The organism is Pseudomonas agarici (genome assembly GCF_900109755.1).
Classification (GTDB): Bacteria; Pseudomonadota; Gammaproteobacteria; order Pseudomonadales; family Pseudomonadaceae; genus Aquipseudomonas; species Aquipseudomonas agarici.
In genome coordinates, this window is the sequence record NZ_FOAR01000003.1 from 152029 (window position 1) to 208342 (window position 56314).

A 56314-nucleotide genomic window follows, 5' to 3' on the forward strand; every position below is an offset into this window, starting at 1 on the left:
TGGGAAGTCGATCCAGCCACCCGCAGCCACCGGATCTTTGCCTCCGGCCTGCGCAACCCCAACGGCCTGGCCTGGGAGCCGCAGAGCGGCAAACTGTGGACCGCGGTGAACGAGCGGGACGAGATCGGCAGCGACCTGGTGCCGGACTACATTACCTCGGTGAAGGAGGGCGGGTTCTATGGATGGCCCTACAGCTATTACGGCCAACACGTGGATGCGCGGGTATCGCCTTCGGACCCGGCCATGGTCGCCAAGGCCATCGCTCCGGACTACGCCGTCGGGCCGCATACGGCATCGCTTGGACTGACCTTTGCCCAGGGCAGCAAGCTGCCTGAGCCGTTCACCCAAGGGGCCTTTATCGGCCAGCACGGTTCCTGGAATCGCAAACCACACAGCGGCTACAAGGTGATTTTCGTGCCCTTCGCCGCAGGCAAGCCGAATGGGCAGCCACTGGATGTGCTGACGGGTTTTCTCGACGAGGATGAAAATGCCAGGGGCCGCCCGGTCGGGGTAGTCATCGACCAACAGGGCGGCCTGCTGGTGGCGGACGATGTGGGTAACAAAATCTGGCGCGTGTCCGCCAGTCGTTAGTCCGAGGATGAGGAGTTGCCCTTGCGCCGCCCGCTAGCGTTTACGACACAAGGTCAACCCATCCCCCACCGGCAACAATGACAGGTCTACCCGCGAGTCATCCTTCAAGGCCAGGTTCAGTGCCTGGATGGCTCGTGTATCCTCGCTCTGCGCGCCCTCCTCCAGTACCCGGCCGCTCCACAGGGTGTTGTCAAACATCGCCAGACCACCCCTTCGCAACAGATGCAAGGCGATCTCCAGATAGCGTGGATAGTTCGCCTTGTCGGCATCGATGAACACCAGGTCGAAGGACCCGCCCTGCCCCTGGCGCTCCAGCTCGGCCAGCGTGTCGAGTGCCGGCGCCAGGCGCAGTTCGATCCGCCCGGACAAGCCAGCCTCCCGCCAGTAGCGCAGCGCCGTGGCGTTGTACTCGCCAGGCAGGTCGCAGCACAGCAATGAGCCGTCCTCCGGCAGCGCCGACGCCATGCACAAGGCACTGTAGCCGGTAAAAGTGCCAATTTCGAGCAAGCGCCGGGCACCGGTCAGCTTGACCAGCAGGGCAAGGAATTGGCCTTGCTCGGGAGCCACCTGCCAGCGTGCCATAGGCAGCGCCTGGGTCTCGTCACGCAAGCGCTTGAGCAGCGGCGTCTCGCGCAGGGAAACGTCCAGCAGGTAGCCGTAGAGAGCATCGTCGAGTTTGAGCGTGCGAGCGGTCATGACTACCTCAAGGAGTCAGCGACTGGTGGCCTGTACGGTTATAGGGCGAGGAACAGCAACGCAGACCAAGGATTTGTGGCGCCCACATTGACTAACAGAACTCACCACACAGGCTGCTGGGGATTGAGCGCCAGGTGTTCGGCCGGCAGCACACGCTTGGCATTCAGATAGGCACGCTGCCAGTAGGCCTTGGACAGGCTGTCCAGTTTGACGGTGCCACCCGTGGCAGGGGCATGGACAAAACGACCTTCACCGACATAAATTCCCGCGTGACTGACCTGGGAGCCGCCATTAGTCGCGAAAAAGATCAGGTCGCCGGTTTGCAGGGCGTTCTGCGACACATTCGGAGCACGCATCACAATCATTTCACGAGTCGAGCGCGGCAGGTTGATGCCGGCCATGTCGCGGTACACATAACTGATCAGACCGCTGCAATCGAAACCCGAGTCCGGCGTATTGCCCCCCCAGCGATAGGGTGTGCCGACCAGGCCCAGGGCACGGAACAGGACATCCTCGGCTTGCGGTGAAGACGGTTGTGGAGCGGCGAAGACCACCGAACGGGCCATTGGCGCAGGCGGCGGAGCATGGCTGGCACAAGCACCGAGCAACGCGGTCAGGGTGATAAGGGCAATACGGGCCAAGGTCGACATATGCAGAAATCCTGACTGAATGCGGCTTGCTCTGCCGTGGTGTGAAGAAATCAAAACCGCGCAAGCGAGCTTGCGCGGTCAGACACTCAACAATATGTCAGGATTCTAGCGTCTATGCGCCAAACTTCAAGTATCACTTTAACTTCGGACGTTTTTTGTACAACCTTGTTCGCTTTCGCGGCTTGGTAGTTAGCCGCCAGACAGGGCCGATGATACTGAAACGTCGAACGATTACCTGTTGCTGGCCGTGACCGTGGTGGGAGCCATCGCCAAGGCGCGCTTGGCCTCAATGAAGGTCTTGCTCCAGTAACTGTCGCCCAGGTTATCGACCCGGACACCACCGCTACGGCGGCTGCTGGAATGGATGAACTGGTCATCGCCCAGGTAGATTCCGGCATGACTGACACGCCCGCGACGACCATTGGTGGCGAAGAACAGCAAGTCACCCGGCTTGAGCTTGTTGCGGGCAACCAATGGCGCCTTCACGTTGATCATCTCTCGGGTGGAACGCGGCAGGTCCAGGCCCGCTTCCTCACGGAACAGATAACCGATAAAGCCGCTGCAATCAAAGCCGGAACTCTCGTTGGTGCCGCCGAAATGGTAACGGGTACCGATCAGGGACATGCCGCGCTCAAGAATGCTGTCGGCCAGGACGGGCAACTGATAGGGCTTGCTGTCGGAAAACTCGGCGAGCTCTTTTTCCGTGGCCAATTCATCGTCCAATACAACCGAAGATTTGACACCAGAAACCGGAGCGATTTTGACTGAACTTTCTACCTGCTGTTGCGCAATCGGCGTATGCGCCGCACAACCAAAAAGCAGGGTAACAAGTGCGAGAGGCACGAGGGGTGCGAAGCGAACTAGCATGGGCACAACCGCGGCTGATTTCTTATGAAGACGCGACTATGCCTTCTATCACCCTCATTTGCAAATTTTATGGGACAAAATGTGACTTGGTAGTTTCTTGAAAACATCTAAGGACTTAATACCCCACCGGCTCGCAGGCGCCCGAAAATTGCTTTCGGCGTGGGTTTTGTGGCGTCTGGAATTTGGCGAAAACCCGCCTACAGCCCCCAATAATGGGGGATTCTACCTGTCGTTACCAGCCCAGGGTTTCTTTCAGGAAAGGAATGGTCAGCTTGCGCTGAGCCTGCAAGGAGGCCTGGTCGAGACGCTCAAGCAACTCGAACAGCGCACTCATGCTACGGGTACCACGGGTCAGGATGAAATGCCCTACTTCGTCGGTCAGGTGCAGGCCGCGTCTTGACGCACGCAGTTGCAAAGCACGCAATTTATCTTCGTCGGAAAGCGCACGCATCTGGAAGATCAGGGCCAGGGTCAGACGCGACTTCAGATCCGCCAACCTCACCGGCAATTCACGCGGCGAGGTGGACGCGGCAATCAGTAACCGACGGCCACTGTCGCGCAAACGGTTGAACAGATGGAACAGCGCCTCTTCCCAGTCCGCCCGACCGGCGACCACTTGCAGGTCATCCAGGCAGACCAATTCGTATTGTTCGAGGTTATCCAGCAATTCGACACCGCGATCCATCAACTCGGCCAGTGGCAGATAGACCGCCGGCTCGCCCATCTGCTCGAAGCGCAGACACGCCGCCTGCAATAGATGGGTACGCCCCACGCCATCTTTGCCCCAGAGATAGATCAGACTTTCGGTCCATCCGGCGTCGGCTTCGCATAGCCGCTCGACATAGCCGAGTGCAGCGGCATTGGCGCCTGGATAATAGTTGATGAAGGTAGCGTCATCACGCAGACGCACACCTAGGGGCAGCTGAATCGGTTTCATGCTGACGGAACAGTTCTAGGGAACCGTTAGAGGCCTCTGTGTAAAGTCTGCAAAGTTTATACCCGTGACGCCGAGCGCACAATGCAGCGGACCACAAGCAAAATCAAAGGTTTGCGTTGATCGATGAGAATACCGGCATAACCTGGCAGTCAAAAATGACACCCATCGGCCTGGGAGCATGGCCGGCCCGCGAAGGGCTCTCAATGCCCTTGAACGCTTCGCCGGAGCGCGCCCGGACCCAGCTCCGCACCTGCGCGAACTCAATATTACAGATTTGCATCCTCCTGTCCGTCATACATATCCGACTCTTTGTAAAGATCATGGACATGCCGCACCAGCACCATGATTACCGCCGCCACCGGTAACGCCAGCAGCACACCGGTAAAGCCGAACAGTTCGCCACCGGCGAGAATGGCGAAAATCACCGCAACCGGATGCAGGCCGATGCGGTCGCCCACCAGCAAGGGCGTCAACACCATGCCTTCCAGGGCCTGACCGACCATGAACACCGCGACGATGCCGATCATTGGATACCAGTCACCACCGAACTGGAACAAGCCGGCAATGAGCGCAGCGCCAATCCCGATCACAAACCCCATGTACGGCACAATGGCTGCCAACCCCGCCAGCAGGCCGATCAGCAACCCCAGTTCCAAGCCGACCAGCATCAAGCCGCCGGCATAGATCACCCCGAGCGCCAGCATCACCAGTAACTGGCCGCGAACGAACGCCCCGAGCACCCCATGGCACTCACCGGCTAATGCGACGATATGCCCCTCTTGCTGACGCGGCAGCAGGCTGCGAACTTTCGCCATCATCAGGTCCCAGTCCCTCAGCAGGTAGAAACTCACCACCGGGATCAGCACCAGGTTGGCCAGCCACCCCATCAGCGCCAGACTCGATGCTGTCGCCTGGGACAGCACTACACCGACAATATCAGTGGTCTGGCCCATGTGCTCGCTGATGGCGGCTTTGACTTTATCGAACTTCCAGAAGCCATCCGCCAGGCCGAATTTGTGCTGCGCCCAAGGCATCGCCGTGTGTTGCAACCAGTCGAGCATCTGCGGCGCCAGCTCATAGAGCCGGAACAACTGCTTGGCCAGCATCGGCACCAGCACCAATAACAGGGTCATCAGGATCAGGGTGAACAGGGCGAACACCGCCACCACGCCCCACGTCCGCGACAACCCGAACTTCTCCAACCGATCGACCACGGGGTCGAACATATAGGCGAGCAGGATGCCCACCAGGAACGGCGACAATATCGGGTGCAGAAAGTACACAAGCACGCACAGCAGGACCGCCGCGCCAAGCCAAATCCATCGACGGGTGTCGGTCATGGACAACTCCAGCCTTATATATAGAGGGAAAGATGAACTACCAACGGAAACGCAGCCGTGGTGTCGGTGCCGCGGCGACCGCAGCGGGATCGTTGACCGCCAACGGCACCTCGCCAGGTGGTACTTCCAACAACTTGGCTAATCCCAATTGTGCCCGCAGTTGCTCGGCGTTACCGCTGACCTGATAGACAATCCGCTCGCCATCCACGCTCAGAGGTCGACCGCCAAAAGGTTCGAGTAGATGCCCTAGCGCGGCATAGCGCTCCAGGTTCATGCCTTGCACTTCCAGTAACTGATCGGTGGCCACCCCAGGCTTGACGGCAAAGCGCGGCGCCAGACGCTCACTCACCGCCAGCAGTACGGCATCGGCCAGGGCCGCGGTATCCGCGCCCTGAGCCACCCCCTGCTCCTTCTGGTCGCCCAGCCAGAGGCGCCATTTGGCCTCCCACTGCGTGCCATTTTGATGGGCGTGTACGGCGAGCAATGCATCGGCGCCATACCGTTCGGACGCCCCATGCAATGGCGAGGCATCGGCACCTTCGAGGTTCTTCGCGGTGGCGACGATCTGCTCATCCAGGTCGGCCAGCGGCAAGCGCAGCGGCAGACCGCGATGCACTGCGGCACGACGCAACGGTTCCGCCGCCGACTGCCCGTCGCCCACCAGACTCGAACCCTCGGTGGAGTCGCTCAGCCACCAGCCGAGAATCGAGGGTCGATTGCTCCCCCACAGGGCCAGCCCCGCGCCGCGTAAAGCGCGATCGGTGCTCACCGGATCGAAATCCACCTGCAGGCTCTGCGGCGGCCCGGCATCGTAGCCGTACTGGCTGATGATCTGCCGAGGGTCCTTGCGCACCTCGGCCAGCCCCGGGCTCTGCACTGCCTGGCGGTCGCCGGTCAGGCGCAGCACGAGGGTTTCCAACGCACGCTGGGTGGCCTGGTTACGTTCATCCGGGGTCTGGCTGCCGACCGGTTCGCGTACCTGATACAAACCGTTCAGGGTTTCGGCATGAATCGCCAGACTCAGAAGGGAGAGGCAACCGACACTCAATAATTTGAACAAACGCATGAAAAATTCCCGACAAGCAGAAAACGGCGTAAGAGACCGTATAAATACCAACAGACAGGTATGTGACCGCAGCGCAGTGCCATCATTCATACCCTCGTTGAAAGTTTTTCCGCCGTCATAAAGATAGCAGTTGATAACGCTATACCTTATACAGCCGTACCCGATGCAGCCAGCGTCACCGTCCAGGGATTTTTTTGCGGATATTGCCCTGCCCGTCGGCCCGAGGATGGCCGCTGCCGCTCAAGCCTGATAAAATCGCGCGCCTTCGCAGACCGGCGATGACCGGACACCCGGAAAGAACGACTTACACCGCTCCTTCTCGTGTCCTCGCCCTTCCCGGTCGCCTTCCCTGAATCCCCCCTAAAGGCCTGGATCATGAGCAAGCAACCCTCCCTGAGCTACAAGGACGCCGGTGTAGACATCGACGCCGGTGAAGCATTGGTCGAACGCATCAAGAGCGTGGCCAAGCGCACTGCGCGCCCGGAAGTCATGGGCGGCCTGGGTGGTTTTGGCGCCCTCTGCGAAATCCCGGCCGGTTACAAACAGCCGGTCCTGGTCTCCGGCACCGACGGTGTGGGCACCAAGCTGCGCTTGGCGCTGAACCTGAACAAGCACGACAGCATTGGCATCGACCTGGTGGCCATGTGCGTGAACGACCTGGTGGTCTGCGGTGCCGAGCCGCTGTTCTTCCTCGACTACTACGCCACCGGCAAGCTCAACGTCGACACCGCGACCCAGGTGGTCACCGGTATCGGTGCCGGTTGCGAACTGTCCGGCTGCTCGCTGGTCGGCGGCGAAACCGCTGAAATGCCGGGCATGTACGAAGGCGAAGACTACGACCTGGCCGGCTTTTGCGTTGGCGTCGTGGAAAAAGCCGAAATCATCGACGGTTCGAAAGTGGCTACCGGTGACGCCCTGCTCGCCCTACCGTCATCCGGTCCGCATTCCAACGGTTACTCGCTGATCCGCAAGATCATCGAAGTCAGCGGCGCCGATATCGAAAACACCCAGTTGGACGGCAAACCGCTGACCGACCTGCTGATGGCGCCAACCCGTATCTACGTCAAGCCATTGCTCAAGCTGATCAAGGACACTGGCGCGGTCAAGGCCATGGCCCACATCACCGGCGGCGGCCTGCTGGACAACATCCCACGCGTCCTGCCCAAAGGTGCCCAGGCCGTGGTCGACGTGGCCAGTTGGCAACGTCCGGCGGTCTTCGACTGGCTGCAGGAAAAAGGCAACGTCAACGAAACCGAAATGCACCGCGTACTGAACTGCGGCGTCGGCATGGTCATCTGCGTCGCCCAGGAACACGTTGAAATCGCCCTGAAGGTCCTGCGCGAAGCCGGCGAACAGCCTTGGGTCATCGGCCAGATCGCCATCGCCGCCGAGGGCGCTGCCCAGGTCGAGCTGAAGAACCTCAAGGCTCACTGATGTCCGAGCCGATAACCTCGACCTGTAACGTCGTGGTGTTGCTGTCGGGCAGCGGCAGCAACTTGCAGGCCCTGATCGATGACATACAGATTAGGGGCAATCCGGCCCGCATCGCTGCGGTGATCTCCAACCGCATCGATGCCTACGGCCTGCAACGCGCCAAGAATGCGGGTATCGACACCCGCTCCCTGGATCATAAAGCCTTCGAAGGTCGCGAAGCCTTTGATGGGGCCTTGATCGAACTGATCGACGCCTTCAACCCACAACTGGTAGTCCTAGCCGGCTTCATGCGTATTCTCAGCGCGGACTTCGTCCGGCACTACCGGGGACGCCTGCTTAATATCCATCCCTCGCTCCTACCCAAGTACAAAGGCCTGCACACCCACCAGCGGGCGCTGGAGGCTGGCGACAGCGAACACGGCTGCAGCGTACACTTCGTCACTGAAGAACTCGACGGAGGCCCTCTGGTCGTACAGGCTGTGGTTACGGTAGAGTCTGATGATTCGGCGCAGAGTCTGGCGCAGCGGGTTCATACCCAGGAACACAGGATTTACCCGCTGGCGGTACGCTGGTTCGCCGAAGGGCGCTTGAGCTTTAGCGGACAGGGTGTTTTATTGGACGGCCAATTACTCACCGCCAGCGGTCATTCGATTCGAACCTAGGAGATTTTATGCGTCGCGCCCTGCTCTTCGCTCTTACTCTGCTTGCCTTGCCTGTTGTGCAAGCAGCGGATCTTCAACCTTTCTCCGTCAGTTATACCGCCGACTGGAAACAGCTCCCCATGAGCGGTTCCGCCGAACGTAGCCTGACAAAAAACGCCAATGGCGGCTGGACCCTGAATTTCAAGGCTTCCATGATGATCGCCAGCCTGACCGAGGAAAGCACCCTGCGCCTCGATAAGGACAAGCTGTTACCGCAGACTTACACCTTCGAACGTGGCGGGCTGGGCAAGGCCAAAAAGGTCAATCTGGATTTCGACTGGACGACCAACAAAGTCACTGGCTTCGAAGGCAAGGAGCCGGTCAACCTGCCCCTCGAAAGCGGCATGTTCGACAAGTCGACCTATCAGTTGGCCTTGCAGCGTGATATTGCGGCTGGCAAGAAAAGCATGAGCTACCGGGTTGCCGAGGGCACTGATACCGACACTTACGACTTTCGTGTGATCGGTTCGGAAAAGGTCCAGACCAAGGCCGGTACGATCGATGCGATCAAGGTCGAGCGCGTCCGTGATCCGACACAGAGCAAGCGCATCACGCAAATGTGGTTCGCTAAAGACTGGGGCTACATCTTGGTTGCCCTGCGCCAGGTCGAAAACGACGGCAAGGAGTACAACATCATGCTCCAGGACGGCACCGTCGACGGCAAGGCTGTCAAAGGCAACTGATACCCTCCGTTGGCGATACTGATCGGTACACATTCCAGTGACGAGCCTGTGGTGAGCAGGCTTGTCGACACGCCACAATATCTCATCCCAAAACGCTTGTTGACGGCTCCTAGCGTGATTCGTGTACTCACCAGTCCCTGCGCGCATCACGTACCGCTCTCCCGCTGCCGACAATGCCAGAACATGAAACTTTTGTCAGGAAACTCCGCAAGCCTTCCCTCAACCTCAACAAATCCGGGCCTTTGGCGATTGCCATGTTTTTTGCAACGGTGAGTTTCACCGGTGAGCGATTTACGTAGCAGGCTAATGAATAATATAAAAGAGGCCTGCGACGCGTTGCCGCAGTTCTATAGAGACCGGAGTTTGCAGATGACCGTAAAAGTAACCGAACGCGATGATGCCCATATGTCCCATGAAGGCATAGCCAATGGCATTCGAATCTGGGATGTACATCAACAGGACCTGCTGGTAGGCATGTTTCACAACGAGGCCGATGCTCATAATTACAAGAACGAGCTGGAAACCCTCGAGATGAAACGCCACGCACAAAGCGCCTGAAGTCTTAAGCTCCATGGGCGCACCCGGCCCACGCAGCCAGTGACGCCCCACTCGTACAAACCCCGCCTTTTGAGCGGGGTTTGTCGTTTCAGCGGCTTACCACATCAGATCGTCAGGGATCTGGTAGGCCGCGTATGGATCATCCTCGTCCGGCATCTGGTTCTCGGTCAGCAGATTGAGCTGGACGATACGCTCAGGGGCTCGCTCTTGGATCTTCAGCGCCGCTTCACGGGGAATCACCTCGTAGCCACCACCATGGTGCACAATCGCCAGCGAACCATTGCTGAGCTTGTTGCGCATCAGCGTGTTGACCGACAAGCGCTTGACCTTCTTGTCGTCGACGAAGTTGTAGTAGTCCTCGGTGGTCAGCTTGGGCAGGCGCGAGGTTTCGATCAATTGCTTGACCTGGGCGGTCCGCGCCTTGGCCTCGGCCTTCTCCTGCTGCTGGCGATTCAGCTCCTGGTCACGCTTGACCTTCTCGGCCTGCGCTTGCTGGGCCAGACGCGCCTGGGTGTCGTCAGCCTCGACCTGGCCTTTATGGACCAGCCGCTGCTGCTTCTGTTTGTCTTTGCTAACCTGCTTGGCTTGCTTTTGATTGACCAGACCTGCTTTGAGCAACTGGTCACGAAGGGAAAGGCTCATGGTGTTTACTCACTTGGGTCAACGACTCAGCCGCAGCTGGGTGCATTCTTTTCCTGACGTTTGGCTTCGCCCCACAAGGCGTCCAACTCTTCGAGGGTGCAATCTTCCATGGGACGGTGGGTAGCGCGCAATGCCTGTTCGATAAATCGGAAGCGTCTGTCGAATTTGCCATTGGCGCCACGCAGGGCATTTTCCGGATCGACCTGGAGGTGGCGGGCCAGGTTGACCACGCTGAACAACAGATCGCCGATCTCATCGACCATGGCCGTCGAGTCATTATCGGCCATGGCTTCGAGCACTTCGTCGAGTTCTTCACGAACCTTGTCTACCACCGCCAGAGCAGCCGGCCAGTCAAAACCGACGTGAGCCGCGCGCTTTTGCAACTTAGCCGCCCGGGACAAAGCCGGCAACGCGGCGGGCACATCGTCGAGCAAGGACAACTGCTCGGGCGCGCCATGGTTCTCGGCGCGCTCCTCGGCCTTGATTTGCTCCCAGCGCAGCTTGACCTGCTCTTCGCTCAGGCGCGGCAGGTCGGCGGGCGCATAGAGATCACCCGTGGGAAAGACATGGGGATGTCGACGAATCAGCTTGCGGGTGATGCTGTCGACCACGCCTTCAAACTCGAAGCGCCCTTCTTCGCGAGCCAGTTGGCTGTAATAGACCACTTGAAACAGCAAGTCGCCCAGTTCGCCCTGCAAGTGCTCGAAGTCATCACGCTCGATGGCATCCGCCACCTCGTAGGCTTCCTCCAGGGTGTAGGGGACGAGGCTGGCGTAGTTTTGCTTGATATCCCACGGGCAACCGTATTGCGGGTCGCGCAAGCGCGCCATCAGGTGAAGCAGGTCTTGAAGGCTATACATCGATTGTTCCCAGTACTCTTGAATGGAGCGTCGCGACCGAAAGCGTGGCTAATGGCAGTAGCAGGCACGAAAAAAAGCCAATGAGCATTTTCCGTGCAAGCTCCAACAACGCCAGACCACGCACAGCCGCTCAAGGCGCGCGGTTGCGTCGGGTCTCGATGATATTCGGCAACTGCGAAATCCGTCCCAGCAACCGCCCCAGCGCGTCCAACCCCGGGATTTCGATGGTCAGGGACATCGACGCGGTGTTGTCCTCCTTGTTCGAGCGGGTATTGACCGCCAGCACGTTGATCCGCTCGTTGAGCAGCACCTGAGACACGTCACGCAGCAGGCCGGAACGGTCGTAGGCGCGGATCATGATATCCACCGGATAGGTCGACACCGGCACCGGCCCCCAACTGACTTGGATGATCCGCTCCGGCTCGCGCCCACTCAATTGCAGCACCGAGGCACAATCCTGGCGATGAATGCTCACGCCACGGCCTTGGGTGATGTAGCCAACGATCGCGTCCCCCGGCAGAGGCTGGCAGCAGCCGGCCATCTGCGTCATCAGGTTGCCGACTCCCTGGATCTGGATATCGCCGCGCTTGCCCGGTTTGTAGCCGGTGGCCTTGCGCGGAATCAATTCCAACTGTTCGTTGCCACGCTCGGGCTCGACCAGTTGCTGTGCGGAATTGACCAGTTGCGCCAGGCGCAGGTCGCCGGCACCGAGAGCGGCGAACATGTCCTCGGCGGTTTTCATGTTGGCTTTGTCGGCCAGCTTGTCGAAATCCACCTGAGGCAGACCAAGGCGTGTCAATTCGCGCTCGAGCAGGGTCTTACCGGCGGCGACGTTCTGGTCGCGGGCTTGCAGCTTGAACCAGTGCACAATCTTCGCCCGCGCCCGGGAAGTGGTGACATACCCCAGGTTCGAGTTCAGCCAGTCACGGCTCGGCGTGCCGTGCTTGCTGGTGATGATTTCCACCTGCTCGCCGGTCTGCAAACTGTAGTTGAGCGGGACGATGCGCCCGTTGATCTTCGCGCCACGGCAGTTGTGACCGATCTCGGTATGCACCCGATAGGCGAAATCCAGCGGTGTCGCGCCCTTGGGCAAGTCGATGGCATGTCCGTCGGGGGTGAAGATATAGACCCGGTCCGGCTCGATATCGACCCGCAACTGTTCCGCCAAACCACCGATATCTCCCAGCTCTTCGTGCCATTCCAGCACTTGACGCAACCAGGAGATTTTCTCTTCGTAGTGATTGGAGCCCGACCTGACGTCGGTGCCTTTGTATTTCCAGTGCGCACAAACCCCCAACTCAGCTTCTTCGTGCATGGCGTGGGTGCGGATCTGCACTTCCAACACCTTGCCTTCCGGACCGATCACCGCCGTGTGCAACGAGCGGTAGCCGTTTTCCTTGGGGTTGGCGATGTAGTCGTCGAACTCTTTCGGGATATGCCGCCACAGGGTATGGACAATCCCCAGCGCGGTGTAGCAGTCGCGCATCTCCGGCACCAACACGCGCACGGCACGCACATCATAGATCTGGCTGAACGCCAGGCCCTTGCGCTGCATTTTGCGCCAGATCGAATAGATGTGCTTGGCTCGACCGCTGATATCGGCCTTGACCCCGGTCGCCAATAATTCGTCTTCCAGCTGGCTCATCACGTCGCTGATGAAACGCTCGCGATCCAGCCGCCGCTCGTGCAGCAACTTGGCGATCTGCTTATATTGGTCGGGCTCCAGGTAGCGGAAGGACAAGTCCTCCAACTCCCACTTGATATGACCGATCCCCAGGCGATGGGCCAACGGCGCGTAGATGTCGAACACCTCTCGGGCCACCCGGTCGCGCTTCTCGTCATCGGCGTTCTTGACCGCGCGAATAGCGCAAGTGCGTTCGGCCAACTTGATCAGGGCGACACGCACATCGTCGACCATGGCCACCAGCATCTTGCGCAGGTTTTCCACCTGCACCTGGGTGCCGAGGACCTGGGATTGGCGCGGACTGAGGCTGGCGCTGATGGCGGCCATGCGCTGCACCCCATCGATCAGCTTGGCTACCACCGGGCCGAATTTCTGGCTGACCGCCGGCAGCGCAATCTGTCCTTCGCGCACGCCACGGTACAACACGGCCGCGACCAAAGAGTCCTGGTCGAGCTTGAGATCGGCGAGGATCTCGGCGATCTCAAGGCCGGTACTGAAACTGGAACCCCCTTCGGGCCACAGGTTCTGGGCCGCGTTGGTCTGTTGTTCGGCAAGCCGTGCGTATTCGCAGGCTTCCTTCAAGGCTTCACGGTCCAGCGCCAGGTCGACGCTGACCGTATGATCGAGCCATGCCTCGAGATTGATACTGCCGTCAGTGTTAATCGGCTGGTGTGCTCTCACCTGTACCATCTTGCTTACCTTCCCTACGACGCAGATTCTGTGCGTCAAAATCGCTGGCCGCCCTGGTTAAAACCATAGCCCTGCATTCCGGCAAGGCGGGTCGAAATTCTGAGGCGGCCAGTCAGACTAGACGAGCATCCTAGCTCGCTTCAAATAACGCCATGGCCTCGACATGCGCCGTCTGCGGAAACATATCGAGGATCCCGGCACGTTTTAACCGATAGCCCTGCTTGATCAATTCGACCGTATCGCGCGCCAGAGTCGCCGGGTTGCACGATACATACACCAACCGTTCGACACCCAGTGCGGCGAGCTTGCCCACCACCTCGAAAGCACCGTCACGCGGTGGGTCCAAGAGTACCGCAGAAAAGCCTTCCTTGGCCCAACCGGCATCGCTCAGGGGCTGGGATAAATCGGCCTGAAAAAAGGCCACGTTATGCAGATTATTGCTAGCGGCATTACTCGCGGCCCGCTCGACCATGGTCTGCACGCCCTCCACCGCGACCACTTCATGCACCTGACGGGCCAGCGGCAAAGCAAAGTTGCCCAAGCCGCAGAACAGGTCAAGCACCCGCTCGCCGACAGTCGGTTGCAGCCAGTCGAGCGCCTGGGCCACCATGGCTTCATTGACCCCGGCATTGACCTGGACAAAATCCCCCGGCCAATACGCCAGCTCCAGGCCCCACGCTTCCAGGCGATAACCCAACGGCTGCACCGGGTCGACCGGCTGCGAGCCGTCCTCACCCTGCAGCCAGAGCTGTGCGCCATGCTCTGCGCAAAAGGCTTGCAGAACTCGCAAGTCAGCGGCTGACAACGGCGCCATATGACGCAGCAACACCGCCAGCGCCGAGCCGCTGAACAACTCGACATGTCCCAACGCCTGAGGTTTGCTCAGGCGCCGAAGCATCGCCGGCAAGTCGCGCATAATCGGCTGCAAGACCTGTACCAGCACCGGGCAATCGTCGATGCCGACGATGTCCTGACTGGACGCCGCACGAAAGCCCACCTCGAGTTTTTTCGCCTTGCCATCCCAGCGAACCGCCACCCGCGCTCGGCGGCGATAGCCAAATTCCGGACCGGTCAGGGGCGCCGCCCATTCCTCGGGCTCGACACCCGCCACCCGTGACAACTGCTCGGCGAGCATGCGCTGTTTCAGGGCCAACTGATCATCGTGGGGCATATGTTGCACGCTACAGCCACCGCAACGCCCGGCATGGGCGCAAGGCGCCGGGCGCCGCCGCTCGCTGGCGAGCAAGACCCGTTCGGTACGGGCCTCGACCACCTTGCCATGGGCACCGAGCACGCGGGCTTCAACTTCTTCACCGGCCAGGGCGCCAGCGACAAACCAGGTCCGTCCTTCGATAAACGCGATCCCACGGCCATCGCCAGCCAGTCGCTCGATCGTCAAGCGTTGCTTCTTGCCCACCGGCACTTGCGGGGCCCGGCTGCCGCCACTCGGTTGGAAGCGCAAGCCTCTCTCATGCCGAGCCATCAGTTAGGCGCGTCGTAGATGCCGGTCGACAAATAGCGATCGCCGCGGTCACAGATAATCGCGACCATCACCGCGTTCTCGACTTCCCGGGACAGGCGCAACATCGCCGCCACCGCGCCACCCGAGGACACACCGCAGAAAACCCCCTCTTCACGGGCTAGATGACGCATCACGTCTTCAGCCTCTTCCTGACCCATGTCGACGACTCGATCGACACGTTCGGCCTGGAAAATCTTCGGCAGGTACTCATGGGGCCAACGGCGAATACCGGGAATCGAAGCACCTTCCATCGGTTGCAGGCCGACGATCTGCACACCGGGATTCTGCTCCTTCAGGTAGCGCGACACTCCCATGATGGTGCCGGTGGTGCCCATGGAACTGACGAAGTGGGTGATGGTGCCCTGGGTCTGCCGCCAGATTTCCGGGCCGGTACCGGTGTAGTGCGCCTCGGGGTTGTCACCGTTGGCGAACTGATCGAGCACCTTGCCGCGCCCTTCGGCCTGCATCCGTTCGGCCAGGTCACGGGCACCTTCCATACCTTCTTCGCGGCTGACCAGGATCAACTCGGCGCCATAGGCGGTCATGGCCGCCTTACGCTCAGCGGTGGAGTTGTCGGGCATGATCAGAATCATCCTGTAGCCCTTGATTGCAGCCGCCATGGCCAGAGCGATCCCGGTATTGCCCGAGGTCGCCTCAATCAGCGTGTCGCCGGCCTGGATCTGCCCCCGCAACTCGGCGCGGGTGATCATCGACAAGGCCGGACGATCCTTCACAGAGCCCGCGGGATTGTTCCCTTCAAGCTTGAGCAGCAGGGTGTTGCTGGTCGCTCCTGGCAAGCGTTGCAGGCGAACCAGGGGCGTGTTGCCGATGCAATCGGCGATGGTTGGATACTGCAAGGTCATGGCGTATTCGCAATCCAGACTGCGGGGCGACTATCATACCGGCAAACGCCTGCACTCCATATCACGCAAAGTGCGGACGTTATTCATTTCAGCTATAAGCGTTAAACAACGCAAGCCTGTGCCGGCCTGTGGCTTGTGGTTTATCACTCCCCTACACTGCGCAGGTGGAGCACGCGCAGGAAGCGCGTGCCGAGAATCGAGGATCGCCGTGCCTGTCGGACGCGGTATCTGATGGAGAGTAATGCGTGCTTAAAAACCTGGGCATCAAAGGCCGCGTCCTGCTGCTCACCCTGCTGCCGACCACCCTCATGGCCCTGGTCCTGGGCGGCTATTTCACTTGGCTGCAACAATCGGACCTGCAAACCCAGTTGCTGCAACGCGGGGAAATGATCGCCGAACAACTGGCCCCGCTGGTGGCCCCGGCGCTTGGCCGCCACGACAGCGAGCAGTTGGAGCGTGTCGCGACCCAGGCACTGGAACAGACCGACGTGCGGGCCGTGTCGTTCCTCGGTGCCAACCGCCAACAACTGGCCCATGCCGGCCCCAGCATGCTCAACCAGCCGCCCACCGGCAACAGCACCCATATGCTGCAGCGCAGCGGTAACGACGCGACCCGCTATCTGCTACCGGTCTTCGGCCGGCACCGCAGTATGGCCGGCGAACCGCTTCCCGACGACGCCGACCGGTTGCTGGGCTGGGTCGAGCTGGAACTGTCTCACAATGGCATGTTGCTGCGCGGCTACCGCAGCCTGTTCGCCAGCCTGCTGCTGATCGCCACCGGTTTGCTCGGCACCGCGCTGCTGGCCTTGCGCATGAGTCACACCATCAATACCCCGATCAGCAAGATCAAGCAGGCCGTGACCCAGCTCAAGGACGGCAACCTGAAAACCCGCCTGCCGCTCCTCGGCAGCCAGGAGCTGGATGAGCTGGCTTCTGGCATCAATCGCATGGCCGAAACCCTGCAGAACGCCCAGGAAGAATTGCAGCACAGCATCGACCAGGCCACCGAAGACGTGCGGCAGAATCTGGAGACCATCGAGATCCAGAACATCGAGTTGGACTTGGCCCGCAAGGAAGCGCTGGAAGCCAGCCGGATCAAATCCGAATTCCTCGCCAACATGAGCCATGAAATCCGCACACCGCTCAATGGTATCCTCGGTTTCACCCACCTATTGCAGAAGAGCGAACTGACCCCGCGCCAACTGGACTACCTGGGCACCATCGAAAAATCAGCCGACAGCCTGCTGGGGATCATCAACGAGATTCTCGACTTCTCGAAAATCGAAGCCGGCAAACTGGTACTCGACAGTATTCCGTTCAACCTGCGTGACCTGTTGCAGGACACCCTGACCATCCTTGCCCCTGCCGCCCATGCCAAACAGCTGGAACTGGTCAGCCTGGTCTATCGCGATACTCCGTTGTCGCTGATCGGCGATCCGCTACGACTCAAGCAAATCCTCACCAACCTGGTGAGCAACGCGATCAAGTTCACCCGCGAAGGCACCATCGTCGCCCGGGCCATGCTTGAGGAAGAACACGAGGACAGCGTGCAATTGCGCATCAGCGTGCAGGACACCGGCATCGGCCTGTCGAACCAGGACGTGCGGACGCTGTTCCAGGCCTTCAGTCAAGCCGACAACTCGCTGTCGCGCCAGCCCGGCGGCACCGGCCTGGGCCTGGTGATCTCCAAGCGCCTGATCGAACAGATGGGTGGAGAAATCGGCGTGGACAGCACGCCGGGCGAAGGCTCCGAGTTCTGGATCAGCCTGAGCCTGCCCAAAACCCGCGACGATATCGAAGATCTTCCTGCCGCGCCGCTGCTCGGCCGGCGCGTCGCCGTGCTGGAAAACCACGAGTTGGCACGCCAAGCCTTGCAGCATCAATTGGAGGACTGCGGGCTGGAAGTGATTGCGTTCAACACCCTGCAAAACCTGGCCGATGGCGTGAGCGATGGGCACCAGACCGAGCGGGCCATCGATCTCGCGGTCCTCGGCGTCACCGCTCAAGACATGCCGCCCGAGCGACTGAATCAACATATCTGGGACCTGGAACACCTCGGCTGCCATGTGATGGTGCTCTGCCCGACCACCGAACAGGCGCTGTTTCACCTGTCGGTACCCAACGCCCACAGCCAGCTCCAGGCCAAGCCCGCCTGCACCCGCAAATTGCGCCGCGCCCTGTCGGACTTGATCACCCCCCGTCCGGTACGCATCGAGCCCGTCGAACTCTCGAGCAGCCGCGCTCCGCAGGTGTTGTGCGTGGATGACAACCCGGCCAACCTGCTGTTGGTCCAAACCCTGCTAGAAGATATGGGTGCCGAGGTGCTGGCGGTGGAAAGCGGCTACTCGGCGATCGATGCCGTACACCGGGCTCGCTTCGACCTGGTACTGATGGACGTGCAGATGCCCGGCATGGACGGACGGCAAACCACCGAAGCGATTCGCCAATGGGAAAATCAACGGCAAAGCGCGCCGCTGCCCATCGTCGCCCTGACGGCCCACGCCATGGCCAACGAGAAACGCGCCCTGCTGCAAAGCGGCATGGATGATTATCTGACCAAACCTGTCAGCGAACGCCAGTTGGCCCAAGTCGTATTGAAATGGACCGGCCTGGCCCTGCGCAACCAAGGCCAGGAGCGCGGTAGCGAAGTCTGGAACAGCGGCTGCGACCTGCTGGTTCTCGACCCGGAAGAGGGCCTGCGCCTGGCTGCGGGTAAGGCGGACCTGGCCGCCGATATGCTGGCGATGCTGCTGGCATCGCTGGACGCCGACCGCGAAGCGATCCGCGCGGCCCGTGAAGCCCACGACAACAACGGGCTGATCGAGCGAGTCCATCGCCTTCATGGTGCCACCCGCTACTGTGGCGTACCGCAATTGCGCGCAGCCTGCCAGCGCAGCGAGACCCTGCTCAAGCAGGAGGACCCCAACGCCGAGAAGGCCCTCGACGAACTGGACATGGCTATCGCCCGTCTCGCCATCGAGGCCCGCGTCGGCGCTTGATCCACGCCGTGGCCGAACATGCCGTGGCCTTGATCCTGACACTCAATCGCCGCCTGCACCGGGCCTGCGAGGGTGACTGCAGCCCGCCTGGGCTGGCTGGGACCTGATGGGGAAAACCGTCGGCGTGGTGGGCACCGGGCACGGAGCTCGGCACACAGCTAAGCCCGTTGAAGCACCGTGAACCGGATCGAAGGTCGCAAGACGCCGCCATCCGGCCAGCGTCCGCGTGCTAGCATATCGGCCATATTTGGAGGACCCATGGTCGAACACGATTTCCGCTACAACCTGATGAGCCCGCAACACACCCTGACCGAATGCCGCGCTCTGATGCCGGGTCGTTATCAGGTCACCGGCAACGGTGGCTCGATCCGCATCGACGACGTGCTGCTGGTCACGCTCAAGGGCAGCAAGGACCTGTCCATGCGCCTGACCGTCGAAACCGTGCGACACCTGATCAACCCACCGGGCCAATGGACCGCCATGACCCGTGGACCCGTGTTCAGTGAGCTGGCGATTCACCAGTGGCAAGTCAACTGCGACGGCTGCGCCAGGGAACTGAATGTCGAATTCGCGGTGGATGCCAAGCTCGGCGTTCCCGCCCAAAAACCTGCCGCCACGGCACGTATCGCCGAACTGGGTTGGACCACTCGCGGCGAGAAGCACCTCTGCCCGAAATGCCAGGAGGCGACTTAATGAAACAAGCGATGATTCTGGGGGTGCTGGCGATCAGCCTGTTGGGCTGCGCCAGCGATCGTGCGCAGTTGCAACAGGGTCACAGCTATATGCTGGAGTGGATCGGCGACCGTCCGCTGATCGATAACAGCCACCTGACCATCACCCTCGGCGATGATGGCCGGGCCTATGGCACCGGCGGCTGCAACCACTGGTTCGCGCCCTACACCCTGGACGGCGATACCCTGAGCTTCGGCAAGGTCGGCAGCACCCGCAAACGCTGTGCCCCGGCATTGATGGAACAGGAAAAACGCTTCTTGCAGGCCCTGGAAAACGTCCGGCGCTGGGACATCTCCCCGGTGGAACAGGTGCGTTTCTGGCCGGCACAAGGCCAGCCATTGCGGTTGTGGTCGGAAGAAGGCTGACACGCCTCTGGCGAGCCGGCCAGTCAAGCGCCTCTGAGGGCCTTCAGTCTCTCCAGCACACCCGCTGCGGTCTGCTCGCCCATCAACTGCTCGCGCACCTTACCTTTGTCGTCGATGATGTAGGTCACTGGCAGGACTTCATTGCGTGGCAGATCGAAAAAATCCGCGGGATCCTGCGCCAATACCGTGAACTTGATCCCCAATGCCTCGCTGGCTTTGACCAGGTCATCACCCTGCAGGCCATCGAAGTTTACCCCGAACACGCCCACCGATTGGCCCTTGAGTTGCTCGGACAGGGTATTCAACTCAGGGATTTCAGTGCGGCACGGACCGCACCACTCAGCCCAGTAGTTGACCACTTTCCACTGTTTGTCCAGGCGCTCGGACGCGACCTTGCGACCCTGCTGGTCAACCCCGTAATCGTTGTCGCAGCCGCTCAGCAGCAGTGCGCCCATCATCGCCAATACGGCGACCAATCGTTTCGCCATGTGTGCAATCTCCCGTCAAATGAGTCATCGACCGCGACCATTTACCTCCTACGGTTCAGGAGCGCTCGCCAGGCAGGTAGAATACCCGTCACCTTATGCAAAATGCGACCCGCACATGACCGATCTGACGCTCTATCACAACCCGCGCTGCTCGAAATCCCGTGCTGCGCTAGAACTGCTCGAAGCCCGCGGCCTGACCCCAATCGTGGTGCGCTACCTGGAAACCCCACTCGACGCCGTCCAACTGCGAGCCTTGCTCGACAAGCTTGGCCTCAGCGCCCGGCAACTGCTGCGCAGTGGCGAAGACGAATACAAGAACCTGAACCTGATCGATAGCCAGCTCAGTGAAGCACAACTGATCGCCGCCATCGTCGCGCATCCCAAGCTCATGGAACGACCGATCCTGGTGGCCGGGGACAAGGCCATCATCGGCCGGCCGCCAGAAAAACTGCTGGAGATCCTGCCGTGAGCCGACCTTATGTTCTGGTGCTGTTCTACAGCCGCCACGGCTCCACCCGCGAAATGGCCCGCCAGATTGCCCGGGGTGTCGAGCAGGCTGGCATGGAAGCGCGCCTGCGCACCGTGCCGGCGATCTCCAGCGAATGCGAAGCCGTGGCCCCGGCGATTCCCGAGGAGGGCGCGCTGTATGCCAGTCTCGACGACCTCAAGCATTGTTCAGCCCTGGCCCTTGGCAGCCCAACCCGCTTTGGCAACATGGCGGCGCCGTTGAAGTACTTTATCGACGGCACCAGCAATCTGTGGCTGACCGGCGCCCTGGTGGGCAAGCCCGGCGCGGTCTTCACCTCGACCTCCAGCCTGCATGGCGGCCAGGAAACGACCCTGCTGTCGATGCTATTGCCCTTGTTGCACCACGGCATGCTGGTCACCGGCCTGCCCTATAGCGAGTCGGCCCTTCTCGACACACGGGGAGGCGGCACCCCCTACGGCGCCAGCCATCACACCGGCAGCGACGGCAAGCGCGCCCTGGACGAGCATGAAACCGCCCTGTGTCGCGCCCTCGGCCTGCGACTGGCAAACACCGCGCTGAAGCTGGAGAACGGCCTTGGCTAAAAAGCCCAAGACACTACCCAGTCAGGCCTGGCTGGAGCCACGGGTGACGCTTGGCCGGGTGTTGGCCCTGGCGTGCTTTCTCGGGCTGATCGGCCTGCTCTGCGGGTATTACCTGATATTCGCAGACCTGCACGGTGCCCGGCCGTGGGTGATCCTGCTGGTCGAGTTGGTGCCCTTGTTGCCACTGCTGCCGGGGATGCTGCGAGGCAGCGCGCGCGGCCATTCGTTCACCTGTTATGTGGTGAACCTGTATTTCCTCAAGGGCGCGCTGGCGGCCTTCGACCCCAACCGGCAGTTGTTCGGAATACTGGAGATGGGTGCGAGCCTGGCGGTGTTTGGCAGCGCCATGCTGTATGTGCGCTGGCGTCATCAGTTGAACCGCCGGTTGGCGGGAGAAGGCATGGTTCAAACGGCGTAAGGTCAGGCACGGTCCCGTGGGACCGCGCTTGCTGCGCAGAACGATCGAGCGGGGACGCTCAATAACCGACGGTGAACCGCTGGCGCGAGTGAGCAGGCCGCTCGACTTCATCCAGCAGGGCAATCGCATAGTCGGCGAAGGTGATCCAACTATTGCCGTCGGCGCTCACCAGCAGGTCATTCTTGCCCAGGCGAAAATGGCCGGTGCGCTCGCCTTCGACGAACTCCGCCGAAGGTGACAGGAAGCTCCAGTCCAGTTCCTTTTCCTGGCGAAGGCTTTCAAGGAAGGCCGCCCCGCCACTGGCCTCGGCCTTGTATTCCGCCGGGAATCCCGGACTGTCGATGACTCGACCGCCACCCGGCAGCAGCAACGAACCGGCACCACCCACCACCAGCAGGCGCTTGACTCCGGCTTTCTTCACCGGGCCGATCACCGCCGCAGCCGGCAGGGTGGCGAAATGCGCCGCGCTGATCACCACATCGTGACCGGCCACGGCCGCTTCCAGCGCAGCCGCATCGAGGGCATCGACCGCCTTGCTGACGACACCGGCGCGCGCCTCGATCTTCGCCGGGTTGCGGGCGATGGCAGTAACGCTATGACCGCGACGCAGGGCTTCTTCCAGCACCTGGCTACCGGCACGACCGGTAGCACCAATGATTGCAATCTTGCTCATGACGCTCTCCAAATGGATTGTTTACACTAAAGCAGGCAGTGAACAGAGCTTAGTTGCCCGATCCGATACAAAAAATGCGATGCTGGGACACAATTTGTTTCTGAAATCGGTCAAATCATGGATCGTCTTACAGCAATGCGGGTGTTTGTGACGGTGGTGGACTTGGGCAGCCAATCGGCGGCGGCTGACCACCTGGAGCTGTCGCGACCGGTGGTGTCGCGTTATCTGGCAGAGCTGGAGGATTGGGTCGGCGCACGCCTGATGCACCGCACCACACGCAAGTTGAGCCTGACGGCGGCCGGCAGCGAAACCCTGCCGCGTTGTCGGCAATTGCTGGAGCTCTCCAGCGACCTGCAGGCCGCCGTCAGTGCCCCGGATGAAGTTCCGCGGGGTTTGTTGCGGATCACCGTCAGCACCTCCTTCGGCCAGGCTCAATTGGCCGATGCAATAGCCGAATACGTCAAGCGCTTCCCCGGCGTCAGCATCGACCTGCAGATGCTCGACCGCACCGTGAACCTGGTAGACCAACGCATCGACCTGGCGATCCGCATCAGCAACGACCTGGACCCGAACCTGATCGCCCGGCGACTGACGGTCTGTCGCTCGGTGATCTGCGCGTCACCGGCCTACCTGCACGAACACCAGGCCCCGCGGCGGGTCGAGGAACTGAGCAGCTACAACTGCCTGACGCACTCCTACTTTGGCAAGAGCCTCTGGCATTTCGAGCAGGACGGCGAGCAAGTATCGGTGCCGGTCCAAGGCAATATCAGCGCAAACGAAACCAGCACCCTGTTGCGGGCGACAATGGCCGGGGCCGGTATCTCGATGCTACCCACCTACCAGGCCGGAGCGCATATCCGCAGCGGCGAACTGGTGCGCCTGCTACCCCATGCCGAACCCAAGGCAATGAATATGTATGCAGTCTATGCCTCGCGCAAGCATATGCCGGCGACCCTGCGCAGCATGCTGGACTTCCTGGTGGCGCGTTTTCCCGAAACGCCCGCCTGGGACAATGGCCTCTAATCGCTTTCACCCTGGAGCGCAGGAACCATCCGCAAGACTTGCGTCTGGCAATGCGGCAGATCCGGCGGTCGATTTCGACCGACTCGCTGAAGAGGCTCGAACCGGCCTCTCGCGAAAAAAGTGCAGCGGCTTTCCTTATGAAGCTATCGAATAGCAAGCTATCTAGTACACTGGCAGTCATCCCCGCCCACCTGCCAGGGCGGGTCAACTATCGCGTGCAGGTTCTACCGTGACCAATCTTCAGCAACCCGGCCCGACGAAGCCGGCGATTCGCAGCATATTGATCGCCCTGATGCTGGCGATCTTCCTCGGCGCGCTGGACCAGACCATCGTCGCCGTCTCGATCCCCGCCATTTCCGCCCAGTTCAAGGATGTCGGCCTGTTGGCCTGGGTGATTTCCGGCTACATGGTCGCCATGACGGTCGCGGTACCGATCTACGGCAAGCTCGGCGACCTGTACGGTCGACGCAAACTGATGTTGTTTGGCATGGGCCTGTTCACCTTGGCCTCGCTGTTCTGCGGCATGGCCCAGAGCATGGAACAACTGGTGATTGCCCGGATCATCCAAGGCATCGGTGCCGGCGGGATGATTTCGGTCAGCCAAGCGATCATCGGCGACATCATTCCGCCACGCGAGCGCGGTCGTTACCAGGGTTACTTCAGCGGCATGTATGCAGTGGCAAGCGTCGTCGGGCCGGTGCTCGGCGGCTATATGACCGAGTACCTGTCATGGCGTTGGGTGTTCCTGATCAACCTGCCGTTGGGATTGAGCGCCTGGTGGGTAGCCCACCGTACCCTGGTCGGCCTGCCAGTGCCACAGCGCAAGCCAATCATCGATTACCTCGGCACGCTGCTGATGATCGTCGGTCTGAGCGCTTTACTGCTGGGCATCACCGAGGTCGGCCAGGGTCATCGCTGGAACGACGGCGATGTGTTGGGGCTGCTGGTGACGGCGGTGGCCGCCCTGGCGTTGTTCGTGCTGCACGAACGGCGTACCGCCGAACCACTGCTGCCGATGCACCTGTTCCTCAACCGCAATGCCCTGCTGTGCTGGTGCACGATGTTCTTTACCAGTTTCCAGGCGATTTCGCTGACCGTGCTGATGCCGCTACGCTTCCAGAGCGTGACCGGCGCCGGGGCCGACAGCGCGGCGCTACACCTGCTACCACTGGCGATGGGCTTACCCATGGGCGCCTACTTCGCGGGGCGGATGACCTCAGTGACCGGCTACTACAAACCGATGATCCTCAGCGGCGCGCTGCTGATGCCTCTGGCGATTGTCGGCATGGCATTCACGCCGCCCCAGGCAGAGCTACTGAGCAGCCTGTTCATGCTGCTCTGCGGGGTGGCCGGCGGCCTGCAATTTCCGACCTCGCTGGTGGGCACGCAGAATTCGGTGGAGCAACGGGATATCGGCGTCGCCACCAGCACCACCAACCTGTTCCGTTCCCTGGGCGGGGCGATGGGTGTCGCCTTGATGTCGGCGCTGCTGCTGGCGTTGTTGCAGGACTCGAGCCTGACGCACCTGGCGGGCACTCCGATGATCACCGAAGGCAGTTCGGGCAACGCTCTGCTCGAAGGCCTCAACGCCGCCCCTGGTCCCGCGCAGGAAGCTTCACGGGCGCAGTTGCTGTTGACCTTTCGCCATCTGCTGCTGATCAGCGCCGGCGTGGCGTTGCTGGGGTTACTCGCAGCCATCGCCATGCCCAACAAGGTGCTGCGCGGACGGGAAGACAAGGTCCGCTAACCGAGCATTTCCCCTGTGTCGAGCAGGTTCGCCACATTTTACCAGGCTCCTTCGCCCGTTCAATTCCGATCGGCACCGAAAACGCACGCATCGGCATTTGCGCAATGACCCGGCCAGTATGAAGAACCAGCTGGCCCGCGCCGGCCACGCGCGGTACAGTGCCAAGAGAAGCAGGCGCTACCACGTCCGCAGCAAACTGCCGAAATCCGCCGATGAATGACCCTAGCCTCTGCCCAGCCTGCAAAGCCCGCAACGACTGCACTCTGGCCGACCCGCGCACTGTCGGCCAGCCCTGCTGGTGCTACAGCGTCAACATCGACCGGGCGGTCCTCGAAGCCTTGCCAGCGCAATTGCGCAACGCCGCCTGCCTGTGTCCGCGTTGCGCCCAGGTGGACGAGCAACTGAAGCAGGCCCCGTCCTCGGCGTCATGAGGTAAAATTCCCGCCCGCTTCCCCATGACCCTCCCGCCATGCGCCTAGACCGTTTTCTCAGCAACTTGCCCTGCTTCAATCGTCGGCAGGCACGCCTGTTGCTGGTGGAAAAACGGGTCAGGGTCGACGGGCTGATCATCGCCGATCCGCATCATCAAGTGCGCGAGTTCAGTCGGGTCGAAATCGACGACGACGTACTGCAGGCAGGCCGCCCGCCGCGCTACTTCATGCTGCACAAACCCCAGGGCTGCGTCAGTGCCACCCACGACCCGCGGCACCGTACCGTCCTCGACCTGCTCCGGGAACCGGACGTCCATGACCTGCATATCGCCGGGCGCCTTGACTTCAACAGCACGGGTCTAATGCTGCTGACCAACGACGGACAGTGGTCGCGTCGCCTCACGCAACCGCAGGCCAAGCTGCCCAAGGTCTACCATGTGGAGACCGAGCAAGTGATCGGTCCTGAATACGCCGCGACCTTTGCCCAGGGCCTGTATTTCGCCTTCGAAGACCTCATCACCCAACCGGCCCAGCTTGAGTGCCTTGGATCCCATCGCGCCCGACTGAGCATCGTCGAAGGCCGCTATCACCAGGTCAAACGCATGTTCGGCCACTTCGACAACAAGGTCCTGCGCCTGCATCGCGAACGCATGGGTCCGCTGGTGCTCGACGACAGCCTCGCTCCCGGCCAATACCGTCCCTTGACGGACGAAGAGATCCGCCAAATCTGAGCGGCCCGCCATAGGGCAGAATGGCACGACGTCGGCCAGCGCTTTAGCGGTCCGGCATGAGTTGCAAACTCCAGGTGAATGCTTACCTGTCACATAGCTCCTGCATTGTCGGTTGCGCGCATACCCGCTCGCCAGGAGTCTTTCGACATGAGGCAAGAAACCGCCGTATTGGATATACAAGGTCAATATCGGGTTTACACGGAGTTCTATCGCGCAGATGCTGCGGAAAAGACCATCATCCTGGTCAACGGCTCGATGGCCACCACCGCGTCATTTGCACAGACCGTCAAGAACCTGCACCCGCAGTACAATGTCGTGTGCTACGACCAGCCCTATGCGGGCAAGTCCAAGGCCCACAACCGCCACGAGAAAATGCTGACCAGGGACATTGAAAGCCAGATCCTGCTGGAACTCGTCGACCACTTCAGCGCCGAACATGTGATGTCGTTTTCCTGGGGGGGCACTGCAGTGCTGACCGCCCTGACTCATCGCCCACGACGCGTGGAAAAGGCAGTGATCAGCTCGTTCTCGCCGGTAATCAACGAATCCATGCGTGACTACCTGGAGCGCGGCGTCGACTACCTCCGAGCCTGCGATCGCCATCGGGTCGGCCATCTGGTCAACAGCACCATTGGCAAGCACCTGCCATCGCTGTTCAAGCGCTTCAACTACCGGCATGTCAGCAGCCTGGCCGAGCACGAGTACGACCAGATGCACTTCCATCTCCACCAAGTGCTCACCAGCGACCGCCGATGCTACTTGAGGGGCGTGGACAAAATCGATATACCGGTGCTGTTCATGAATGGTGAATGGGACGAATACACGGCGCCCGAGGATGCCCGTCAATTCGACCGGCATGTGCGCCATAGCCAGTTCAGCATCATTCGCAGTGCCGGGCATTTTCTCGACATGGAACACAAATCTGCCTGCCTGGACAGTCGCCGTGCCTTGCTTGACTTCCTGAAACCCACTCATCAGGAAAGCCGGGCGCGGTACTACCGACAGGTTCACGAGCACCGGGCACAAGCCATGTGATCCCCGTCATCGCGAGCGACGGCGCTTCGGGCTACATCTGGCCGACGCTCGCCTGCCTGCGTTGGCACCTGACGAAAATCCGGCTCGCGAACTGCGCTAAAACACAGATTCGCAAAGAAAAACTTCAAATCCACGGCAACATCTGGTACAAAACCTGCCATCGAAGCGAATGTCATCTCATGACATGATCGTTGGCTTGCCAAGCTGATAACGAACGGTCTTATTGGACAGCTCGTTTGCCGCACGGTGAACACGCAAAATGCGGGTATAGTTTAGTGGCAAAACGAAAGCTTCCCAAGCTTTAGTTGAGGGTTCGATTCCCTCTACCCGCTCCATCTCTTCATCCCCGCATTACCCCCGCAGGCTTCCTAAAGCGTCAGAAATCCCGAAAGCACCGACTGCAAGCCATATCCGGTCATCTTGCAGATCAGCTTGCAATGCGAAATGTCCTAACCACTGAATCCCTTCATCAACGGGATCGACCGGGCAGTCGCAAGCTTATGCAGATTACGACAAGCGCCGCAGTGTCACCCAGCAGCGACCGGGATAGATGAAGTCTAAAGTCCATGGGTCTGACATATCAGCGTCGAATCCGGTAACGAGCCCGCAAGAGGGAGATGGCCACGTCATGGCCTTACTGAAACAGGCGCCGTTGCCAATCGAATGTACCTCAATGGTGCGCATGGCATTGCCCCGGTTATTTTTGTTGTATGTGAGGTCTCTGGGAAAAACCGGTCAATCAACCCAGGTCGCCACCGCCCACGGGCAAGGTCACGCCGGTGATGTATGAGGCTTCGTCGGAGGCCAGAAAAAGAATCGCGCCCGCTTGCTCGTCGATCGTCCCATAGCGCTTCATCAAACTGCTTTCGATCGTCTGATCGACGATTTGCTGATACCAAACCCGCTCCTGCTCGCTTTGCGGCTGGTTGTTACGTGGAATGCGGCGCGGCGGCGCCTCGGTGCCACCTGGCGCGGTAGCGTTGACACGCACCCCACTGCCAGCGGTCTCCAGCGCCAGGCAAGCGGTCAGCGCATTGACGCCACCTTTGGCCGCGCCGTAAGGCACGCGATTGAGGCTTCGCGTGGCAATAGAGGAAACGTTGACGATGGCGCCACTGCCTTGTTTGAGCATGTAAGGCAATACGCTGTGGCAGCACCACAACGTCGGAAACAACGAGCGGCGGATTTCCGCCTCGATCTCATCTGGCGCGTAATGCTCGAAGGGTTTGGCCCAGATCGTCCCGCCAACGTTGTTGATCAGGATATCGATCCGCCCGAATCCCTTGCTTGCCGCAGCCATGACGCGTGCGCACTCGGCGTGCTGCTCCAGGTCAGCCGTCAACGTCAGCACACGCTCACGCTGCAGTTCGTGAATCAGCTCGGAGCGGTCGACGGCGACCAGCAAGGCGCCCTCCTCCAGCAAACGTTCGGCAACACGCCGCCCGATGCCTTGGGCGGCGCCCGTCACCAATGCGACTTTTTCGTGGAAACGTGGGTTCATTTCACTGTCCTCAGGCGGCGTCGCCAGTCACCATTGCATTGGGCGTGAACTTCTCGTAATAGAAGCTGGCCGGAACGACACCCTGATCCTTGAAGTACTGCCGCACGGCATCCACCATCGGTGGCGGCCCACACAGATACACATCGACATCGCCATCGTTGAACACCTGCGCGGCCATGTGCTGGGTGACATAGCCTTGGCGCGGATGGAGGGTCTGGGGATCGGCGACACAGGTCACGAAGCTGAAGTTGGGCAGGCGCGTGGCGAAGGCTTCCAAGGCATCGACCAGCACCAGATCCTGATCGCGGGTCACGCCATAGATCAGCGACACCTTCTGCGTTCCAGCGCGCTCACCGAGCACTTCGAGCATCGACAGGAAGGGCGCAAGTCCAGTGCCACCGGCCAGGAACAACAGCGGTCGGGTCACTTCGCGCAGATAGAAACTGCCAAACGGACCGGTCATGACCACCTGATCGGCCGGCTGCGCTCGTTCCAGCCATCCGCTCATCAGTCCACCCGGCACATGTTTGATCAAAAAGCTCGCGTGCTTTTCGCCGGGGCGGCTGCTGAATGAATAGGAGCGTGTCTGTTCACTGCCCGGCACCTCGATATTGACGTACTGGCCGGGCAGGAAGACTGGCGCTTGATCCAGTTCGAAGCGGATCTGCAGCGCAGCGTCCGCGTGCCGGGTAATGTCGGCGACGGTGGCGGCGAACCGACCGGTGCCGGTCTTACAGGCACTGGAGGGCAAGGGGACGGTAATGATGCAGTCCGATTGCGGCACCATCTGGCAGGTAAGAACGAGCCTCTCCTGGGCCTCGTCCTCACTCAGCGCGTCTTCGATGTATTCATCGCCCAGGTCATAGGTGCCTTTCTCGCAACGGCATTTGCAAGTGCCACAGACGCCGTCGGCGCAGTCCATAGGCAGGTTGATACCTTGGCGAAAAGAGGCGTCCAGCACCTTCTCGCCCTCATCGCAATCGATGAAACGTGTCACGCCATCTTCAAAATTGAGGGCTATGGAGTATGTCATGGCGCTGTCCTCAGATGTGATAGATGTCGATGACCTGATGGATATAATCGTTTTTCAGCACCACTTTCTTACGCGTGATCAGTGGCTGTTGCGCGCTGATATCGAGGCGATAGAAGGACGTGCCAAAGTACGTGTCCGTGGTCTTGTATCGATGGCTGAGGGTTTGCCAGTTGAAACGTAGCTCCACCTGTCCGGCGTTTTCGGCCAGTACTTCAACGTTGGCAATGAAATGTGCGGTGCGCGGCTCAGGCATGCTGGCACTGGAGCGCTCGGTCTTGATACGAAATATACGGTCTTCCAGACCGTCGCGGTTGGGGTAGTAAATCAGCGAGATCTCGCTCTGCGGATCTTCCGTCAGCGTGTCGTGGTCGTCCCACGCGGGCATCCAAAACTCGGCCTTTGGCGAGTAACACTCCAGCCACTCGTCCCACTGACGATCATCTAGCAGCCGCGCTTCGCGGTAGAGAAAAGCAAGCAGGTTTTCGCGGGAAATGCTCACGAGCGTGCCTCCTTGTCAGTGGCGATCAGACTGTGTTGCTCAAGCTCGATCGCTCGTTGCAAGCTGGCCGCCCAGTGAGCGTGTTGACGCACGAACAAGCCTTCGTCCTCGGTCTTTACCCCGCTGAGCTGCGGATTCATGCCCATGGCGCGCGCATTGTCATCGGCACCGTCAACCCATTGCTTGGCGCCCCGACTCAGGTCATTCCATAGGTTCGTCGCACCTTGATAACCGGTCTGGCAGGCACGGAATTCCTCCAGATCATCGGGGGTACCCATGCCACTGACATTGAAAAAGTCCTCGTACTGACGAATACGCGTGGTGCGCTCCTGGGCGCTTTCGCCCTTGGGCGCCATGCAATAGATCGTCACCTCGGTTTTGTCGACCGCAATGGGTCGCACCACACGGATCTGCGTCGAGAACTGATCCATGAGGTAAACGTTGGGGTACAGGCAGAGGTTGCGGGTCTGGTCGACGATGAAGTCGGCGCGCGCCTGCCCCAGGCGTTCAGCTAACTGTGCACGATGTGCATGCACCGGTCGCACTTCAGGATTGAGCAGCCGAGTCCAGAGCAGGATGTGACCATGCTTGAACGCATACACCCCGCCCTGGCTCTTCGACCAGCCATTGGCGTCGACAGCGCGCGTGCCCTCGGACTGGTAATTGCGACGGCCCGTGGTCGCCGAATAATTCCAGTGCACGGAGCTGACGTGATAACCGTCGGCGCCGTTTTCGATCTGCAATTTCCAGTTGCCATCGTAGAGGTAAGACGAGCTGCCCCGCAGGACTTCGAACCCTTCAGGCGCTTGATCAACCATCTGGTCAATGATGACGCGGGTTTCTCCCAGATAATCATCGAGCTCGGGGACCGCTTCACTGAGACTGCCAAACAGAAAACCACGATAATTTTCAAAACGGCCCAGACGTTTAAGATCATGAGAACCGTCGCAATCGAAACTGTCCGGGTAGGCGCCGGTCTTGGCGTCTTTGACTTTGAGCAACTTACCGGCGTTGCTGAATGTCCAGCCATGAAACGGGCAGGTAAAGGAGCCTTTATTGCCCTGCTTACGGCGGCACAGCATGGCGCCACGGTGGGCGCAGGAATTGACCATTCCGTGCAAGACACCTTGTTTGTCACGGGTAATGACGACAGGCTGACGGCCAATGTAGGTGGTGAAGTAGTCGTTGATTTCCGGCACTTGGCTTTCATGTGCCAGGTAAATCCAACCACTTTCAAAGATGTGCTTCATTTCCAACGCGAACAAATCGGCGTCCGTGAAGATATCGCGGCGGCAGCGAAAGACGCCGGTGGCGGGATCTTCCTGAACGGACTCACTGAGCTGACGGGCAAGCCGGTCGAGTGTACTGGTCATGGGGATAGGCCCTCGGTTGTTCTTGTATCAGGCCTGTTTACCCTAGCTCCTTATTCCCACCACCAGTATCCGTCTGCTGCAAATAACTATCCGCCAGGCGCAAACCGCTCGCGCTGACGACGCCGGGTTTGCGACGGCAATTCGCCGAAGCGCTTGCGATAGGCCTCGGAGAATCGCCCTAAATGGACAAAACCGTGATCGAGGGCCACTTCGGTCACGCTACGCGCAGTCGCTGCTTGGAGTTGCGCATGCACACTTTCCAGCTTGCGTTGGCGCATATAATCACGGGGAGAAAGACCGACATGACGCTCGAACAACAGATAAAGCGAGCGCTCGCTGACCCAGGAGATCGCCATGAGCTGTTCAAGGCTGATGTCTTCAGTCAAGTGCTCCTCGATGAATTGCCGTATCGGCTCGAAACCACCGCTCTCCTCCTGCTTGGGGATGACTCTCAACACATTGCTGGCCAACAAGGCCAGCAGCTTTTTAGCAAGGATTCGCTCGTACAGCGCCTCGACTTGCGGATCCGCGGAGTTCTCGGCCTCGTGGCAGATCAAGCCCAGCAACTGCAAAAAACCGCTCAGGGCATTGAGTTCATGGCGCTCGGCAACAAAGCGAATGCCCTGTTGTGGAAGCGTCCAATGCTGCTCCAGACAGGTGTTCTCCAGCAGCCTGACAGGTAACTTGACGATGAATTTCTCGCAGTCGGCGGAATACGTCAGGTCCACCGGGTCATCCGGATTAATGAGCAGAACCTCGCCAGCGCGCAAAATCTGTTCCTGACCTCGGGAGTCAGATCGACAATGCCCGCGCAACAGAATCTGCAGATGGTAGATCGTTTCCAATGCCGTGGACGTCACCTGCACTGGCGCGCCATAACTGATACGACACAAATCCAGGCTCGAAAAGGTTCGGTGACTGATACTCGCTCGCGGACGGCCCTTAGGCAGCAGGCGGATGCAGTGGCTACCCACATGCTGATTCACGTAATCCGACACGACATAGGCATCGGCACGGTGAAAAATCTGACTGCGCGCACTCAATAACGGAGTCATGTTGCGCCTCTCTTTCTATCAAGGTCAGATGAAACCACAAGGCCCCAACAACTAGCGCTGCGGGGGCCATGGCATCAACCAAGACGTTGGTTCACACCTCCAGGGCTCTCACACGCTCTAGGCGACTCTCGTCTTCGGCAGCGGTAGCAGGCTGAAGCACGAAATCGAATTCGATATCGGCCCGCCGGCCATTGCTATCATCGCTGAAATGAATCTGTGCGATCAGCTCATCACGTGTCGCATACGCAAAATCATCATGCAGGTACTGGTCACCCGCCAGGTTGATCTGGGTGGTCAAGTGGCGATGTCCAGGTGCCGAGATGAAAAAATGCACGTGGGCAGGACGCTGGCCGTGACGGCCCAATTGATCGAGCAGTTGCTGGGTGGGGCCATCCGAAGGGCAGCCGTAACCCGACGGCACGATACTCTGAAGGCGATAACGACCTTGAGCATCGGTGAGTATGCGACGGCGCAGATTGAACTCGGACTGCGATGGATCGAAATACGAGTAACTACCACCGCTATTGGCATGCCACACATCCACCACGGCGTTCGCCAAAGGCGCACCAGCGGTATCGCGCACCTGGCCGGTCATGAACATCACGGTGCCTGGGTCCTGACCATCGTCGAGGCGAGCAAAGTGTTCTGAAATAGGCGCGCCCGCGACATAAAGCGGGCCTTCGATGGTGCGGGGCGTGCCGCCCACATGGCCGGCCTGTTCGTCTTCGGCGTCCATCAACATGTCCAGATAGTGCTCAAGCCCCAGGCCCGCGACGAGCAAACCGGCTTCCTGGCGACGGCCCAGATCATTAAGGTAGTTGACGGCCTTCCAGAACTCTTCAGGCGTAATCTGCAAGTCCTCGATGATTTTGATCGAATCATTCAGGACACGATGAACGACGGTCTTCAGTCGCTGGCTGCCGGCTGGCTGGTCGAAGCCGGAGGCTTTTTCGAGAAATTGCTGCACTTCAGCGGTTTGGGAAATACGAACGGTCATGGCTTTTGCCCTCATCAATTTATTTGTTCTTGTTGATGTCAGTGCTACGAATCCGCTAACTCAGCGATCGTCGTTATGGATTGAGGATGGATGTCGACACATCGGTGTCACTTCGATTTCCATGTAGGGGTACAACGGTAGTTGCATCAACGTGTCATGCAGTGCCTGGTTGTCCGCCACATCAAAGACACTGACATTTGCATAGAGCCCGGCAAGGCGCCAGAGATGGCGCCAGGTGCCTTCTCGTTGCAGGCGCTGGGCGAGTTCCTTTTCGTCGGCCTTAAGCTGGGCGGCTTGCTCAGCCGGCATATCGGTCGGAAGTTTGACGGTCATGCGCACATGGAAAAGCATGTCGTGAGTATCCTTTGGAGGTTAGTCAATCAGCCGCGAGAGAAGTGCGAAAGGCGTTCGGCATCAAGCTCGATGCCTAGCCCCGGGCCGCGCGGGATCATCAGTTGGAAATCCCGATAAACAGGAGGGGCGAGCAAAATGTCTTCGGTCAATAGTAGCGGACCGAAAAGCTCGGTATGCCACTCCAGCTTGTCGAGCGTGGCAAATGCGTGAGCCGAGGCCAAAGTGCCGATGCTACCTTCAAGCATCGTGCCGCCGTAGAGGCCGATGCCCGCCGCTTGCGCAATGGCGGCGGTACGTAACACCGCCATAGGCCCACCTGTTTTGGCGATTTTCAGTGCAAAAATCGACGCCGCGCCCATCTGCGCCAACGCAAAGCTGTCTTGAACCGATTCGATAGCTTCATCAGCCATCAGCGGGATGGGACTATGGGCGCTCAGCCGAACCATGCCCGCACGATCATATCGAGACAACGGCTGCTCTATAAGCTCAACGCCGGCATCCGCCAGCAGTCGACAGGCCCGAACGGCGACCGCTTCACTCCATGCCTGGTTGATATCCACACGAACGCTGGCTCGGTCGCCCAATGCCCGTTTGATGGCGGCGACATGGGCGATATCTCGCGCCGGTTCTCCAGCACCTATTTTCAGTTTGAAGTGACGGTGGCGGCGCACTTCGAGCATGCGCTCAGCCTCTTCGATATCTTTGACCGTATCGCCACTGGCCAACGTCCAGGCGACTTCGACACCGTCTCGTACCCGCCCACCCAACAACTCCGCGACAGGCAGGCCAAGACGCTTACCCTGAGCATCGAGCAGCGCCGTCTCTACCGCCGAGCGGGCAAAGGTATTGCCACGAATAGCGTGATCGACCCTTTGCATCGCCGCGTTGAGGTTAGTGGCGTCTTGCCCGATCAGCAGCGGTGCAAACCAGGTCTCAAGGTTCACTTTAATGCTTTCCGGGCTTTCGCCAGCGTAGGCCAGACCGCCGATGGTGGTGGCTTCGCCAATGCCGACAATGCCATCGCTGGCCTGAATTTGCAGGATCACCAAAGTCTGACCACGCATCGTGTGCATCGCTAGCTTATGCGCACGGATGGTAGGCAAATCGACGATCTGAATGGTGAAGCGTTCGATGATGGCAGTCATGGGGATCCCGTCTGCATTGTGTTTGTTCTTGAAACAGAGATTGACTCTGGCAAAGCTGACCGTCCAATATTGAATAGGTCTCGCTTAATACCTCGGAGGTATCGTGGAATTTCGTCATTTGCGCTACTTTCGGATGCTCGCCCAGACCCTAAACTTCACACGCGCGGCGCAACGATTGAATATTGCCCAGCCCCCGCTAAGTCGCCAGATTCAGCAACTGGAAGATGAGTTGGGGGTGGCACTGCTTGAGCGCTCCAGACCTTTGCGGTTGACTGAGGCCGGTCGTTTTTTTCATGAACACTGCGGTCAGCTACTTGAGCAATTAGCGCGGATTACCGACGACACTCGACGTATCGCCACCGGTCAGAAGCGCTGGCTCGGAATCGGTTTTGCACCGTCCACGTTGTACGGAGCGTTACCCGGCTTGATTCGCCAGTTGCGCAGCTTGGGCGATGTGGAATTGGGACTGTCGGAGCTCATCACTTTGCAGCAGCTCGAAGCACTGAAGAGTGGTCGCATAGACATCGGTTTCGGCCGAATGCTGTTCGATGATCCGGCCATCACCCAGGAAGTCTTACGGCAGGACCCTTTGGTCGCGGCGCTACCGGCGGCTCATCCACTGCTGAGCGGCCCCGCGACGCTTGAACAACTGGCGGCGGAGCCATTCGTTCTTTACCCAGGAACCCCACGCCCCAGCTATGCCGACCATGTACTGGGAATATTCGCGGCCCAAGGCCTGCGAATCCGCGTCGTCCAAACGGTCAACGAGCTGCAAACCGCGATAGGCCTGGTAGCCGCCGGCATTGGTATTACGCTGGTACCCGCCTCGGTGCAAAGACTGCACCGCGATGATATCGGCTATACGCCGTTGCTGGACAGCAGCGCTACCTCGCCGATAGTAGTGAGTTACCGTGCAGGAGATGTTTCGCCTCTACTCAGGCAGTGCCTTGGTTTTTTGGACAAAAAGTAAATCTGATCTTGTAAAGCGCCAGGGCCAATAGCGCTTGCACCAACGGATCCTTCCTGCTGGCTATAAGTCACCTTTTCAGAACCTCTCCCCTGGCGCCTCAATGAGTCAAGGCATCGCCGCGCTTGACCCCATACATCGCTTCATCGGCATGCTTGAACAACTGCTGCGCCTCTTCACCGTTCTGCGGGTACAGGGCAATCCCGATACTCGGCGTGACCCTCAGTTCACAGTCTTGCCAGATCATCGGCTCGTTGAGCTGTCGACGGATCTTGTCGGCGACCTCGGCAGCAGATTCGCGCAAATGCAGTTGCTCCAGCAGAACGATGAATTCATCCCCACCGATACGGGCCACAGTGTCGGTTTCGCCCACACATTGCTGCAGACGCCGGGCCACTTCCTGCAAGAGCAGATCGCCAACCCCATGGCCAAAGTTGTCGTTGACCTGCTTGAACTTGTCCAGATCGACATACAGCAGCGCCAACTGCCCGCGCTCGCACCGCGCCCTGGCCAGCGCCGCTTTCAAGCGCTCATGCAGAAACGCCCGGTTAGGCAGATGGGTCAACTGGTCATAACGCGCCATGTATTGCAGGCGCGCGTGCAGTTGTTTGCGCTCGATGGCTGCCGCCACCTGCGCTGAGACGAACTGCAACAGATCCTGATCGTGTTCGGTGTAGCGCTGGCCATCCGAGCTCCTTGCCAGCAACGCGCCAATGATGCCGTTCTGCGAGGTCAATGGCACGCCAAGACAGGGAGCATCCTCCTCGTTGAGCAACAACGACAGGCCGCCACGCACGATCCGAGAGCAATGGCTATCGACATGACACAGCACCCGGCGGTCGTCGATGTGATAGGGGAAACTCAACTGGTCCCGCGACGCGTCATACAGCGCAACACAGAAATTCTGCGCCGGCAACCACTCGCCGATAATCCGGTGTACCCGCTGGAACAAGGTCAGCAGATCCTCGGTGGCGTGGGCGGCTTCGGAAATTGCGTAGAGCGCCACCTGTTTCGCCTCGGCAAGCTTGCGCTCGGTAACGTCTCGAGCCACGGCAATACGCAGTTGATCGGCTTCGGACCAACGCGCCGACCACATGATATGGACCACCCGGCCATCCTTGCGTACATAGCGGTTCTCGAAATGCGGCTTGGGCTCGCCGGCCATGATTTCTCCGGCGGCCTTAAGGGTTCGCTCGCGATCGGCGGGCAGCACCAGCTCGATCATCGAGGTGCCGATCAATTCGGCCGGGGTATAACCGAAGATGCGCTCGCAGGCGGCGCTGACAAAAACGAAACGCCCTTCGATATCAACGGCACACACCACATCGAGCAACAGATCGATATAGCTGGCCAGCGGTGTGACAGTCTTGGTTTCCATCAGAAAGAGATCGCCAGAAAAATTAAGCGTCAGTATCGATCCATGGAAAACCGCGGCTCCCTGCCCCCTCTTGCCGGTGACTCACGCCTTGTTGGGCAGCAACCCCGGTAGCGCGTGAGCCAGAGCATTTATGGCAAAGCCGATGAACATCACACCACACAAACGGGTTATCAGCACTTCGTGCCGTTGATACAGCACCCGAACCCGCTGGGCACCGACAACACCGATGAGAATAGCGTATGCCAGTACGCCGCCAAGGAAACTGAGAAAAATCAACCCCGGCAGCATCGACCAGCTCAACAGCTCGGCACGGCTGGAGAGCAAGGCGGTAAAAGTGGCGACCGCCACCGGATAGGCCTTGGGGTTGGTCAGGCCGAACAGGATGCCGTGCCAAAACGGTTGCCGGGCCGTGCCCTGGGCTGTTTCACCGTTGGTGCGCCGGCTGCGAAGCGCTCGCCAGCCCAGCCAGAAAAGATAAAGGCCACTGATAACACCCAGTGCATCGAAAGTGGTGCTGCCGATCTCTCGGGCGCCGACAATCGCAATCAACGCCGTGCTGCACCAGATCACATCCCCCAGCAAATGACCGCAGAGAAACCCGGCCCCGGCCCGCCGGCCGTGCGCCGCACCGATGCCGAACACCGCCAGCACGCCGGGACCGGGGGTGATGCCGTAGATAAAGCCCGAGGCAAGCACGGCCATAAGCAACGATGGAGTCATGGACGAATTCCTGAACAGGGAACGAATGGCCTGGAGTCTATCTCAGGCGAACAACGGGCAATACCCTGACATGCGCAATCGATCAGCCACGGCGGTCCAACAGGTTCACCACCAGGCGGTCGACCCAGCCCCATAGTCGCTGCTTCACACGACGCCACCACGGTCGCGCTTTCCAGGCTTCGAGGCTGACTGGCTGGCTAAGGGCGAAATCGGTGATAAAGCTGGCCATCGCCGCCTCGGTCAAAGACGGGTCAAGCGCTTCAAGATTGGCTTCCAGGTTGAAGCGCAGGTTCCAGTGATCAAAATTGCACGAGCCGATGCTGACCCAATCGTCGACCAGCACCATCTTCAAGTGCAGGAAACACGGCTGATACTCGAAGATCCGCACGCCCGCCCTGAGCAGCCGTGGGTAGTAGCGATGGCCAGCGTAACGTACCGAAGGATGATCGGTATGCGGCCCGGTCAGCAGGAGCCGCACGTCGACTCCGCGCCGGGCGGCCCGGCGCAACGAACGGCGAACCTTCCAAGTCGGCAGGAAATACGGGGTCGCCAGCCAGATCCGCTGCTTGGCGCTGTTCAGCGTGCGGACCAACGATTGCAGGATGTCGCGATGTTGCCGGGCATCGGCGTAAGCCACCCGACCCAGGCCCTGCCCTGCCAGCGGTGGCCGTGGCAGGCGCGGCAGACCAAAACGGGCGGCGGGTTTCCAGGCAGCGCGCTGTTCGTTGGCCAACCATTGGCGGTCGAACAGCAACTGCCAGTCGAGCACCAACGGACCCCGGATTTGCACCATGACTTCATGCCATTGGCAACGATTGTCGCTGGGGGTCCAGAACTCATCGGTGACGCCCGTGCCGCCAACCACCGCCATGGACTGGTCTACCAGCAGCAGCTTACGGTGATCGCGGTACAGGTTGCGCAGGCCGCTACGCCAGCGCAGGCGATTATAGAAACGCAGTTCGACACCGGCCTCGATCAACCGTCGACGCAACCCCAGAGTAAAAGCCAGGCTGCCAAAGTCATCAAACAGGCAGCGCACCCGCACTCCACGCTCGGCCGCCTGGATCAGCGCCTGGACCATGGCCTCGGCGCACTCGCCGGCCTCCACCAAATACAGCTCAAGCTCGACCTGACAGTTGGCCCGGGCAATCGCCACCAACATGCGCGGAAAGAAATCCGGACCGTCGATCAGCAGCTCGAAGGTATTGTCGCCGCGCCAGGGAAAGACCGCGCCGGTCATGTCAGCGCGCCGTGAAAATCAGCACCACGCCCACCGGTACGGATAGGCTGATGGCCGACAGGCCTGCCACCTTGCGCAATGCCGCGAGACTCGACACCCAGTCAAAATCCTCGGCATGTATCACCAACGGCTCAAGGGTCACGACCTGGAAGCGTCGATCATCGAGGCGCGTCGCCAGCAGCTCGGCATTATAACGGTGCTCCTGGCCGTGCAACCGAACCACCAGCGGCAGGCGCAGTTCGAGCTGAGCACCGGGGGCCAGGTCGTTGATCGGTTCCACATTGATGTGCGCGGTGACTCGCGCCTGGGGATAGGTCTTGATCTGGAACAAGTCGCGACGCAGACGCTCATCGCGCAAGGGAATCCCGGTATTGACCGACTCCAGCTCGACCTCAAGGGTCGCCATACCCTGGCGATCGACCTTGCCGTGCAGGGTCAGGAAGCGGTGGACCTCGGCGATATCGGTGTTCTTGGTGGTGACAAACGATAGGCGCGAAGACTCATTGTCCAGGTACCAATTGGCGTGGGCCGGCAGCGCCAGCACCCCGAGCAGGGCCATGAGAAGGCAAGACCGGTGCATGCGAGCTCCTGATTGAACGTAGGCGCCACCTTAACCGTCCACGGTTGAGGTGGCAAACAACGTCTCAAGGCGCCAGTCGACAGCCTTCCCGCTCACCGACCCAGACTGCCGTGCCGCTGTATCCGAGGCCTTCGGCACTGACCCGGCGCCGACTCGGATCGTCGACAAAGTGGCTGACCGGCACGGTTTGCTTCACATACCCGCGGCAATAGTCGGCGGGGTTATTCATGACATATCGACAGGAACAATACTCCTTGGCGGTATAGGCACTGATGATCCTCGGGAAAGCCCCCAGGGCGACGCGCTCGTGCCAGGCCCAGGCGAGCAGCGCCAACAGCGACAACACCCACAAGCTGATGAACGGGTGACGCCGCACAACGCGCGCGCACCTCATGGCCGCACCCTCGGTGCAAAGGCCAACAGGGCACGCCTGAGCAGCTCGTTGTGACGGTAGCTGCCGTCGCGATCATCGCCGTAGCGCACGATCACCAGGTCGGCGCTGGGGATCACATACAACGCCTGCCCCCAGTGCCCGAGTGCGGCGAAGGTATCGGCTGGCGCGTCCGGCCATGGCTTGGGCGCCCCCTCTATCGGCCGATTGAGCCACCACTGCCCACCCGCCACGGCCTCATCCTGCCCCGGCTTGTAGGCCGCAGCCGGTCGCCGGTTGAAATCGACCCACGCCTCGGGCAGTAATTGACGGTCTCGCCAGCGACCGTTGCGTGCCATCAACAGACCGATCCGAGCCAGATCGCGGGCGGTCATATAGGTATAGGACGATGCCACGAAGGTGCCGCTGCCATCACGCTCCCAGACGGCCCCCCGAATACCCAACGGGTCGAACAGAGCCGTCCAGGGAAAGTCCGGATAACGCTGGGCGCCGACGATCTTTTGCAAGGCCGCCGCCAGCACGTTGCTGTCGCCACTGGAATAACGGAAAGCCTGGCCGGGCTTGCTGTATTCGCCATGGTTGGCGGTGTAACCGGCCATGTCGGCGTGGCCGAGGGTATATAGCATCGCCACCACCGATGATTTCAACGGTGCATATTCATAGTCCTCTTGCCAGTCGATGCCCGAAGCCCAGTTCAACAGGTGTTCCAAAGTGACCTTGGGATGCACCCGAAACGGTGGGTAGAACTTCGCCACCGGGTCATGCAACTGGAACAGCCCTTGGCCATAGGCCACGCCGAGGACCGTGGCCATGATGCTCTTGCTGATCGACCAGGTGAGATGCGGGGTATCGACGCGAGTGGGTCCGGCATACTGCTCGTAGACGATCCGACCCCGCCGGATCACCAGCAGGGCGTCGGTGCGCACACCCGTGCGGGTTGCATCGTCGCGTGTCGTAAAGGCATAGGCCCGCAGGGCCTCGACGGCAGGGCCGGTCATCTGCGGCTCATGGCTCCATTCGCTGTCAGGCCAACTTTCGGCGCGTGCGGTAGAAATGACCAGCAGCAATACCACGAAAAAGGTTGAACCCTTGGGCATGGGGCAAGCTCGGAGAAATAGCCTCGAAAAAGTCTAGCGGGACTTGATGACAGTTCTGCTCGGTCCCCGGCCAAGCTCGGTTCCAACGGCCAATACCCGGCGAGTGTCCTGAAGGTTGTCATGTAAGCATCACCAAAGCTTCATGGCGATGACACCAGGCCTACATAGCCTGACTGAGCACAACAAAGTCGACTGGCCGTAACCCTGGCCGGCAACCGGAGACGCGTTATGACTCAGATCGCCCGCATCAGCGACACCGGCAATGAACGCCGCCTGCAAGCCGAGCGCCTATTGGGCACAGCGGCCTTGCGAGAAGCCCAAACCTTGCGCTTTAACGTTTTCAGCGGCGAATTCAATGCCAAGCTGAAAGGTGCCGAGCTCGGTCTGGATATGGATGATTATGATGTGCACTGCAGCCACATCGGCGTGCGCGACTTGAACAGCGGTCGCCTGGTGGCGACCACGCGTTTGCTCGACCATAAGGCCGCCAACACCCTGGGGCGCTTCTACAGTGAAGAAGAATTCAGCCTGCATGGTCTGGGCCACCTGAAAGGCCCGATCCTGGAAATCGGCCGTACCTGCGTCGACCCGGCCTACCGCAACGGCGGCACCATTGCCGTGCTCTGGGGCGAACTGGCCGAAGTGCTCAACGAAGGCGGCTACAGCTACCTGATGGGTTGCGCAAGCATTCCGATGCAGGACGGTGGGATCCAGGCCCAGGCGATCATGCAGCGTCTGCGTGAACGCTATCTGAGCACCGAACACCTGCGCGCCGAACCGAAGAAACCGCTGCCGCCCCTGGATATCCCCGGCAACGTCATCACCGAAATGCCGCCACTACTCAAGGCTTACATGCGCCTGGGCGCGAAGATCTGCGGCGAGCCGTGCTGGGATGAAGATTTCCAGGTGGCCGACGTCTTCATCCTACTCAAGCGCGACGAGTTATGCCCGCGTTATGCCCGGCACTTCAAGGCGGCAGTGTAATGAGCCGGCTGCGGGTGTATGCCCGAATAGTCCGAGTGCTGTTGGTGGTCTGCCTGGGTATGGGCATGGCCAGTGTATTCGGCCTGTTCGAGCGCCTGGGTATCGCCAATTCGATGGTCCGGCGTCAGCGCTGGTCGCGTTTTTTCATGGCGCGCCTGAGCAATGCCCTGCCCTTTCGCGTGACCCTGCGTGGCACCTTGCCGACGCAACCGATGCTGTGGGTCAGTAATCACGTGTCGTGGACCGATATTGCCCTACTGGGGGCGCTGACTCCGCTGTCCTTCCTGTCCAAGGCCGAAGTCCGCACCTGGCCGGTGGCGGGTTGGCTGGCAGCAAAAGCCGGCAGTTTGTTTATCCGTCGGGGTTCGGGCGATAGCCAATTGGTCCGCAAGCAGATGACCCGTCATCTGGAGCAGCGACATTCCTTGTTGATGTTCCCGGAAGGCACCACCACCGATGGCCGTTCATTGCGCACCTTCCACGGTCGCCTGCTGTCGGCGGCCATTGAGGCGGACGTCTCGTTACAACCCGTGGCCATTCGTTACCTGCGCGATGGGCAACCTGACCTGCTCGCGCCCTTTATTGGCGATGATGATTTGCTTTCGCACCTGATGCGCTTGTTTTCCAACGATCAGGGCGACGTGGAAATCCAGTTGCTGGCGCCGATTGCTTGCAATGGCCAAGAACGCGCGACGCTGGCGTTCCTGGCCCAACAGAAAGTGCAGATGGCGCTGTTTGGCGAAACCGCCGAAGTGACGCGCACAGCGCCACGCCCGGTCGAAATCGACACAGGCCGATCGCAAGCAGCATAAAAAACCTTGTGGCGGGCGGCACTTGCCCCTCGGGGCAAGCCTCCTCGCCACCCAGTCAATGTAGACCTCGTGCTCAAGGTTCTCGTAGTTGCTCCTGCGAAAATGCCCGCAACTCTGGATAGAACAGCCGGAAATCCTCGCTCAGGGGCTCATATAACAGTTCCAGCTCATGCATCGCATGGGCCAGTTCCTCGGGTCGCGACAGGCGTCGGGAAATCCCCCGCAGCACCGGGCGCAGCACCTCGAACTGGCGATATGAACCCAGCCAGTCATCCGCCGCCATATAGGGTGCGACCTGCGCCAGGCGCCCCGGCAGCCGTGGTTCGCTCGCCAGGATGCGATAGACGCCAGCGGTAAAACTGTCCAGCGCGCCCTCGGCATACAATGCCCAGTCCCGTGCCAGACAATGGTCGAAGAACACATCCAGGACGATTCCGGCATAACGCCGTCGGGTCAGGCTGAAACGCGACAGTGCCCGGCCCACCAGAAGATGCCGATCAGTGAACACGTCGATCCGCCGATGCAACCGAATCGCGGCCTCAATCGAAGGCGTGAATTGCCCCTCCACACGCCCCTTGACGAAATCGCCATAGAGGCTGCCGAGCAGTTGTTCCGGGCGCTGGCCGCCCAGATGCAGGTGTGCGAGATAGTTCATGTCACGCAGCTTAGCACTTTCGCTCTCATATCGTTATAACTCGATATAGCGATTTATAGGGAAGTCAGAGCGAAATCATATTTGTATATCGCGAAATATCGATTTATATTTCGCTCCATCGCGATATAGCGTTTTACTACCTTGAGACACCACCATGACCCTTGACCTCGACGAAATAATAAAAGCACTGGCACATCCAGTACGCCGAGACATCCTCAGCTGGTTGAAAGATCCGGAAAACCAATTCCCCGAGCAGCACCATAACCATGAATACGGTATCTGTGCCGGACAGATCGACCAACGCTGCGGCTTGTCGCAGTCGACCGTGTCGGCGCATCTGGCGACACTGCAACGAGCCGGCCTGATCAGCAGCCAGAAGGTCGGCCAGTGGCACTTCTTCAAACGCAACGAGGAAACCATTCAGGCATTCCTCCGCACCATGAGCCAAGAGCTCTAAAAGGACCGCAATCGATGCCTCTCTCGCTACTTATCCTGGCCCTGAGCGCCTTCGCCATCGGTACCACCGAGTTCGTCATCATGGGTCTGTTACCCGATGTGGCGACCGACCTTGGGGTCTCGATCCCCGGTGCTGGCTGGCTGGTGACCGGCTACGCACTGGGCGTAGCCATCGGCGCCCCCTTCATGGCCATGGCCACTGCCCGACTGCCACGCAAGGCAGCCTTGGTGGCCCTGATGGGGATCTTCATCGTTGGCAACCTGCTGTGCGCGGTGGCCAGTGACTACAACGTGTTAATGCTCGCCCGTATTGTCACCGCCCTGTGCCATGGCGCCTTTTTCGGCATCGGCTCGGTGGTGGCGGCCAATCTGGTCAGCCCGGACAAGCGCGCCTCGGCCGTGGCCCTGATGTTCACCGGCCTGACTCTGGCCAACGTGCTCGGCGTGCCCCTGGGCACTGCCTTGGGTCAACAGGCCGGCTGGCGTTCGACCTTCTGGGCAGTGACCGTCATCGGCGTGATTGCGCTGATCGGCCTGCTTCGCTTCCTGCCAGCCAAGCGTGACGAAGAAAAACTCGACATGCGCGCCGAACTCGCAGCCCTCAAGGGCGCCGGTCTGTGGTTGTCCCTGAGCATGACTGTGCTGTTCTCGGCCTCGGTATTCGCCCTGTTCACCTACATCGCACCGTTGCTTCGCGACGTCACCGGCGTCTCGCCACGGGGCGTGACCTGGACCCTGATGCTGATGGGCCTGGGCTTGACCGTCGGCAACATCATCGGCGGCAAGCTGGCGGACAAGAGCCTGTCCGCGACGCTGATTGGGGTCTTTATCGCCATGGCGGCACTGGCTACGGTGCTGACCTGGACCAGCCTGATCGTGGTTCCGGCAGAAATCACCCTGTTCCTCTGGGCCACCGCCTGCTTCGCCGCCGTACCCGCCTTGCAGGTCAACGTGGTGACTTATGGCCAGGCCGCACCGAACCTGGTCTCGACCTTGAATATCGGCGCCTTCAACCTCGGCAACGCTCTCGGCGCCTGGGTCGGCGGCAGCGTCATTGCCCACGGTTTCGGCCTGACCAGCGTGCCCCCGGCCGCTGCGACACTGGCGGTGCTCGCACTGCTGGTGACCCTGATCACGTTTCGCCAGAACGGCAATGCCGAACTGGTTCCCGCTACCCACTAACCATCAAGAGGATTGTCCACATGGCAACTATTTTCGACCCAATCAAGCTCGGCGAACTCGAATTGCCGAACCGCATCATCATGGCCCCATTGACCCGCTGCCGCGCCGATGAAGGCCGTGTGCCGAACGCTCTGATGGCCGAGTATTACGTCCAGCGCGCTTCCGCCGGCCTGATCCTCAGCGAAGCGACCTCGGTCACCCCGATGGGCGTCGGCTACCCCGACACCCCCGGCATCTGGTCCGACGACCAGGTACGTGGCTGGAGCAACGTTACCAAGGCCGTACACGCCGCCGGTGGCCGGATCTTCCTGCAACTGTGGCACGTCGGCCGGGTTTCCCATACTTCATACCTGAACGGCGAACTGCCCGTCGCCCCGAGCGCCATTCAACCCAAGGGCCACGTCAGCCTGGTCCGTCCACTGGCCGACTTCCCGACGCCGCGGGCACTGGAAACCGCTGAAATCGCCGATATCGTCGACGCCTACCGCCTCGGCGCGAAAAACGCCAAGGCCGCCGGCTTCGATGGCGTGGAAATCCATGGTGCCAACGGCTATCTGCTTGACCAGTTTCTGCAAAGCAGCACCAACCAGCGTACCGATAGCTACGGTGGCTCTCTGGAAAATCGTGCCCGCCTGCTCCTTGAAGTTACTGATGCCGTGGTGGAAATCTGGGGTGCCGGTCGTGTCGGTATGCACCTGGCACCGCGTGCGGACATCCACGACATGGGCGACGCGAACCTCTCGGAAACCTTCACCTATGTCGCTCGCGAGCTGGGTAAGCGCGGTATCGCGTTTATCTGCTCCCGCGAAAAGGAAGCCACCGACAGTCTCGGCCCACAGCTCAAGGCCGCTTTCGGTGGCCCTTACATCGCCAACGAACGCTTCACCAAGGACAGCGCCAATGCCTGGCTGAGCAGCGGCAAGGCCGATGCCGTGGCCTTCGGCGTACCCTTCATTGCCAACCCGGACCTGCCAGCGCGCCTGAAGGCCGACGCACCGCTGAACGATGCCAATCCTGACACCTTCTACGGCAACGGCGCGGTCGGCTACATCGACTACCCAACGCTGTAAGCTGCGAGCAATACACTAAAGCCGCAAAAGGCCCTGCCTTGAACAGCCCCAGAAGTTGGACAGCCGTCCTGACTTTTGGGGTTTTTTTTGTATCTGCCGAATTCCGCTACACTACTACCGGAGAACACTCACAGGACAAAGGGCGCCTTGTCGCAGGTATTCCTCGCCACAGTCTGCATACTTACCCGGCGTTTTTCTCTTCTATGGGAAGGCGTGCAACACCCTGGAATGGTGTTGCTTTCAAGATCCAGCTTAAAAGGAATTAACATGATCCTCCTGCTGCAATCCTTCAGCATTGCGCTGTTTTGCGGAGCCATTTCCGCCCTTCTTTCATTTACCGCCTTCGCTTCCGGCATCGTTACGGCGGTTGAGATCCACAACGATTCCTCGCACCCGCTGGAGCTGTTGGGCACCGGCATCGACCTGAACGGCGCGGCGCCTTCAAGCTTTTCCATTGCCGGCGGCGAACGGCGGGAACTGAAACTCGCCGGGCCGAGGGCCTGGTTCATCTACGGCTGGGGGCCACACAAGTGCCACTTCGCGGCCCAGCACTCCCTGCAGCAACGCTTTGCCCAGTCGCCCCATCACAACTACCTGCCGGTATGGACACGGCAAGCCGAGTCGATCGGCGAACGTCCGGCGTCCTGCAAGGCCCGCTTGAACAAGACACTCAAGGCTCCCCCCTACAGCTATAGCGTGAAGTTCAGCATGAGCTGAGCCCTCCGGGCGTCCGGTGGAGTGCGGTTCACCGGATACACCAGTGTCGCTCCACTCACTGACGGCAATGGAAAATTCCCGCACCACGGGCGAAAATCATTCCTGTTGAGTCCTCTGCTCCAACAGCCGACGCTTATGAGAGCTCCGCGCCACGCGAGGGTCGCTCATGAAACTTAAAATCGGCATAACACTTAAAGCATAAGGACTGCGCTGTATTTTTTCAGGAGGACCGTCATGAAAAAGCTCGAATGGACGTGATAAAAGACAGTGCCCTAGCGGTCTGTACGGTCACTTAAGTTCCGGGGCAAGAAACCCACGGCCAAGACGCTGTGAGCAGTCTGGCCGGCTACCTTTTATCAGCAGAAATCGCCATGGATGAATGCCCGGTCTGGGGTGAACCGCGCTTGCGCTGTCCCCAGGCCACCGCCAATCCACTCAGGCAGATCACCACGATCCCGACCAGGGCGACCATATCCGGCATGTGATCGAAAATCAGGTAACCGTACATCCCCGCGAATAGAATCTGCCCGTAGCTGAACGGCGCCAAGGTCGCTGGGGCGGCATACCGCAAAGCCTGGGTCAGGAGCATATGGCCGAACATGCCGCAGGTCCCCAGGCCGATCATGAACAGGCCGTGGACTAAGGTGGGGACACTCCAGAAAAACGGCAGCAACGCACTCATGATCAGGCTGTTGAGGATGCCGGTCAGAAAGTTGCTGGTGGTCGGGCTGTCAACCCCGCTGAGAGTGCGGGTCAGCAGTTGATAAAAGCCGAAACACAGGGCCGAACCCAACGGTAGCAGGATCGCCGGGGTGAACAATGCCCCGCCCGGTCGTACCACGATCAATACCCCGACAAAGCCTACGATCACCGCCGCCCATTGCCTACGGCTCACTCGTTCGCCCAATAGCGGCACCGACAAGGCGGTCACCAGCAAGGGGGCAAGGAAGTTGACTGAGGTGGCTTCCGCCAGAGGGATATAACGCAGGCCGGTGGTGAAAAACAGGCTGGTGCCGATCAAGCACAAGGCACGCAACACTTGCAACCCCGGACGCCGGGTGCGTACCGCCGCCGAAAAGCCGCCGCGAGGTACGAACACCGCCAGCATCAACAAGGTATGAACCACATAGCGGGCCCAGACCACCATCACGATGGGGTAAAAACCCGACAGATACTTGGACAGGGCGTCATGGCTGGCGAACATCAGCACCGCCCCTGCGACCAGGACAATGCCCTTGAGCGGCTGCTCGGCGCTCTTGTGCATCAAGTTCGATACATTCATTTACACGCTCGCAACAAATTTGCTACAAAATACTTAGGAGACTAACTACCAAGTTTCAGCCCACAGGTATATAAATGTTGCCCATTATCGGCAGCCCAAGTGTTTTTTGTTATTAGCCTTAAATATTGACACAACTAGACTCAATTACGCACTTTGAGTCAATTGCGCAAGCTGGGGCTCAGGAGCAGCATATCCAATCCTGCATCGACCCAGCGTGGAGCATCGTCAGCCAGGTCAAAGCTGTCGGGTGCCAGCAACCATTGATAGAGAATGCCATCGATCCAGGCATGGATACTGATGGCTGCGCGAGCTGTATCGAGGCTCTCGGGAAGCTGCCCTCTATTCACCGCATTACGCAAGGCCAGCTCGATGTGCATATTGCAGTCCGCGCTGGCAGCGCGTCGCTGGCGACGCAGATCACACATTTCATCGGTGAACTCACACTTATGAAACAAAATTTCATTGATGCGCCGGACTTTCGGGTCAAGGGCAACCCGCTGAAAGAAATGCACCAACAACTGACGCATGCAGCCCAATGGATCAAGCTCCTCGCGGTTTTCACTGGCCTTGGCCAGGTCATCCAACGGCTCGCGCAACGAGTCGAGCATCGCCTGCACCAGATCAGCCTTGTTGCTGAAATGCCAGTAGATGGCACCACGTGTCACACCTGCCAGGGTCGCGATATCGGCCAGGGTAGTGCGTGCCACACCACGCTCGTAGAACGCCTTTTCGGCAGCTTCGAGTATCTGGCTCCGGGTTTCCCGGGCTTCCTCTTTGGTGCGACGGACCATGGCGGTAAAACCTCAATCAGGGTGCCTCGGATGGCCCATGGCCTAATCCGAGCTTAACGACGGGCGGCGATTCTTATGCCTTTTCCCGAAATGAATCCAGTGCTTTGTCACGACGGTCATGAAAAGCGCACGTATTTACAAACAACCATGAATGTAAGTATATTCATTAGCAACCTATTTATCCAGCCGGATCACCTTTAATACCCTTCCACTATTCTTGTGCGCATCGTGCGCGCTTGACTCGAGGCCCCTCATGCAACGCAAGCCAGCTATTACCACTCTGGTCACCGCCGTCGCCCTGGCATCGCTGCTCAGCGGATGTAAAGAGGAAAAGGCCGCCGCGCCAGCCCCTCCCGCACCTCAGGTCGGTGTCGTTACCCTGCAAACCCAGGCCTTCACCCTGACGTCCGAGCTTCCAGGTCGAACCAGCGCCTATCGCATCGCCGAGGTCCGTCCCCAGGTCAACGGCATCATTCTCAAACGCCTGTTCAAGGAAGGCGGCGACGTCAAAGCCGGTCAGCAGCTTTATCAAATCGATCCCTCGGTCTATGAAGCAACCCTCAAGAGCGCCGAAGCGAACCTGCAATCGACCCGTTCGATTTCCGACCGCTACAAGCAGTTGGTGAACGAACAGGCTGTCAGCCGCCAGGAATACGACACCGCCGTCGCCAATCGCTTGCAATCGGAAGCCGCCCTGCAAAGCGCTCAGATCAACGTGCGCTATACCAAGGTATTGGCGCCGTTGTCTGGGCGTATCGGTCGCTCGTCGGTAACCGAAGGCGCCCTGGTCAGCTCCGGCCAGGCCGAGGCCATGGCGACGATTTCGCAACTCGACCCGATCTACGTCGACGTGACGCAATCCACCGCCGAGCTATTGCAACTGCGCCGCGAGCTGGAAAGCGGGCGCCTGCAGAAGGCTGGCGACAACGCCGCAACGGTCAAGCTGATCCTGGAAGACGGTAGCTCGTACCCGCAGGAAGGCAAGCTGAAATTCTCGGAAGTCACCGTGGATGAAACCACCGGCTCGGTGACCCTGCGCGCGGTGTTCCCGAACCCCGATCACACCCTGCTGCCGGGCATGTTCGTACATGCTCAATTGCAGGCCGGCGTGAACAGTGCCGCCATTCTCGCGCCACAGCAAGGCGTGACCCGTGACCTCAAGGGCACCCCGATCGCGTTGGTGGTCGGTCCGGACAATAAGGTCGAGCTGCGTCGGCTCAAGGCCAGCCGTACCCTGGGCAGTCAATGGCTGATCGAGGAGGGCTTGAACGCCGGCGACCGGGTGATCACCGAAGGTCTCCAGTTCGTGCAGCCCGGCATTGAAGTCCAGCCCACCGAAGCCAGCAATGTGAAGGTAGCCAACCCGCCCCCTGCACCGGCAACAGATAAAGCCGCCGGCAGCAAAGGGGAATAAACCATGTCGAAATTTTTTATCGATCGGCCCATTTTCGCCTGGGTTATCGCCCTGGTGATCATGTTAGTCGGGGCTCTATCGATCCTCAAATTGCCGATCAACCAGTACCCGGCCATCGCACCGCCGGCTATCGCGATTGCCGTGACCTATCCGGGCGCCTCGGCGCAGACCGTGCAGGACACCGTGGTCCAGGTGATCGAGCAACAGCTCAACGGCATCGACAACCTACGTTATGTAGCCTCGGAAAGTAACTCCGACGGCAGCATGACCATTACCGCGACCTTCGAGCAGGGCACCAGCCCGGATACCGCGCAGGTCCAGGTGCAGAACAAGCTGAACCTGGCGACCCCGTTGCTACCGGAAGAAGTGCAACGCCAGGGCATCCGCGTGACCAAATCGGTGAAGAACTTCCTGATGGTCATCGGCGTGGTATCGACCGACGGCAGCATGACCAAGGATGACCTGTCGAACTACATCGTCTCCAACATGCAGGACCCGATCTCGCGAACCTCCGGTGTCGGCGACTTCCAGGTGTTCGGTGCCCAGTACGCGATGCGCATCTGGCTCGACCCGGCCAAGCTGAACAACTACAAGCTGACCCCGGTGGACGTCAAGAACGCCATTGCCGCACAGAACGTCCAAGTGTCCTCCGGGCAACTGGGTGGTCTGCCGGCCATGCCCGGCCAGCAGTTGAACGCGACCATTATCGGCAAGACCCGCCTGCAGACCGCCGAGCAATTCAAGGCGATTCTGCTCAAGGTCAACCAGGACGGTTCACAAGTGCGCCTGGGCGATGTCGCCGACGTCGGCCTCGGGGGTGAAAATTACAGCGTCAGCGCTCAGTTCAACGGTAAACCAGCCTCCGGCATGGCAGTAAAACTCGCCGCCGGAGCCAACGCCCTGGACACCGCTAAGGCCCTGCGCAAGACCATCTCCAACCTTGAACCGTTCTTTCCGCAAGGCGTGAAAGTGGTATTCCCATACGACACCACCCCGGTGGTGACAGAGTCGATCAAGGGGGTGATTGAAACCCTGGTCGAAGCGATCGTACTGGTGTTTCTGGTGATGTTCCTGTTCCTGCAGAATTTCCGCGCCACCATTATCACCACCATGACCGTCCCGGTGGTGTTGCTGGGGACCTTCGGGATCCTCGCGGCGGCCGGTTTCAGCATCAACACCCTGACCATGTTCGCCATGGTGCTCGCCATCGGCCTGCTGGTGGACGATGCCATCGTCGTGGTGGAAAACGTCGAGCGCGTGATGAGCGAGGAAGGCTTGTCGCCCAAGGAAGCCACCAAGAAATCCATGGGGCAGATCCAGGGCGCACTGGTGGGTATCGCCCTGGTGCTTTCGGCGGTACTGCTGCCGATGGCGTTCTTCGGCGGTTCGACCGGGGTGATCTACAAGCAGTTCTCGATCACCATCGTTTCGGCCATGGCTCTGTCGGTGATGGTTGCCCTGATCTTCACCCCGGCACTCTGCGCCACCATGCTCAAGCCGATTGCCAAGGGTGATCACGGCACGGCGAAGCGGGGCTTCTTCGGCTGGTTCAACCGCAATTTCGACCGTGGCGTGCGTGGCTACGAGCGCACGGTGAGCGGCATCCTGCGCCACAAGGCGCCGTACCTGCTGGTCTATGTGATCATCCTTGTCGGCATGATCTGGCTGTTCATGCGCATTCCGACGTCGTTCCTGCCCGAAGAAGACCAGGGCGTGCTCTTTGCCCAAGTCCAGACTCCGGCCGGTTCGAGCGCCGAACGGACCCAGGTAGTGATCGACAAAATGCGCGAGTACCTGCTGACCAAGGAAACCGACACGGTGGCTTCGGTGTTTACCGTAAACGGCTTCAACTTCGCCGGTCGCGGGCAGAGTTCGGCCATGGCCTTCATCATGCTCAGGCCCTGGGACGAGCGCTCCACCGCCAACAATGTGTTCGCCCTGGCGGCCCGTGCCCAGCAGCATTTCTTTTCGTTTCGCGACGCGAAAGTGTTCGCCTTTGCCCCACCGGCGGTATTGGAGTTGGGTAACGCCACCGGTTTCGACGTGTACCTGCAGGACCAGGCCGGTATCGGCCATGACAGACTGATGGCGGCGCGTAACCAGTTCCTCGGCATGGCGGCCCAGAGCAAAGTACTCACGCAAGTACGTCCGAACGGCCTGAACGACGAACCGCAGTACCAGTTGAGCATCGACAACGAACGGGCCAGCGCCCTGGGGGTGTCCCTGGCGGACATCGACAGCAGCCTGTCGATTGCCCTGGGCGGCAACTATATCAATGACTTCATTGATCGTGGTCGGGTGAAGAAGGTCTACGTGCAGGGCCAGCCCAGCGCCCGGATGAGCCCTGAAGACCTAGAGAAGTGGTACATACGCAACAGCAAGGGCGAGATGGTGCCCTTCTCCGCCTTCGCCAAGGGCCAGTGGATTTACGGTGCACCGAAGCTGTCGCGCTACAACGGCGTCGAAGCCATGGAGATTCTCGGCTCGCCGGCTCCAGGTTACAGCACCGGCCAGGCTATGGCTGAAGTCGAGGCTATTGCCAAGAAACTTCCGGCAGGCGTGGGTATTTCCTGGACAGGCCTATCATACGAGGAGCGCCTGTCCGGCTCCCAGGCACCGGCGTTGTTCGCCCTATCTTTGCTGATGGTATTCCTGTGTCTTGCCGCACTGTACGAAAGCTGGTCGATTCCGATCGCTGTGATACTGGTGGTGCCGCTGGGGATTGTCGGTGCGCTGCTGGCGACCACTTTGCGCGGGCTGTCCAACGATGTGTACTTCCAGGTGGGCCTGTTGACCACCATCGGGCTGGCGGCGAAAAACGCCATCCTGATCGTGGAGTTCGCCAAGGAACTGCATGAACAGGGCCACAGCTTGATCGATGCAGCGGTGCAAGCCTGCCGCATGCGTCTGCGGCCGATCATCATGACGTCCCTGGCCTTCATCCTCGGCGTGGTGCCACTGGCGATTGCCACCGGCGCCGGCTCGGGTAGCCAACATGCCATCGGCAGCGGCGTAATTGGCGGTATGATCACCGCGACGATTCTGGCGATTTTCTGGGTGCCGTTGTTCTTCGTGACCGTGTCGTCTATCGGCGGCGAGAAGACGCACAAGCAGCCACACACTCCTGAAACTCCAAGCAACGAGGCTGGTCAATGAGCAAGTCCCTTCTTCATATAGCGGTCGCCGCCTTCGTGCTCAGCGGTTGCTCGTTGATTCCTGACTACCAACGCCCGCAAGCGCCGATAGCGCCACAGTACCCGCAAGGACCGGCCTACTCGCCGGATCAGGCGGCGAACGTCGCGGCCGCCGAACAAGGCTGGCGCCAGTTCTTCAACGATCCGGCCTTGCAACAGCTGATCCAGGTCGCCTTGGAAAACAACCGCGACCTGCGCGTCGCGGCGCTGAACATCGAGGCCTACCGTGCCCAATACCGGATCCAGCGTGCCGATCTGTTCCCCGCCATCGACGCCAACGGCAACGGCAGCCGCCAGCGCCTGCCGGCCAACGCATCGTCAAGCGGCAATGCGGGGATCAACAGCCAATACTCGGCGACTCTCGGGGTCAGTTCTTATGAGCTGGACCTGTTTGGGCGTATCCGCAGTTTGAGCGAACAGGCACTGCAGACTTACTTCGCCAGCGAAGAGGCTCGCCGCACCACCCAGATCAGTCTCGTGGCCAGCGTCGCCAATGCTTACCTGACCTGGCAGGCCGACAGAGAACTGCTCAAGCTGACCCAGGACACCCTCGCGGCCTACGAGGAAAGCTACAAGCTGACCGCGCGCAGCAATGAAGTCGGCGTCGCCTCTGCCCTGGACCTGAGCCAGTCGCGCACTTCGGTCGAAGGAGCGCGAGTCAAGCTGGCGCAATTCACCCGCCAGATGGCCGAAGACCAGAACAACCTGACCTTGCTGCTGGGAGCCGCCATTCCGGCCAACCTGCCGGCGGCCCAGCCGCTGTCGGCCGATTTGCTCAGCGAGTTGCCCGCCGGCCTGCCATCGGAGTTGCTGCAACGTCGTCCGGACATTCTGGGCGCCGAGCACCAATTGATGGCCGCCAACGCCAATATCGGCGCGGCCCGGGCCGCCTTCTTCCCGAACATCAGCCTGACCGCCAATGCCGGGACCCTGAGCCCCGACCTCGGCGGCCTGTTCAAGGGCGGTTCGGGGACTTGGTTGTTCTCGCCCAATATCAGTATTCCGATCTTCAACGCCGGCAGTCTGCGAGCCAGCCTGGATTACTCGAAGATCCAGAAGGACATCGGCGTGGCCAACTACGAGAAAGCGATCCAGACCGGCTTCAAGGAAGTCTCCGATGGCCTGGCCGCGCGCCAGACCTTCAACCAACAGTTGCAGGCTCAGCGCGATCTGGTTGCCGCCAACCAGGATTACTACCGTCTGGCCGAGCGGCGCTACCGCATTGGTGTCGACAGCAACCTGACCTTCCTGGATGCCCAGCGCCAGTTGTTCACTGCCCAGCAGTCGCTGATCAGCGATCGCCTGTCGCAGCTCACCAGCGAGGTCAACCTGTACAAGGCCCTCGGCGGTGGCTGGAATGAGCAGACCGCTCAAACCCGCCCGATCAACCAAACGGCATCGAAGGGTTGAAGCCTCTGCCGCGACGCAACACAACGCCGTCGCAGGCTGTGTGAGAGGCTAGCAATCCACATCGCCATAACGAAAAATGCTCCGTATCTTTCGATACGGAGCATTTTTCGTTATAGCTGATCTCTCACAGGTCGCGCGCGCGACCACACCAGTTTGTTCGCGGCGACGCGTTCGGCGAAAAACGTCCGATCGTCAGCTAGTGGCCTGCCGGCCTCCAAGCTTGAGCTAGCGAATTCACCGTCCAAGCCACTAGTGTGAATTGCTGTCCCACCACCAATTCCAGAAGCCGGGCAGTTGCACGGGAACGGAACTGTCGGCCACTGTGCGAGCCATCACCGCCCGCAACAAGGCCGGACGATCCGTATAGAACGGCTGTTCGGCGGTGCGCACGCCGGTGTCCCGCGCACAGTCCATGAGGATCTGCAGATACTCCTGCATATGCCGGGCGGTGTAGCGATTAAGGTCATGGAAAGTCACCACCACCGGGATCACCCCATCGACCGCCGGCATCTCGCCACGG

The 56314-nt window shown here is 60.2% G+C and carries 57 protein-coding genes, 1 tRNA gene and 1 pseudogene (2 of these 59 running past the window's edge); 28 read left to right on the forward strand and 31 right to left on the reverse strand.

Annotated features, from left to right (window positions below; genetic code table 11):
- Nucleotides 1–591 carry the 3' portion of a PQQ-dependent sugar dehydrogenase gene (locus BMX68_RS04020; RefSeq protein ID WP_074861889.1) on the forward strand. 723 nt of this gene lie to the left of the window's left edge, so 591 of the gene's 1314 nt are visible here — the last part of the coding sequence; its start codon lies off the left edge, out of view; it ends in the stop codon at nt 589–591.
- 33 nt (nt 592–624) lie between these two features.
- Here the strand turns inward: BMX68_RS04020 and BMX68_RS04025 are convergent, their stop codons facing one another.
- The 6 genes from BMX68_RS04025 to BMX68_RS04050 form a co-directional block, all read right to left on the reverse strand.
- The gene (locus BMX68_RS04025; protein WP_017130959.1) at nt 625–1287 is read right to left on the reverse strand and encodes a class I SAM-dependent methyltransferase; all 663 of its coding nucleotides are present in this window, start codon (nt 1285–1287) and stop codon (nt 625–627) included.
- A 101-nt stretch (nt 1288–1388) separates the two neighbouring features.
- Nucleotides 1389–1937 (reverse strand): C40 family peptidase, encoded by a 549-nt coding sequence (locus BMX68_RS04030; RefSeq protein ID WP_017130960.1) that lies wholly within the window; start codon nt 1935–1937, stop codon nt 1389–1391.
- A gap of 231 nt (nt 1938–2168) precedes the next feature.
- Entirely contained in the window at nt 2169–2804 is a 636-nt protein-coding gene (locus BMX68_RS04035; RefSeq protein ID WP_026013066.1) for a C40 family peptidase, read from the reverse strand.
- Between the two features lie 232 nt (nt 2805–3036).
- The gene (gene hda, locus BMX68_RS04040) at nt 3037–3741 is read right to left on the reverse strand and encodes a DnaA regulatory inactivator Hda (protein WP_017130962.1); all 705 of its coding nucleotides are present in this window, start codon (nt 3739–3741) and stop codon (nt 3037–3039) included.
- A gap of 266 nt (nt 3742–4007) precedes the next feature.
- Nucleotides 4008–5081, reverse strand: a complete 1074-nt coding sequence (locus BMX68_RS04045; RefSeq protein ID WP_017130964.1) for an AI-2E family transporter — start codon at nt 5079–5081, stop codon at nt 4008–4010.
- A 37-nt stretch (nt 5082–5118) separates the two neighbouring features.
- Nucleotides 5119–6147 carry a DUF2066 domain-containing protein gene (locus BMX68_RS04050; RefSeq protein WP_017130965.1) on the reverse strand — a complete coding sequence of 343 codons (1029 nt, stop codon included), beginning with the start codon at nt 6145–6147 and terminating at the stop codon, nt 5119–5121.
- A 375-nt stretch (nt 6148–6522) separates the two neighbouring features.
- On the opposite strand from BMX68_RS04050, the gene purM reads away from it, so the two are divergent.
- The 4 genes from purM (at nt 6523) to BMX68_RS04070 (ending at nt 9523) form a co-directional block, all read left to right on the forward strand.
- Complete coding sequence (gene purM, locus BMX68_RS04055) at nt 6523–7581, forward strand: phosphoribosylformylglycinamidine cyclo-ligase (RefSeq protein ID WP_017130966.1); 1059 nt, start codon at nt 6523–6525, stop codon at nt 7579–7581.
- Nucleotides 7582–7592: 11 nt separating this feature from the next.
- Complete coding sequence (gene purN / locus BMX68_RS04060) at nt 7593–8243, forward strand: phosphoribosylglycinamide formyltransferase (protein ID WP_026013067.1); 651 nt, start codon at nt 7593–7595, stop codon at nt 8241–8243.
- A gap of 8 nt (nt 8244–8251) precedes the next feature.
- Entirely contained in the window at nt 8252–8965 is a 714-nt protein-coding gene (locus BMX68_RS04065) for a DUF3108 domain-containing protein (protein WP_017130968.1), read from the forward strand.
- 369 nt (nt 8966–9334) lie between these two features.
- Nucleotides 9335–9523, forward strand: coding sequence for a hypothetical protein (locus tag BMX68_RS04070; RefSeq protein WP_017130969.1), 189 nt, complete (start codon nt 9335–9337; stop codon nt 9521–9523).
- Nucleotides 9524–9619: 96 nt separating this feature from the next.
- Here the strand turns inward: BMX68_RS04070 and BMX68_RS04075 are convergent, their stop codons facing one another.
- From BMX68_RS04075 to cysM, 5 genes are all read right to left on the reverse strand, one after another.
- On the reverse strand, nt 9620–10165 hold the full coding sequence (locus BMX68_RS04075; protein WP_017130970.1) for a DUF2058 domain-containing protein: 546 nt from the start codon (nt 10163–10165) through the stop codon (nt 9620–9622).
- A gap of 26 nt (nt 10166–10191) precedes the next feature.
- Nucleotides 10192–11025, reverse strand: coding sequence for a nucleoside triphosphate pyrophosphohydrolase (gene mazG / locus BMX68_RS04080; RefSeq protein ID WP_017130971.1), 834 nt, complete (start codon nt 11023–11025; stop codon nt 10192–10194).
- Between the two features lie 130 nt (nt 11026–11155).
- Nucleotides 11156–13399, reverse strand: coding sequence for a GTP diphosphokinase (relA, locus tag BMX68_RS04085; RefSeq protein ID WP_017130972.1), 2244 nt, complete (start codon nt 13397–13399; stop codon nt 11156–11158).
- 130 nt (nt 13400–13529) lie between these two features.
- The gene (gene rlmD, locus BMX68_RS04090; RefSeq protein ID WP_026013068.1) at nt 13530–14882 is read right to left on the reverse strand and encodes a 23S rRNA (uracil(1939)-C(5))-methyltransferase RlmD; all 1353 of its coding nucleotides are present in this window, start codon (nt 14880–14882) and stop codon (nt 13530–13532) included.
- A complete protein-coding gene (gene cysM, locus BMX68_RS04095; RefSeq protein WP_017130974.1) occupies nt 14882–15784 on the reverse strand; it encodes a cysteine synthase CysM in 903 nt (300 codons plus the stop codon). The genes rlmD and cysM overlap by 1 nt, the downstream gene beginning before the upstream one ends.
- 245 nt (nt 15785–16029) lie before the next feature.
- Between cysM and BMX68_RS04100 the strand changes: the two genes are divergently transcribed.
- From BMX68_RS04100 to BMX68_RS04110, 4 genes and pseudogenes are all read left to right on the forward strand, one after another.
- Entirely contained in the window at nt 16030–18783 is a 2754-nt protein-coding gene (locus BMX68_RS04100) for a response regulator (RefSeq protein WP_017130975.1), read from the forward strand.
- A gap of 2 nt (nt 18784–18785) precedes the next feature.
- A pseudogene (locus BMX68_RS25310) lies at nt 18786–18922 on the forward strand (2-hydroxyacid dehydrogenase); the annotation flags it as partial.
- Nucleotides 18923–19041: 119 nt separating this feature from the next.
- Nucleotides 19042–19476 carry a hypothetical protein gene (locus BMX68_RS04105; protein ID WP_017130976.1) on the forward strand — a complete coding sequence of 145 codons (435 nt, stop codon included), beginning with the start codon at nt 19042–19044 and terminating at the stop codon, nt 19474–19476.
- Nucleotides 19476–19880 carry an META domain-containing protein gene (locus BMX68_RS04110; RefSeq protein ID WP_017130977.1) on the forward strand — a complete coding sequence of 135 codons (405 nt, stop codon included), beginning with the start codon at nt 19476–19478 and terminating at the stop codon, nt 19878–19880. The genes BMX68_RS04105 and BMX68_RS04110 overlap by 1 nt, the downstream gene beginning before the upstream one ends.
- 23 nt (nt 19881–19903) lie before the next feature.
- Here the strand turns inward: BMX68_RS04110 and BMX68_RS04115 are convergent, their stop codons facing one another.
- Nucleotides 19904–20368 (reverse strand): TlpA family protein disulfide reductase, encoded by a 465-nt coding sequence (locus BMX68_RS04115; RefSeq protein ID WP_017130978.1) that lies wholly within the window; start codon nt 20366–20368, stop codon nt 19904–19906.
- Nucleotides 20369–20483: 115 nt separating this feature from the next.
- On the opposite strand from BMX68_RS04115, the gene arsC reads away from it, so the two are divergent.
- The 3 genes from arsC to BMX68_RS04130 are packed head-to-tail and all read left to right on the forward strand — an operon-like array spanning nt 20484 to nt 21857.
- Nucleotides 20484–20837 (forward strand): arsenate reductase (glutaredoxin), encoded by a 354-nt coding sequence (gene arsC / locus BMX68_RS04120; RefSeq protein ID WP_017130979.1) that lies wholly within the window; start codon nt 20484–20486, stop codon nt 20835–20837.
- A complete protein-coding gene (gene wrbA / locus BMX68_RS04125; RefSeq protein ID WP_017130980.1) occupies nt 20834–21439 on the forward strand; it encodes an NAD(P)H:quinone oxidoreductase in 606 nt (201 codons plus the stop codon). Before arsC ends, wrbA begins: the two co-directional genes overlap by 4 nt.
- Nucleotides 21432–21857 (forward strand): DUF2069 domain-containing protein, encoded by a 426-nt coding sequence (locus tag BMX68_RS04130; protein ID WP_017130981.1) that lies wholly within the window; start codon nt 21432–21434, stop codon nt 21855–21857. Before wrbA ends, BMX68_RS04130 begins: the two co-directional genes overlap by 8 nt.
- A gap of 58 nt (nt 21858–21915) precedes the next feature.
- On the opposite strand, the gene BMX68_RS04135 is transcribed toward BMX68_RS04130, so the two are convergent.
- Entirely contained in the window at nt 21916–22530 is a 615-nt protein-coding gene (locus BMX68_RS04135; RefSeq protein WP_017130982.1) for an NAD(P)-dependent oxidoreductase, read from the reverse strand.
- Between the two features lie 117 nt (nt 22531–22647).
- Between BMX68_RS04135 and BMX68_RS04140 the strand changes: the two genes are divergently transcribed.
- The 6 genes from BMX68_RS04140 (at nt 22648) to BMX68_RS04170 (ending at nt 27832) form a co-directional block, all read left to right on the forward strand.
- Nucleotides 22648–23553: a LysR family transcriptional regulator gene (locus BMX68_RS04140; protein ID WP_026013069.1), complete on the forward strand. Its 906-nt coding sequence runs from the start codon at nt 22648–22650 to the stop codon at nt 23551–23553.
- Between the two features lie 229 nt (nt 23554–23782).
- Nucleotides 23783–25300: an MDR family MFS transporter gene (locus BMX68_RS04150; protein ID WP_017130985.1), complete on the forward strand. Its 1518-nt coding sequence runs from the start codon at nt 23783–23785 to the stop codon at nt 25298–25300.
- Between the two features lie 212 nt (nt 25301–25512).
- Nucleotides 25513–25731 (forward strand): cysteine-rich CWC family protein, encoded by a 219-nt coding sequence (locus BMX68_RS04155; protein WP_017130986.1) that lies wholly within the window; start codon nt 25513–25515, stop codon nt 25729–25731.
- A 38-nt stretch (nt 25732–25769) separates the two neighbouring features.
- The gene (locus BMX68_RS04160; RefSeq protein WP_017130987.1) at nt 25770–26462 is read left to right on the forward strand and encodes a pseudouridine synthase; all 693 of its coding nucleotides are present in this window, start codon (nt 25770–25772) and stop codon (nt 26460–26462) included.
- Nucleotides 26463–26609: 147 nt separating this feature from the next.
- Nucleotides 26610–27497, forward strand: coding sequence for an alpha/beta fold hydrolase (locus tag BMX68_RS04165; RefSeq protein WP_017130988.1), 888 nt, complete (start codon nt 26610–26612; stop codon nt 27495–27497).
- Nucleotides 27498–27758: 261 nt separating this feature from the next.
- Nucleotides 27759–27832 (forward strand) — tRNA-Gly (locus BMX68_RS04170).
- 404 nt (nt 27833–28236) lie between these two features.
- On the opposite strand, the gene BMX68_RS04175 is transcribed toward BMX68_RS04170, so the two are convergent.
- The 8 genes from BMX68_RS04175 to BMX68_RS04210 all read right to left on the reverse strand — a co-directional run bounded on the left by BMX68_RS04175 (nt 28237) and on the right by BMX68_RS04210 (nt 35454).
- Nucleotides 28237–28998: a 1,6-dihydroxycyclohexa-2,4-diene-1-carboxylate dehydrogenase gene (locus BMX68_RS04175; protein WP_017130989.1), complete on the reverse strand. Its 762-nt coding sequence runs from the start codon at nt 28996–28998 to the stop codon at nt 28237–28239.
- Nucleotides 28999–29008: 10 nt separating this feature from the next.
- Nucleotides 29009–30031, reverse strand: coding sequence for a benzoate 1,2-dioxygenase electron transfer component BenC (gene benC / locus BMX68_RS04180; RefSeq protein ID WP_017130990.1), 1023 nt, complete (start codon nt 30029–30031; stop codon nt 29009–29011).
- 10 nt (nt 30032–30041) lie between these two features.
- Nucleotides 30042–30530 carry a benzoate 1,2-dioxygenase small subunit gene (benB, locus tag BMX68_RS04185; RefSeq protein WP_017130991.1) on the reverse strand — a complete coding sequence of 163 codons (489 nt, stop codon included), beginning with the start codon at nt 30528–30530 and terminating at the stop codon, nt 30042–30044.
- On the reverse strand, nt 30527–31903 hold the full coding sequence (locus tag BMX68_RS04190) for a Rieske 2Fe-2S domain-containing protein (protein WP_017130992.1): 1377 nt from the start codon (nt 31901–31903) through the stop codon (nt 30527–30529). The genes benB and BMX68_RS04190 overlap by 4 nt, the downstream gene beginning before the upstream one ends.
- Before the next feature lie 86 nt (nt 31904–31989).
- Nucleotides 31990–32958 carry an AraC family transcriptional regulator gene (locus BMX68_RS04195; RefSeq protein WP_017130993.1) on the reverse strand — a complete coding sequence of 323 codons (969 nt, stop codon included), beginning with the start codon at nt 32956–32958 and terminating at the stop codon, nt 31990–31992.
- Between the two features lie 91 nt (nt 32959–33049).
- Nucleotides 33050–33955 (reverse strand): catechol 1,2-dioxygenase, encoded by a 906-nt coding sequence (catA, locus tag BMX68_RS04200; RefSeq protein WP_017130994.1) that lies wholly within the window; start codon nt 33953–33955, stop codon nt 33050–33052.
- Nucleotides 33956–34015: 60 nt separating this feature from the next.
- Entirely contained in the window at nt 34016–34306 is a 291-nt protein-coding gene (catC, locus tag BMX68_RS04205; RefSeq protein ID WP_017130995.1) for a muconolactone Delta-isomerase, read from the reverse strand.
- A gap of 29 nt (nt 34307–34335) precedes the next feature.
- Nucleotides 34336–35454, reverse strand: a complete 1119-nt coding sequence (locus BMX68_RS04210; protein WP_017130996.1) for a muconate cycloisomerase family protein — start codon at nt 35452–35454, stop codon at nt 34336–34338.
- A gap of 103 nt (nt 35455–35557) precedes the next feature.
- On the opposite strand from BMX68_RS04210, the gene BMX68_RS04215 reads away from it, so the two are divergent.
- Nucleotides 35558–36424, forward strand: coding sequence for a LysR family transcriptional regulator (locus BMX68_RS04215; protein ID WP_017130997.1), 867 nt, complete (start codon nt 35558–35560; stop codon nt 36422–36424).
- A 97-nt stretch (nt 36425–36521) separates the two neighbouring features.
- On the opposite strand, the gene BMX68_RS04220 is transcribed toward BMX68_RS04215, so the two are convergent.
- The 6 genes from BMX68_RS04220 to BMX68_RS04245 all read right to left on the reverse strand — a co-directional run bounded on the left by BMX68_RS04220 (nt 36522) and on the right by BMX68_RS04245 (nt 41827).
- The gene (locus BMX68_RS04220) at nt 36522–37799 is read right to left on the reverse strand and encodes a GGDEF domain-containing protein (protein WP_017130998.1); all 1278 of its coding nucleotides are present in this window, start codon (nt 37797–37799) and stop codon (nt 36522–36524) included.
- Between the two features lie 81 nt (nt 37800–37880).
- A complete protein-coding gene (locus tag BMX68_RS04225; RefSeq protein WP_017130999.1) occupies nt 37881–38519 on the reverse strand; it encodes a LysE family translocator in 639 nt (212 codons plus the stop codon).
- Between the two features lie 82 nt (nt 38520–38601).
- Nucleotides 38602–39759, reverse strand: a complete 1158-nt coding sequence (locus BMX68_RS04230) for a phospholipase D-like domain-containing protein (RefSeq protein ID WP_060782845.1) — start codon at nt 39757–39759, stop codon at nt 38602–38604.
- Between the two features lies 1 nt (nt 39760).
- Nucleotides 39761–40339, reverse strand: coding sequence for a YceI family protein (locus BMX68_RS04235; protein WP_026013070.1), 579 nt, complete (start codon nt 40337–40339; stop codon nt 39761–39763).
- A 64-nt stretch (nt 40340–40403) separates the two neighbouring features.
- The gene (locus tag BMX68_RS04240; RefSeq protein ID WP_026013071.1) at nt 40404–40733 is read right to left on the reverse strand and encodes a hypothetical protein; all 330 of its coding nucleotides are present in this window, start codon (nt 40731–40733) and stop codon (nt 40404–40406) included.
- Nucleotides 40730–41827 (reverse strand): serine hydrolase domain-containing protein, encoded by a 1098-nt coding sequence (locus tag BMX68_RS04245; RefSeq protein WP_017131002.1) that lies wholly within the window; start codon nt 41825–41827, stop codon nt 40730–40732. Before BMX68_RS04245 ends, BMX68_RS04240 begins: the two co-directional genes overlap by 4 nt.
- Nucleotides 41828–42055: 228 nt before the next feature.
- Here BMX68_RS04245 and olsB point away from each other — a divergent pair, with 228 nt between their 5' ends.
- Both olsB and BMX68_RS04255 read left to right on the forward strand, forming a co-directional pair.
- Entirely contained in the window at nt 42056–42811 is a 756-nt protein-coding gene (olsB, locus tag BMX68_RS04250) for an L-ornithine N(alpha)-acyltransferase (RefSeq protein ID WP_017131003.1), read from the forward strand.
- A complete protein-coding gene (locus tag BMX68_RS04255; RefSeq protein WP_017131004.1) occupies nt 42811–43623 on the forward strand; it encodes a lysophospholipid acyltransferase family protein in 813 nt (270 codons plus the stop codon). Before olsB ends, BMX68_RS04255 begins: the two co-directional genes overlap by 1 nt.
- A gap of 73 nt (nt 43624–43696) precedes the next feature.
- On the opposite strand, the gene BMX68_RS04260 is transcribed toward BMX68_RS04255, so the two are convergent.
- A complete protein-coding gene (locus BMX68_RS04260) occupies nt 43697–44278 on the reverse strand; it encodes an acyl carrier protein phosphodiesterase (protein ID WP_017131005.1) in 582 nt (193 codons plus the stop codon).
- Nucleotides 44279–44432: 154 nt separating this feature from the next.
- Here BMX68_RS04260 and BMX68_RS04265 point away from each other — a divergent pair, with 154 nt between their 5' ends.
- The 4 genes from BMX68_RS04265 to BMX68_RS04280 all read left to right on the forward strand — a co-directional run bounded on the left by BMX68_RS04265 (nt 44433) and on the right by BMX68_RS04280 (nt 47703).
- Nucleotides 44433–44735, forward strand: coding sequence for an ArsR/SmtB family transcription factor (locus tag BMX68_RS04265; RefSeq protein WP_017131006.1), 303 nt, complete (start codon nt 44433–44435; stop codon nt 44733–44735).
- 14 nt (nt 44736–44749) lie between these two features.
- A complete protein-coding gene (locus BMX68_RS04270; protein WP_017131007.1) occupies nt 44750–45916 on the forward strand; it encodes an MFS transporter in 1167 nt (388 codons plus the stop codon).
- Nucleotides 45917–45936: 20 nt separating this feature from the next.
- Nucleotides 45937–46986, forward strand: a complete 1050-nt coding sequence (locus tag BMX68_RS04275) for an alkene reductase (protein ID WP_017131008.1) — start codon at nt 45937–45939, stop codon at nt 46984–46986.
- 267 nt (nt 46987–47253) lie between these two features.
- The gene (locus BMX68_RS04280; protein ID WP_017131009.1) at nt 47254–47703 is read left to right on the forward strand and encodes a hypothetical protein; all 450 of its coding nucleotides are present in this window, start codon (nt 47254–47256) and stop codon (nt 47701–47703) included.
- 346 nt (nt 47704–48049) lie between these two features.
- Here BMX68_RS04280 and BMX68_RS04285 read toward each other — a convergent pair whose 3' ends face one another.
- Together BMX68_RS04285 and emhR are read right to left on the reverse strand one after the other, a co-directional pair.
- Nucleotides 48050–48985, reverse strand: coding sequence for a DMT family transporter (locus BMX68_RS04285; RefSeq protein ID WP_060782838.1), 936 nt, complete (start codon nt 48983–48985; stop codon nt 48050–48052).
- A 158-nt stretch (nt 48986–49143) separates the two neighbouring features.
- Nucleotides 49144–49776, reverse strand: coding sequence for an efflux system transcriptional repressor EmhR (gene emhR / locus BMX68_RS04290; protein WP_017131011.1), 633 nt, complete (start codon nt 49774–49776; stop codon nt 49144–49146).
- A 253-nt stretch (nt 49777–50029) separates the two neighbouring features.
- Between emhR and BMX68_RS04295 the strand changes: the two genes are divergently transcribed.
- Genes BMX68_RS04295 through BMX68_RS04305 form a run of 3 tightly spaced genes read left to right on the forward strand, consistent with a single transcriptional unit; the run spans nt 50030 to nt 55794 of the window.
- Nucleotides 50030–51190, forward strand: coding sequence for an efflux RND transporter periplasmic adaptor subunit (locus tag BMX68_RS04295; RefSeq protein WP_017131012.1), 1161 nt, complete (start codon nt 50030–50032; stop codon nt 51188–51190).
- A 3-nt stretch (nt 51191–51193) separates the two neighbouring features.
- The gene (locus BMX68_RS04300) at nt 51194–54346 is read left to right on the forward strand and encodes an efflux RND transporter permease subunit (protein WP_017131013.1); all 3153 of its coding nucleotides are present in this window, start codon (nt 51194–51196) and stop codon (nt 54344–54346) included.
- Nucleotides 54343–55794, forward strand: coding sequence for an AdeC/AdeK/OprM family multidrug efflux complex outer membrane factor (locus BMX68_RS04305; protein WP_074861892.1), 1452 nt, complete (start codon nt 54343–54345; stop codon nt 55792–55794). Before BMX68_RS04300 ends, BMX68_RS04305 begins: the two co-directional genes overlap by 4 nt.
- Before the next feature lie 249 nt (nt 55795–56043).
- Here BMX68_RS04305 and BMX68_RS04310 read toward each other — a convergent pair whose 3' ends face one another.
- On the reverse strand, nt 56044–56314 hold the final stretch of the coding sequence (locus BMX68_RS04310; protein WP_026013072.1) for a polysaccharide deacetylase family protein. Its footprint extends 629 nt past the window's final position; the window shows 271 of its 900 coding nt (coding positions 630–900); the start codon falls outside the window, past its right edge — the gene reads right to left on this strand; it ends in the stop codon at nt 56044–56046.

Coding starts and splice junctions, on each gene's coding strand:
- BMX68_RS04025 (WP_017130959.1), bottom strand. CDS start 1,287: ATGACCGCTCGCACGCTCAAACTCGACGATGCTCTCTACGGCTACCTG.
- BMX68_RS04030 (WP_017130960.1), bottom strand. CDS start 1,937: ATGTCGACCTTGGCCCGTATTGCCCTTATCACCCTGACCGCGTTGCTC.
- BMX68_RS04035 (WP_026013066.1), bottom strand. CDS start 2,804: ATGCTAGTTCGCTTCGCACCCCTCGTGCCTCTCGCACTTGTTACCCTG.
- hda (WP_017130962.1), bottom strand. CDS start 3,741: ATGAAACCGATTCAGCTGCCCCTAGGTGTGCGTCTGCGTGATGACGCT.
- BMX68_RS04045 (WP_017130964.1), bottom strand. CDS start 5,081: ATGACCGACACCCGTCGATGGATTTGGCTTGGCGCGGCGGTCCTGCTG.
- BMX68_RS04050 (WP_017130965.1), bottom strand. CDS start 6,147: ATGCGTTTGTTCAAATTATTGAGTGTCGGTTGCCTCTCCCTTCTGAGT.
- purM (WP_017130966.1), top strand. CDS start 6,523: ATGAGCAAGCAACCCTCCCTGAGCTACAAGGACGCCGGTGTAGACATC.
- BMX68_RS04065 (WP_017130968.1), top strand. CDS start 8,252: ATGCGTCGCGCCCTGCTCTTCGCTCTTACTCTGCTTGCCTTGCCTGTT.
- BMX68_RS04070 (WP_017130969.1), top strand. CDS start 9,335: ATGACCGTAAAAGTAACCGAACGCGATGATGCCCATATGTCCCATGAA.
- BMX68_RS04075 (WP_017130970.1), bottom strand. CDS start 10,165: ATGAGCCTTTCCCTTCGTGACCAGTTGCTCAAAGCAGGTCTGGTCAAT.
- mazG (WP_017130971.1), bottom strand. CDS start 11,025: ATGTATAGCCTTCAAGACCTGCTTCACCTGATGGCGCGCTTGCGCGAC.
- relA (WP_017130972.1), bottom strand. CDS start 13,399: ATGGTACAGGTGAGAGCACACCAGCCGATTAACACTGACGGCAGTATC.
- rlmD (WP_026013068.1), bottom strand. CDS start 14,882: ATGGCTCGGCATGAGAGAGGCTTGCGCTTCCAACCGAGTGGCGGCAGC.
- cysM (WP_017130974.1), bottom strand. CDS start 15,784: ATGACCTTGCAGTATCCAACCATCGCCGATTGCATCGGCAACACGCCC.
- BMX68_RS04105 (WP_017130976.1), top strand. CDS start 19,042: ATGGTCGAACACGATTTCCGCTACAACCTGATGAGCCCGCAACACACC.
- BMX68_RS04110 (WP_017130977.1), top strand. CDS start 19,476: ATGAAACAAGCGATGATTCTGGGGGTGCTGGCGATCAGCCTGTTGGGC.
- BMX68_RS04115 (WP_017130978.1), bottom strand. CDS start 20,368: ATGGCGAAACGATTGGTCGCCGTATTGGCGATGATGGGCGCACTGCTG.
- arsC (WP_017130979.1), top strand. CDS start 20,484: ATGACCGATCTGACGCTCTATCACAACCCGCGCTGCTCGAAATCCCGT.
- BMX68_RS04135 (WP_017130982.1), bottom strand. CDS start 22,530: ATGAGCAAGATTGCAATCATTGGTGCTACCGGTCGTGCCGGTAGCCAG.
- BMX68_RS04140 (WP_026013069.1), top strand. CDS start 22,648: ATGGATCGTCTTACAGCAATGCGGGTGTTTGTGACGGTGGTGGACTTG.
- BMX68_RS04155 (WP_017130986.1), top strand. CDS start 25,513: ATGAATGACCCTAGCCTCTGCCCAGCCTGCAAAGCCCGCAACGACTGC.
- BMX68_RS04160 (WP_017130987.1), top strand. CDS start 25,770: ATGCGCCTAGACCGTTTTCTCAGCAACTTGCCCTGCTTCAATCGTCGG.
- BMX68_RS04165 (WP_017130988.1), top strand. CDS start 26,610: ATGAGGCAAGAAACCGCCGTATTGGATATACAAGGTCAATATCGGGTT.
- BMX68_RS04175 (WP_017130989.1), bottom strand. CDS start 28,998: ATGAACCCACGTTTCCACGAAAAAGTCGCATTGGTGACGGGCGCCGCC.
- benC (WP_017130990.1), bottom strand. CDS start 30,031: ATGACATACTCCATAGCCCTCAATTTTGAAGATGGCGTGACACGTTTC.
- BMX68_RS04190 (WP_017130992.1), bottom strand. CDS start 31,903: ATGACCAGTACACTCGACCGGCTTGCCCGTCAGCTCAGTGAGTCCGTT.
- BMX68_RS04195 (WP_017130993.1), bottom strand. CDS start 32,958: ATGACTCCGTTATTGAGTGCGCGCAGTCAGATTTTTCACCGTGCCGAT.
- catA (WP_017130994.1), bottom strand. CDS start 33,955: ATGACCGTTCGTATTTCCCAAACCGCTGAAGTGCAGCAATTTCTCGAA.
- catC (WP_017130995.1), bottom strand. CDS start 34,306: ATGCTTTTCCATGTGCGCATGACCGTCAAACTTCCGACCGATATGCCG.
- BMX68_RS04210 (WP_017130996.1), bottom strand. CDS start 35,454: ATGACTGCCATCATCGAACGCTTCACCATTCAGATCGTCGATTTGCCT.
- BMX68_RS04220 (WP_017130998.1), bottom strand. CDS start 37,799: ATGGAAACCAAGACTGTCACACCGCTGGCCAGCTATATCGATCTGTTG.
- BMX68_RS04225 (WP_017130999.1), bottom strand. CDS start 38,519: ATGACTCCATCGTTGCTTATGGCCGTGCTTGCCTCGGGCTTTATCTAC.
- BMX68_RS04230 (WP_060782845.1), bottom strand. CDS start 39,759: ATGACCGGCGCGGTCTTTCCCTGGCGCGGCGACAATACCTTCGAGCTG.
- BMX68_RS04235 (WP_026013070.1), bottom strand. CDS start 40,339: ATGCACCGGTCTTGCCTTCTCATGGCCCTGCTCGGGGTGCTGGCGCTG.
- BMX68_RS04240 (WP_026013071.1), bottom strand. CDS start 40,733: ATGAGGTGCGCGCGCGTTGTGCGGCGTCACCCGTTCATCAGCTTGTGG.
- BMX68_RS04245 (WP_017131002.1), bottom strand. CDS start 41,827: ATGCCCAAGGGTTCAACCTTTTTCGTGGTATTGCTGCTGGTCATTTCT.
- olsB (WP_017131003.1), top strand. CDS start 42,056: ATGACTCAGATCGCCCGCATCAGCGACACCGGCAATGAACGCCGCCTG.
- BMX68_RS04255 (WP_017131004.1), top strand. CDS start 42,811: ATGAGCCGGCTGCGGGTGTATGCCCGAATAGTCCGAGTGCTGTTGGTG.
- BMX68_RS04260 (WP_017131005.1), bottom strand. CDS start 44,278: ATGAACTATCTCGCACACCTGCATCTGGGCGGCCAGCGCCCGGAACAA.
- BMX68_RS04265 (WP_017131006.1), top strand. CDS start 44,433: ATGACCCTTGACCTCGACGAAATAATAAAAGCACTGGCACATCCAGTA.
- BMX68_RS04270 (WP_017131007.1), top strand. CDS start 44,750: ATGCCTCTCTCGCTACTTATCCTGGCCCTGAGCGCCTTCGCCATCGGT.
- BMX68_RS04275 (WP_017131008.1), top strand. CDS start 45,937: ATGGCAACTATTTTCGACCCAATCAAGCTCGGCGAACTCGAATTGCCG.
- BMX68_RS04280 (WP_017131009.1), top strand. CDS start 47,254: ATGATCCTCCTGCTGCAATCCTTCAGCATTGCGCTGTTTTGCGGAGCC.
- BMX68_RS04285 (WP_060782838.1), bottom strand. CDS start 48,985: ATGAATGTATCGAACTTGATGCACAAGAGCGCCGAGCAGCCGCTCAAG.
- emhR (WP_017131011.1), bottom strand. CDS start 49,776: ATGGTCCGTCGCACCAAAGAGGAAGCCCGGGAAACCCGGAGCCAGATA.
- BMX68_RS04295 (WP_017131012.1), top strand. CDS start 50,030: ATGCAACGCAAGCCAGCTATTACCACTCTGGTCACCGCCGTCGCCCTG.
- BMX68_RS04300 (WP_017131013.1), top strand. CDS start 51,194: ATGTCGAAATTTTTTATCGATCGGCCCATTTTCGCCTGGGTTATCGCC.
- BMX68_RS04305 (WP_074861892.1), top strand. CDS start 54,343: ATGAGCAAGTCCCTTCTTCATATAGCGGTCGCCGCCTTCGTGCTCAGC.